The following is a 55,587-nucleotide window of genomic DNA, read 5'->3' on the forward strand; positions in this document are numbered from 1 at the left end:
CTCTCGAGCAAGACCTCTCCGCCCAACGGGAAGCACTCGAGCGCCTCGGAGTCGAGAACAAGGACATCTACTTCGACCACGGCCTGACGGGAACGACCCGCGCCCGGCCCGGGCTGCGCGAAGCGCTGGCCGCGACCCGGGACGGCGACACCCTGGTGGTGACCAAGCTCGACCGGCTGGTCCGCTCGCTCCCGGACGCGAGGGACATCGCCGACGAGCTCACCACCAAGGGAGTGGCGCTAGGGACTGACGCACGTACAGGTGACATACGATCTGTGGTGTTCCCACACCGCAGGGAAGGATGTGCACCATGCCCGCCCCCTACCCCCAAGAGTTCCGCGATGATGTCGTCCGGGTCGCGCAGAACCGTGAGCCCGGCACCCACTTGAAGCAGATCGCGAAGGACTTCGGGATCAGCTTCTCCTGTCTGACGAACTGGATTCGCCAAGCCGAGATCGAAGCCGGCAACAAGCCCGGCACCACGAAGGCCGAGGCCGAAGAACTCCGCGCAGCCCGCCGCAGGATCCGGCTCCTCGAGCAGGAGAACGAAGTCCTACGCCGCGCCGCGGCCTACCTCTCCCAGGCGAACCTGCCGAAAAAATGATGTACCCGCTCGTGTCCGAGCTCGCCGCCGACCAGCTCCCGGTCGCGGTGTCCTTGCGGGTCCTCAAGCTCGCCCGCCAGCCCTACTATCGCTGGCTTCAGAACCCTGTCACCACCGCGGAGGTGGAGGCCGCTCACCGGGTCAACGCCCTCCACGACGCCCACCAGAACGATCCGGAGTTCGGGTACCGGCTGCTGCGGGACGAGGCCGAGAATGCTGGCGCTCCGATGGCGGCCCGTACCGCCTGGCGGCTCTGCCGCCAGAACGGGTGGCACTGCGCGTTCGGGGCCAAGCGTGGCAAGTACGGGACCCGCCCAGGCCCGCCCGTGCACGACGACCACGTCCGCCGGGACTTCTCTGCCGAAGCTCCGAACCGGCTGTGGCTGACCGACATCACCGAGCACCCCACCAGTGAGGGCAAGCTCTACCTCTGCGCGATCAAGGATCTCTACGCCGGCAGGATCGTGGGGTACTCCATGGCCGGGCGTATGCAGGCCTCGTTAGCCGTGAACGCCCTCGAGCAGGCCGTGGCACGCCGCGGCGGCACCGATGCGGTGGCCGGGTGCATCGTGCACTCGGACCGCGGCTCGCAGTTCCGCTCGGCCCTATTCCAGGACGCCCTCACCACCCACGGGCTGATCGGGTCCATGGGACAGGTCGGTGCTGCCGGGGACAACGCGGCTATGGAGTCCTTTTTCGCGTTGGTGCAGAAGAACGTGCTGGACCGACGCGACTGGGACACCCGGGACGAGCTGCGGGCCGGGATCATCACCTGGATCGAGCGGACCTGCCACCGCCGCCGCCGGCAGGTGCGCCTGGGCCGATTGACGCCGGTCGAGTACGAGTTGATCATGGACCACACGCCCGCAGACGCGGCGTGAAGACGACTGTCACCTACACGTGCACCAGTCCCCTCCGCCCGGCGCGGCATGTGCAATCTCGGCTACACCACGCCACGCGCCCTGGCCCGCCTGAGGATCCAGGCTCAATCGGTCATTTCTGGCACGCGCCCCAGACGTCTCCGGCAGCCTCCCCGACTCGCCTGCCAGACGGCCGAAGACTGGCCTCAATCAGCTCGCCACAACACCGGGCCCGGCGGGGTTTGTGTCAGACGTCTTTCAGCCTGCCCACGTTGCCCAGTGAACACGGGGCCGGCACCCAGGACGATCAGGGGTTCTCAGCCCCGGAAGGGGCAGGCGTCTCCAATGGCCTGGAGGATCACCTCAGACCCCTCGACCTAGAGCACCGGTCAGTGCATCAGGTGCGCGCGACCAGAGCCTCGATGACCGCGGCCTGGCGGGCGTTGCCGGGTTCGTGGCGGCCTCGCGACGCACCGCGTCGCGGATCGCTTCGGGCACCCGCACGTTCAGCGCCACAGTCGGCGCCCCACGCCGGGCCAGGGGCGTATACCCGCCGGCCGGGTCCGAGGTCGTTGCCGATTCTGCGGGGATCACCGCTCCGGGGGCCGGGGTGTGGGGGGCTGGGGTGGGCTTGCGTCGCTGTGCTCGCAGGCTCAGGTCGGGTTCGAACTGCTTCTCGTTCATGCGGTGATCCTTTCGGAGATGAGGCCGGCTAGGTCGGTGTACGCGGTGGCGACGGGTTCGCCCTTCTCGTAGCGACCCAGCCAGTCGCAGGCCAGACGTGCTTTGGGGACGATGGAGCGGGCCGGCACCAGGGGGGGTGAGCAGCAGCCCGGTCTCGCGCAGCTCCTCGACGGCCACGGTCTGGTCCTTGGGGGTGATGTGGTCTTTGTAGTCCGAGACGACGATGCCCACCTCGGTGAGCCGGTCTGCAGCTCCCAGCAGGGCCATGGACTGTTTGAACGCGGCCACGCTCTGGTGGTCGATGGCGGGCCGTGGATGCCGCGAGCGAGACGAAGGGCGGGGGCTTCGCGCTCCGCCTCTACCGTCCGGTCCCCGCGCCCTCCGGCCGACCTGGACGACATCCCCGGGGCCCACACTCCGCCGCGTTCCGGACGGGCCCGGTTGACCGGCCTGCGCTCACCCCACCGGCCCCGGGGACAGGGTCCCCGTCAAGAGCAGCCGAATCAGCAGGCCGCCACGCCCGGCCATCCTCAGTCCCGCGGCGTGACCGAGCGCAGCGCGATCTCGGTGAGGACGGCCGCTTCGAGGGCCTCGCGGCCCTTGTCCTCGCGGGATCCGGGCAGGCCCGCCCGGTCGCGGGCCTGCTGCTCGGTGTCCACGGTGAGCACGCCGAAGCCCACGGGAACGCCGGTTCGCACCGAGACCTCCGTCACGCCCTGGGTCACGGACTGGCACACGTAGTCGAAGTGCGGGGTGTCCCCGCGCACCACGACGCCGAGGACCACGACGACGTCGAAGCGCTCCGCCAGCCGCGCCGCGGCGACGGTGAGCTCGACGGTGCCGGGCACGCGCACGAGCACGGGCTCCAGGCCCAAATCCGCCGCGGCGGCCTGCGCCCCGGCGATCAGCCCGTCCATGATCTCGGTGTGCCACTGGGCGGCGACGATCGCCACGTTCAGGCCGGTCGCAGCGGCGGGGTCGGGGGTGAAGGTCGGGGCTCCGGCGCCGCTCATGGGGTGTCCTCCTGGTGGGTGGGGTGGGTCGGGTCGGTGGTCGGGTCATCGGCCGGCGTGGCGGGGCCGCCGGTGGCCGTCGGCGGTTCGAGCACGCGGTCCGCCAGGGCGTGGGCCATGCGGTCCCGCTTGGTGCGCAGGTAGACGACGTTGTGCTCGGTGACGGGTGTGGGGGCCGGGACACGCTCGACGACGTCGATGCCGGCCGCCCGCAGCCCCGCGACCTTCGCGGGGTTGTTGGTGACCAGGCGGATGCGCCGATGGCCGGCGGCCGTGAGGACGGCGGCAGCCCCGGCCCAGTCGCGCGCCTCGGCGGGCAGACCGAGGGCGAGGTTGGCCTCGACGGTGTCCATCCCCTCCTCCTGGAGCCGGTAGGCGCGAATCTTGTTGGCCAGGCCGATGCCGCGTCCTTCGTGGCCCCGGAGGTAGAGGACGGCGCCGCCCTCGGCCGCCGCGCGGGCCAGGGCGTCCTCGAGCTGGGGGCCGCAGTCGCAGCGCAGGGAGCCGAGGACGTCGCCGGTGAGGCACTCCGAGTGCACGCGGACGGTGAGGGGCCGCTCCGGGTCGGTCTCCCCCGCCACGAGCAGCAGGTGCTCAGCCCCGGTCTCGGCGTCCACGTGCACGCTCACGCGGAACAGGCCGTGCCGGGTCGGCAGGGTGGCCTCGGCGGGGACGGCGGTCAGGGCCGGCGTCGTCTCCTCCAGGTGGGCCACGAGGTCCTCGATGGAGATCAGCACGAGGCCGTGCTCGTCGGAGAACTCCCGCAGGGCGGGCAGGCGCATCATGGTGCCGTCGTCGTGGACGAGCTCGGCGATGGCGGCCACGGGCGCGACGCCGGCCAGGCGGCACAGCTCGACGCCGGCCTCGGTGTGGCCGCGGCGGGCCCGGACACCGCCGGGGACGGCGCGCAGGGGGAAGACGTGACCGGGCCGGGTGAGGTCACCGGGGACGGCACCGGGGTCGGCGAGCACGCGGAGGGTGCGGGTGCGGTCGGCGGCGGAGATGCCGGTGGTGACGCCGACGGCGGCGTCGACGGACACGGTGTAGGCGGTCCCCTTGGGGTCCTCGTTGACGGCGGTCATGGGCGGCAGGGCCAGGCGGTCGGCCAGCTCGGCGGGCAGGGGCGCGCAGATGACGCCCGAGGTGTGGCGGACGGTGAAGGCGGTGACCTCGTCGGTGGCCAGGGCGGCGGCGTAGATCAGGTCGCCCTCGTTCTCGCGGTCGGCGTCGTCCACGACGACGACGGGCCGGCCGGCGGCGATCGCGGCGATCGCCGCGGGGACGGGGTCCAGACGGATGTGCTCGCTCACGGGCGGGCCTCCTCGGCGGGTACGGCGGGGGCGGACGGAATGAGCGCGAGGCGTTCGGCGTACCGGGCGAGCACGTCGGTCTCGAGATTGACGCGGTCACCCGGCCGCAGGGCGCCCAGGGTGGTGGCCTCGAGCGTGGCCGGGATGAGGCCGACCTCGAACCAGTGCTCGACGGCCTCGGGGACGGACACGGCGGTGACCGTGAGGGACACCCCCTGCAGGGCGATGGCGCCCTGCGCGGCGACGTACCGGGCCAGCGCGGCGTCGAGGCCGATGCGCAGCGTGGTCCACTCGCCGTGCTCGGTCACCGCGAGGACCTGGCCGGTCCCGTCCACGTGGCCCTGGACCACGTGCCCGTCCAGGTGGTCGGTGGGGCGCAGGCAGCGCTCGAGGTTGACCCGGTCCCCCGGAGCGCGGTCGCCGAGGCTGGTCATCCGCAGCGTCTGGCCTATGAGGTCGGCACGGAACACGCCGGGGCGCTCCGTGGGCTCGTCGAGGGCCGTGAGGCACACGCCGTCGACGGCGAGCGAGCCACCGGCGGGCAGCCCGTCGAGGGCGCCGCCGGCGTCGAGGGTCAGCAGGGCGGTGTCGGCGGCCGCGTCGTGCTCGAGGGCGACGACGGTGCCGAGATGGGTGACGATGCCGGTGAACATGTCAGTCCTTCGTGGTGGGGGCCAGATGGGTGAGGACGTCCTCGCCGAGGAGGCGCACGGGCCCGCCCTCGGACGGGTCGAGGGCCCAGCGCAGCCCGTCGGCGAGGGTGCCCACGGGCAGCCCGGCAACGGCGGGCAGGCCCGCGCCGAGCAGCAGCGGAGCGGTGTAGGCGAACATCTCGTCCACGAGTCCCGCCGCGAGCCACGCGCCCAGCACGTGCGGGCCGCCCTCGATAAGCACGTGCCCGGGGCGGGATCCGCCGTGGGGCCACGGGCCGGGGCGGGCGGCCAGGGCGGCGAGGACCGCGTGCGGGTCGTGGGAGCGCACGTGGATCAGGTCCGCCCGGTCCGCGAGCGCGGCGCCGGCGGGCAGGTCACGGTAGCCCTGGACCACGGGGACGGGCTGGACGGTCAGGTCGGCGCCCGCGGCGTCGCGGGCGGTGAGGCGGGGGTCGTCGGCGGTGACGGTGCCGGTGCCCACGACGATCGCGTCCACGCGGGCACGCACCTCGTGGGCGTGGGCGCGGGAGGCGGGCCCGGTGATCCACTGGCTGGTGCCGTCGTCAGCGGCGGCCTGGCCGTCGAGGGACTGGGCGAGGTGCGCGGTGACCCAGGGGCGGCCGGCGTCGCGGACGTGGCGCCAGCGCTGCGTGAGCGCGGCGGAGGCGGCGTGGCCGGTGGGGCCGGTCACGCGCACCCCGTGGCGGGTCAGGCGGGCCGCTCCCCCGCCCTCGGCACCGGTGGCGTCGGCGACGGCGTAGCGCACGGCGCCGAGGCCGGCGTCCAGGATGGCCTGGGAGCAGGGGCCGGTGGTGCCGGTGTGGTCGCAGGGCTCGAGGGTGACGTGCAGGGTGCAGTCCGCCGCGTCGATCGCGGCCACGGCCGGGTCCTGGGCGCGGGCGGCGTGCCAGGCGGCGATCGCGTCGACCTCGGCGTGGGCGGTGCCGCGGCCGCGGTGGCGGCCGACGGCGAGGACGTACCCCTCGGGGCCGGTGATCACGGCGCCGACGAGCGGGTTGGCGCCGCGCACGCCCTCGAGGGCCGCGGCGGCGGCGAGGTCGAGGGGCTCGGCGGGGGGCGACGTCGTTGGGCAGGGCTGCGGGAGGCTCACCGGGCGACCCCCTCGGCGGGGCCGTCGGGCAGGAGCGTCTCCACGGCGGGCTTCTCGCGGTCCTTGGCGCGCAGCCACACGACGAACCCGGTGAGGGTGAACAGGCCGTAGACGGCGTACATGACGGCGGAGGCGTAGTAGCCGCTGCTCCACAGCAGGGGGACGCCGACGACGTCGACCGCGACCCAGACCAGCCAGAACTCGACCCACCCTCGGGCCATGCCGTAGGTGGCCAGCAGGGAGCCGACGAAGGTCCACGCGTCCGCCCACACCGGCTCCCACGAGCCGAGGGCGCGGAAGACCGGCGTGAGGGCGAGGGTGCCGATCAGCATGCCGAGCACGAGGAACATGCGTCCGCCCCAGCCGGCCCATTCGGGGGTGATGGCGGCGGCGCCCTCGGCGCGGCCGCGGCGGGCGGCGTTCCAGCGGACCCAGCCGTAGACGGAGACGGCGATGAACATGATCTGGCGCCCGGCCTGGCCCAGCAGGGTGGCCTGGTCCGCGCCGCCGAAGAGGGAGGCGAGGAAGACGGTGAGCAGGAGGAGGTTGCCGAGGATGCCCACGGGCCAGGCCCAGACCTTGCGGGCCATGCCGCCCAGGGCTGAGGCCAGGCCGAAGACGTTGCCGACCACCTCGCGCATGAGCAGGCCGCCCCCGGCCACGGGGATGGTCCAGTTGAACAGGTCGATCAGCCAGTCCATGGGTGTCGGCGCCCTCCTCGGATCGGTCTCCGAGGGGTGCGCTCCGTGGCCCTCCCGCGTCAGCGTGCAGGACGGCTCGGCCGCGTGCCTCTCCCATCCCGACTGTACGGTCGGCACCGGAATTCCACCGGTCAGGCCGCGGTCCTGGACCCTCGGGTGAGGGCGGGACGCGCGGTTAGCGGGCTGTCACCGCCGGTGCGGACTTCCACCGCATCTCGGAGCACGTTGCTGCCAGCGAGTATGTCACGGCTCGGGATTGAGGCTGAGCCCGGCCACGCCGATCCGCTCCAAGCAAGAGCGAAGCTCGTCCGCGTGCTGGGTCAGCCGGTCCAGCACCGCCTGGACCTTCTTCAGCGCCGGCCGCGACCCGTAGGCCATGAACACGTCCGCCTCCGGGTCCAGCTCCACCCGACGCACCTCCGCCGGGAAGCCCAGCTCCAGGAGCCGGTCCCACGTGTGGCCCGCGTGTTCCAGGCCCCGGGACTCGAGCACCTGCGTGGCCGGCACCGGCTGCATCGGCATGGTCAGCACGTACGTGCGCTCCTCCAGCCTCTCGATCGAGGCCACGCTCGAGCCCGTCACCAGACGCGACACCGGCACGACCGCCGGTCCGCCCCCAGCGAAGGCCTCCCCGGCCAGGCCGGCCGAGACCAGCACGTCGACGACGCTCGCCAGCACCTCCGCAGAGGAGCACCACCACGCCAGCAGGGCCACGGCGTCCTCCACCGCCTCCCGCGGCCCGTGCACCACCGTGGCGTCATCCTTGAGTGCGATCCTCACTCCAGCCTCGGGCAGGCACGGCCACCGCACGGACAGCAGCCCCGCCCAGAACGCGCCCGGGTCCGTCACACCCATCCGCTGCAGCAGGCCAGCGATCTCCTCGCTCGGGGCAGGCAGGACGGCGCGGACCGCGTCGGTCGTGGCGTCCTCCGGTGTCACCGTGGCCCCGTCCAGGGCAGCCGCCCTGATGCGTGTGGCGCGCCGGGTCATCTGCGCAGGCAGGGCGCGGGCGTCGCGCGGCCCACGAGCGGCCGGTCCGAGGGCAGCCTCCATGAGCCAGTGGTTCGCCTTGGGCTCGCCACCCCAGTTCACCTGCGCGATCCCCGCGGCCGCGTCCCACACCGCCTGCGGCAGAGGGACCTGGCGGACATCGAAGACCTGCAGATTCTGCACCGGAGAAGAACGAACCAGCTCCTCCAGACCCAGGCATTCCCGAACGCCGTCGACATCGACCTCGTGCAGAACGGGTGCCGTCAACCCGTGCAGGCTCACCACCGACATCAGGGCCCAGGACGCACTCTTGACGGTGGGCAACTCTGGCCAGACCGTGCCGGCGGGCAGACCGGCCCCTTGGTACACGGCAAGCCTTTTCACACGGAATCCCGCCAGCTGGGCCACGTGCTCTGGCCGTGGGTAGCGCAGTGTCAGGTCCCACAACCGGGGCAGATGCCCCCATTCATGGACGTATTCGCTAGCACGACCCTCCAGTCTCCACGCCTTCGGGAAGGATCGACCCGGCGGACACGGCCCGATCTTTGTCTCGAACTCGATCATCTTCACCCAGTCAAGGCTGCCTTTGGGCACCCCCTTCCACGAGTTGCCCGCCGCGATGTGGACGTACTCCTCAACTTCCGACCATCCCACTAGAAATCACCCATTCCGATGTCATTTCTGTCTAGACCCGGCATGCCCACCGCGCAAAGGCGTCATGGGGTCGAAACTAATATTACCCAGGCCACCCGCACCTGAAGGCCGGGCCGTGATCTGACTCTTAGATGCACTCCTGAAGCCTCGCAGATTGCTTTTACCCAAATCGTCGCCACCCCGTGCGGCATCCGCGGCGCGGTCCACTCGGAAGAATGACGTGATCAGCACGAGGAGGGACATCCAGTTCAACCAGAGCAACCAGTCCAGCGTCTTCGAGGGGCGACCGAGCATCTCTGAGGCAGAGCCGCCCTGCCAGACACCGTCGACCGCCTCCCACGCAAGTTCGTCGATCATCGTCACGTTGTAGAGGAAGGAGAGCAGGTAGAACCCGCCGATGATCCAGAGGAGATCCGTCAGTCCGGCTGACCTCTTCAGGACCACCCAATTCAGCAGCACGAAGGTGGCGAGCAGGGCACAAGCGATCACGACGGTCACGTCGTCCTCGCCAAGGGCCGATCCTGATCTGCCATGTCATGGCTTCTCGCCCCGCCTCCACGCCCGTCGGCCTCGGCCGCGCTCATCGGATCCGCTCGAACTCGATGCCCTCGGGCCCTGAGAAGACCTCCGGAGGAGGCGCCGTCTCCAGAAGCCCCCGGTGCCGCGCGATGCACTCGAACAGGACCGTCACGAATCCGCCTGGTGACATGTCCCCCTCCTTGTCAGAGGTGTAGGTCACCGCGCTGTAGACGGCGTCCCCGCAGTGGATCTCGAACAACGCCGCGTCCCCATAGGGGCCGTAGATGGCGGCACGCAGGTTCGGCCCCCACTCCACGACGAGGCCGTCACACCACTCCTCACCGAAGGTGTCGGCGAAGACCCCGGTGTACGCCGCAGTGACGCCGTCGACCTCAGAGGTGATCAGCTCGTGGAGCGGCTGACCACCGCCTGCCCCGCCCTTCGACTTCAGCACACGGGTCGAGGCCGCCCCTCCTTGGTAGCGGCTCCAAGGCCGACGGGACATCGCCATCCCGTCTCAGCCGGCGACGGCGTCGCGCGCCAGGGCGCGCAGCCCGGCGATCGCGGCGTCGGGGTCGTCGGCGCCGAACACGGCGGAGCCGGCCACGAAGACGTCCGCCCCGGCCTCGGCGGCGCGCAGGATCGTCTCCCGGTTCACGCCGCCGTCGACCTGCAGGGCGATCGGGGCGGGGGCGCCGTCGAGGGCCTGCCGGGCCCGGCGGATCTTGGGCAGGGTCACGTCCAGGAAGGACTGCCCGCCGAAGCCGGGCTCCACGGTCATCACCAGGAGCATGTCCAGCTCCGGCAGCAGGTCCAGGTACGGCTCGATCGGGGTGGCCGGGCGGACCGCCATGCCTGCCTTCGCCCCGGCCGACCGCAGGGTGCGGGCCAGCAGGACGGGCGCACGGGCGGCCTCGGCGTGGAAGGTGACCGACTCGGCGCCGGCCTCGGCGTAGTCCGGGGCCCAGCGGTCGGCGTCCTCGATCATCAGGTGGATGTCCAGGGGCAGGTCCGTGGCGGCCCGGATCGCCTGCACCACCGGCAGCCCGAGGGTGAGGTTCGGCACGAAGTGCCCGTCCATCACGTCCACGTGGACGGCGTCGGAGCCGGGGATGCGGGCGAGCTCCTCGGCCAGGCGGGCGAAGTCCGCCGAGAGGATCGAGGGGTGGATGCAGGCGCTCATGGGGCTCCTCCGGACGGTCGGGCGTGGGGTGCGGTCAGACGGGGCGGTCAGTCGATCGGGGCGCGGAACAGGGCCAGGAACATGGCGTCCGTGCCGTGCCGGTGCGGCCACAGCTGCGCGGTGCGGGCGGTCACGGGGTCCGTGCCCTCCGGCGCGGTGAGGCCGAGGTCCGCCAGGGCCACGTCCTGCAGGGCCGCGGCGGCGTCGAGCTGCTCGAGCTCCGGGTGGCGCCGGGCCAGGTCCTGGACCTGCACGATCGTCTCGGCCACGTGCGGGGAGCACGTCACGTACGCGAGCACGCCGCCCGGGGCCAGCGCGCCCACGGCGGCGTCCAGCAGCTCGGCCTGCAGGCCCGTCAGCTCGGCGAGGTCCGCAGGCGTGCGCCGCCAGCGCGACTCCGGGCGACGGCGCAGCGCGCCCAGGCCGGTGCACGGGGCGTCCACGAGGATCCGGCCGAAGCCGCCGGCGGGGGCGTCCTCGGCGATCGTGCGGCCGTCCCCGGTGCGCACCTGCCACGCCGCCTCCGGCACGCCCGCCAGCGCGGAGCGGACGAGCTCCGCCCGGTGCGGGGCGACCTCGTTGGCCAGCACGGTCGCCCCGCGCTCGGCCGCGAGCGCCGCCAGGAGCGCGGCCTTGCCTCCGGGGCCCGCGCAGAGGTCGAGCCACCGGCCGTCGGCGTCCCCGGCGCGCGTCTCGACACCGGCCAGGGCTCGGGCGGTGAGCTGCGAGCCGACGTCCTGCACGCGCAGCACGCCCTCGCGCAGCCCGGCCAGGCGGCCGGCGTCGCCGCCGTGGTGCAGGGCGGAGCCGGGGGCGAGCGGGCCGGGCTCCGCACCGTCGTCGAGGGCGGCCTGGAGGGCCGCGGCGCCGCCAGGCACGGGCAGGCCCACGAGGTTGACCACGGGGGCGGCGTTGTCGGCGGCCAGCAGGGCCTCGAGCTCGGCGTCGCGGTCCTCGGCCGCCGCGGTGGAGGGGTGCCCGGCCAGGGCCTGGCGCAAGGCCCGGACGATCCACGCCGGGTGCGAGTGGCGGACCGCGCGCGCGGCGTCGCCGCCGTCCTCGGGGGCGACGTCGGCGAGCCAGTCCTCCAGAGAGCGCTCGGAGACGCGGCGGAGCACGGCGTTGACGAACCCGGAGGGTCCGGCGCCGATCTCGGCGCGCACGAGCGCGACGGTCGCGTCGAGGGCGGCGTGGGCCGGGACCCGCATGTGCAGCAGCTGGTGGGCGCCGAGGCGCAGGGCGTCGAGCACGGGGGCGTCGATCGCGTCGAGCGGCCGGTCCACGCAGCGAGCGAGCACGGCGTCGTAGAGACCGATCCCGCGCAGGGTGCCGTAGGCGAGCTCGGTGGCGAAGCCGGCGTCGCGGCGGTCCAGGCGGGCCTCCCGGATGCGCCGGGGCAGGACGAGGTTCGCGTAGGCGTCCTCGGCGTGCACGGCCCGGACCACCCGGAACGCGGTCAGCCGCGCAGGATCCGCCTGTCGCGAGCGCTGAGAGGGGGCCTGCGCGGAGCGCTGCCGGCCGGCGCCGGAGCGGCCGCGGTGGCGCTGGCGACCGGCGGCGTCGCGGCGGTCCTCGCGGGGTCCCCCGCCCTTCGCCCCTCCGGACCGGCCGCCGCCACGGCGTCGGTCACGTCCTGCCGTGCCGTCCTGTGCGCTCATGCGCGTTCCCCTGTCCTGGTGTCCGTGGTGGCGGCCCGGCGGCGGGCGGCCTCGGCCTGCGCCTCCTGGTGCTCCCGCAAGGTGTCCCCGCCGAGCAGGGCCATGGGGGCGGGCAGGCCGCGCAGCCAGTCGGCGGCGGCCATCTCCTTCTTGCCCGCCGGCTGCACGCGGCCGAGGCGCACCGCGCCGCCACGGGTGCGCAGCCATCCGGAGCCACCGGTGGAGACCACGGCCCCGGGCGCGGCATCGGCCAGGTCCGCGGGCCATGCCTCGTCCCCCTCGGCCACGGGCAGCACCCCGGCGAGCTTGAGGCGGACGGGGGTGGCGTCGTCGTCGGTGTCCGCCGGGACGAGCCAGCCCCACGCGCCGGGCTCAGGGGTGACCCCGTTGATCCGGGCGGCCACGGCGCGCGCGTCCTGGGCGGGGTCCACGAGGCCGTCGGCGGCGGTGAGCTTGGCGGCGTGCGTCGGCTCGCCCTCCTGGGGGACGGCGACGGCGGTGCCGGCGGCGAGCTCGGCCAGGACCTGCAGCACGAGCGGGCCGCCGCGCTCGGCGAGGTCGGCGAGGACCTCGCCGGAGGTCTCCTCCGGGCCCACGGGACGCTCGATCCGCGCGAAGACGGGGCCGGTGTCGAGGCCCTCCTCGAGCCGGAAGACGTCCGCACCGACCGAGTCCACGCCGTCCATCACCGCGCGCTGCACGGGGGCCGCGCCGCGATAGGCGGGCAGCCGGGAGAAGTGCAGGTTGAGCCAGCCGTGCTCCGGGATGCCCAGCGCATCCGCGGGCACGAGCGCCCCGTAGGCCACGACGACGGCCACGTCCGGGGCGAACGCGCGGACCTGGTCCAGGACGGGGGCGCCGGCCTCGCCCCGCAGGCGGTCGGTCTTCAAGACGGGCACGCCGGCCTCCTCGGCAGCGCGGGCCACCGGGGACGGGGTGAGCACCCGCTTGCGACCCACGGGGGCGTCGGGGCGGGTGAGCACGCCCACGACCTCGTGCTCCGAGCCCAGCAGCGCGCGAAGCACGGGCACGGCGGTCTCGGGAGTGCCGGTGAAGAGCACGCGCAGAGGGCGGGCGTCGGCGCGCGGCTCGGGATCGGGGGTGGCGTCAGGGTGCGGATCGGTCACGGCTGAAGCCTATCGGCGCCGCCGAAGGCGGCGGCCCGGGCGGCCTCGAGGCCGCCGGCGCTCCCCGGCGAGGACACCGGGGGCGGGCCGATCACGCGCAGGGCGGGGCCGGCGTCGTCCACGGCCTGGGCATGGGTCCAGACCTGGCGGAGCGCCCAGAACTTGTGCCAGTGGCGGGGCAGCGCGTTCGGATTGGCCTGGTGGACGGCCACCTCCGTCTCCCCCAGCGCGACGCCGAGGAGCATCTGCGCGTCCCCATGGGCCCAGGGCTCCCACGTGCCGGCCTCGGCGTCCACGAGGGATTCCTCCGCCTTGAGCCCCGCCGTGAGCTGCATGACGACCTTCGGGTCCAGCGCCTTCACGCGGCCGTCGCGGCCCGTGCCCTTGGTCTTGTAGTCGATCAGGCACAGCCGGCCGCCGATGCGGGCGACGAGGTCCAGGGTGCCGGCGTAGCCCACGGTGTGGTTCCACACGGTGATCTCCGCGGCCACCGGCCGGACGTCGTAGAGGTCCCACCACTCGTCGAACCGGTCCGCGTACGCGCCCTCGCCGTGCTCGATCAGGCGCGCCCGGGCCTCGGCCATCGTGTGGGGCCGCCCCAGGGCGCGCAGGGCCACCTGCTCGGCGTAGTCGTGCACGCGGTCCCCGCGCTCGGCCGCGGCGTCCCGGTACCGGGCGGCGGCGTCCGCGCACTGGCGGGCCACCTGCTTCAGCCGTGCCGGCGAGCCCACGGACTCCGCCAGGCGGGGATCCTGCGCCACGGCGTTGGCGGCCATCCAGCCGACCCACCCGTCCAAGTCCATCCGCTCCATGCCGATCACCGTGGTGATGGAGGGGACCTCCGGCAGCCCGGACACCGAGCGGGCGTACATCCGTCCCTGCGGGGTCTGGTGGGCAAGGCGTGGCTGAGTCATGGGGCACCATTCTGGCAAACCCGGGGAGACCTCCCGAGCGGGCCGGGCGCGCGGAGGGACGGCCGATTTGGCACCCGGTGCGCGCATGGTCTAGAGTTCTTTCTCGTTGGAAATCGCGGAGAACGGCCTGGAGGCCGGTGCTGCGAAGCCCATCACGCGGATGTAGCTCAGTTGGCTAGAGCGCCACCTTGCCAAGGTGGAGGTCGCGAGTTCGAATCTCGTCATCCGCTCGCAAGTCCCCCATCCCTGGTCGGGTGGCCGAGAGGCGAGGCAGCGGCCTGCAAAGCCGTATACGCGGGTTCGAATCCCGTCCCGACCTCGCAGGCCGTTCCTTCGGGAGTGGTGGCAAGCTTGCTTCAGTCCTCGGACTGAGGTCGAGCGCGATTGGCGCAGCGGTAGCGCGCTTCCCTGACACGGAAGAGGTCACTGGTTCGAACCCAGTATCGCGCACGGATGGATCCGTGAGGATCGCATCACGCGGATGTAGCTCAGTTGGCTAGAGCGCCACCTTGCCAAGGTGGAGGTCGCGAGTTCGAATCTCGTCATCCGCTCCACGCGAAGGGCCCCTCCTGACGGAGGGGCCCTTCGCGCGTCGCCTCCGAAGCGACAGGGCGCTCACCGAACGGGGCGGGCTGGCCTCACTTGGCCTCGGCCTCGCCGGTCTGGCCCTCGCGCACGAGCGCGGTCATGCGGGAGACCGTGCGGAAGTACTTCTTCATGTACCCGCCGTGCATCATCTCCTGGGTGAACAGCTCGTCGAACGGCACGCCGGAGGCCACCACGGGCACGTCCTTGTCGTAGAGCCGGTCGGCGAACACCACGAAGCGCAGCGCCGTGGCCTGGTCAGCGATGGTCCGCACCCCGTGGAAGGCGGCGACGTCCACGTCCCTGACCAGCTCCCGGTAGCGCGAGGGGTGCACGCGGGAGAGCATGGCGGTCAGCTCGGAGAAGTCGTCCACGGACAGCACGCCGGCGTGCGGGAAGTTCGCCTCCGCGGTGGGGACCACCTGGTCCTCGGCCAGCGGGGCCGGGGCGGCGGAGAGGCCGCGGTGGCGGTAGTCCTCGCCGTCCACGCGGATGACCTCGAACTGCTCGGCCAGCACCTGGATCTCCCGCTGGAAGTCCTGCGCCGCGAACCGGCCCTCGCCCAGGGAGCCGGGCAGGGTGTTGGAGGTGGCCACCAGGCGCACGCCGGCGTCGGCCAGCTCCCGCATCAGGCGGGACATCAGGACGGTGTCCCCCGGGTCGTCCAGCTCGAACTCGTCGATGCAGACCAGGGTGTAGCCCTTGAGCACGTCTACCGCCTTGCGGAAGGACAGCGCGCCGACCAGGTTCGTGTACTCCACGAACGTGCCGAACGCCTTGGGCCCGGGGGCCGCGTGCCACGTGGAGGCCAGCAGGTGGGTCTTGCCCACGCCGAAGCCGCCGTCGAGGTAGATGCCGGCCGGCTCGGCCACGGCCCGCCGGCGGCCGCCGCCGAAGAGACCGCCGAAGAACCCGCCGCCGGAGCCGGCGGAGGGGCCGCCGAGGGAGGCGGCGAACCGGCGCAGCCGCTCCACGGCCTCGGCCTGCGAGGGGTGGGCGGGGTCCGGGATGTAGGAGTCGAAGGAGACCTCCCCGAACCGGTAGGACGGCTGGAAGGCCTCGAGCAGCTGGTCCGCGGAGACCTGCGGGGAGCGCTCGGCTAGGTGGACGATCTGGGGCACGACGGCTCCATCCTGGGATCGGCGGAGGGGACTGGCGTCATGCTACCGGGCGCGCGGACATGACCCCCCGTGTCCGGGGTGAGGCCAGCCTCAGCCAATACGTCCCACCGATGTGGCGTAATCTGGCGACCATGACTGACACCGCCGAGAAGTTCTCCCAGTACGCCCACCCCGACAGGCTCGTCTCCACGGACTGGGTCGCCGAGCACATCGGCGACGAGGACGTGGTGGTCCTCGAGTCCAACGAGGACACCCTGCTGTACTCCACCGGCCACATCCCCGGCGCCTTGAAGATCGACTGGCACACGGAGCTCAACGACGAGGTCGCCCGTGACTTCGTGGGCCCGGAGACCTTCGCCGAGCTGGCCGCGTCCAAGGGCATCTCCCCCGAGACCACCGTGGTGTTCTACGGGGACAAGTCCAACTGGTGGGCCGCGTACGCCCTGTGGGTGTTCACCCTCTACGGCCACGAGGACGTGCGCCTGATGGACGGCGGCCGGGACAAGTGGCTCGCCGAGGGCCGCGAGACCACCCGCGAGGTCCCCGAGGTGACCCGCGGCGAGTACCCCGTGCGCCAGCGCGACGACTCGACCGACCGCGCCGCCCGCGAGGACGTGCTCGCCGCCCTGGGCACCACCCCGCTGATCGACGTGCGCTCCCCCAAGGAGTACACCGGCGAGACCACCCACATGGACGGCTACCCGCAGGAGGGCACCCTGCGCGGCGGCCACATCCCCACCGCCGCCTCCGTGCCGTGGGCCAAGGCCGCCAACGAGGACGGCACGTTCAAGTCCCGCGAGGAGCTCGAGGCGATCTACCGCGACGAGGCGGGCCTCGGCGAGACCGACTCCGTGATCGCCTACTGCCGCATCGGCGAGCGCTCCTCCCACACCTGGTTCGTGCTCAAGCACCTGCTCGGCTACCAGGACGTGCGCAACTACGACGGCTCCTGGACCGAGTGGGGCAACGCCGTGCGCGTGCCGATCGTCCTGGGCGAGCAGCCCGGCGAGGCCCCGGCCCGCTGACCTCCCCGGCCCCCCGCGGCCTCCGCCCCAGCACGACGACGGCGCCCCTCACCCTGCCGGGTGAGGGGCGCCGTCGTCGTGCTGGGGCGGGGCTCAGGCCCCGGTGACGGTGCGGGCCACCTCGTAGACGATGCCGCTGACGGCCACGAGGCCGGCGAGGGTGACGAACACGTTCGACAGCGCGCCGCGCGGTAGGCGGCCAGGGCCGGCAGGCGGCGGAGCGCGTACATGGGCATCACGTACAGGATGATCGCGATGACCGGGCCGGCGACGGTCTCGATGAGCGCCAGAACCCCCGGGTTCGCGATGGCCACGAGCCACGTGGTCACGAAGATGAACGCGGCGATGCCCAGGCAGTGGCCGAAGAAGGAGGAGACGATCGCCAGGATCGCCACGATCGGCCCGAGCGCGGAGATCAGCGGGGAGTCGTGGACGTGGGCCAGGACGGCCGAGGCGCGCGTGGCGGCCGCCTGACCGTACTGCCGCTGCATGGCCAGCGAGAACCGGGAGATGGCCGGCGAGTGGTTGAACGCGAAGACGAGGACGGGGATGACCAGCCAGAGGGACATCAGGACCTCGCCCACGCCGGCCGTGGCGCCGGCGGTCAGGGCGCCCAGGTCCCACGAGGGGATGAGGTACAGGCTGGTGCCGAACAGGATGAGGATCAGCGGGTACACCAGCCAGCCCGTGACGAGCAGCATCACGCGCTGCCCGGCCACCTTGACGGCCATCATCACGGCGATGAGGAGGAAGGAGAGCACCGCACGCGGCGGGGAGGCCATGCCGAGCTGGTTGACCAGCAGTGAGTCCACGGTGTTGGTGATGGACACGCCATAGATGAGCACGATCGGGTAGATGGCCAGGAAGTACAGCACGGTGACCGCCAGGCCAGGGCCAGCGGCCCGTGCGGGGGTTGGTGGGAGTGTGCGCGGAGGGGTCCGCGGGCGGGGGCCCGGGGGGCGCGCCGGAGGGATCGGACTGGGCTCTGACGTGGGCGTTCGTCGCTGAAGAGGAACCGGAGGGGACATGCGCGCCAGTGGAGGAGCTTTCGCCGGTGACCCCGGGACACGGCCCGGACCGGGCGGGGCACGACCCTTAGACTGAGGCACCATGACCGACACCGCCGTGCCCCCGAACCTGGCCGAGATCATCGACGACTTCGCCGGGGTGCCCGACCCGCAGAAGCTCGAGCTGCTGCTCGAGTTCGCGGACGAGCTGCCCGCCCTGCCCTCCCGCTACGACGGGCACGAGGAGGAGATGGAGCAGGTGGTGGAGTGCCAGTCCCCCTTGTTCCTGGCCGTGGAGCTCGAGGACGGCACCACCGGCGACGACGCCCCGGTGAGCCTGTTCATCACCGCACCGCCGGAGGCGCCCACCACGCGCGGGTTCGCCTCCGTGCTCTCCCAGGGGCTCGACGGTCTGACCGCCCGGCAGATCCTGGACGTCCCCGAGGACATCCCCTCCCGTCTGGGCCTGCAGAAGGCCCTCACGCCGCTGCGCCTGCGCGGGATGTCCGCGATGCTCGGCCGCATCAAGCGCAACGTGCGCGAGCAGGCCGGGATCGCCTGAGGCCCGTGGCCCGACGCTCCCCCGCCCCCTCCGGCGCCCCCACACCCGCGGTCCAGGTCCTCCTGGACGCGGGTGTGCCGCACCGGCTGCTCTCCTTCGACGCCGGTGCCGACGCCGGAGGCCCGGGCCTCGGCGAGCAGGCCGCCGAGGCCCTCGGCGTGCCGCCCGAGCGCACCTTCAAGACGCTCATGGTGGCCCTGCCCGACGGCGACCTCGCCGCGTGCTGCGTGCCCGTGAGCGGTCGGCTGGACCTGCGCGCCGCGGCGGCCGCCCTCGGGGTGAAGCGGGTGGCGCTGGCCGAGCTCGCCGTCGCCGAGCGGCGCACCGGCTACGTGCGCGGGGGCATCTCCCCGCTGGGCCAGCGGCACCGCCACCGGGTGGTGGTGGACGCCTCCGCGCTCGCGGGCGGGTTCATGTACGTCTCCGCCGGCCAGCGGGGCCTGGACCTCGAGCTGGACCCGGAGGACCTGGTGCGGCTCACCGAGGCCGTGGTGGCCGACGTCGTCGCCGGCTGAGCCTCGCTGGGGCGCCTCAGGCGGCGGGGCGGGTCTGCCGGCGCACGGCCGCCACCCGCTGCAGGACCGTGACCAGGGAGGCGACGGCGAGCAGGGCCAGCACCGTGGTGAGCACGGCGGTCGGCAGGCCCAGACCGGTGAGCCCGGCGAAGACGAGTGTCAGAACGAGCCGCTCGGCGCGCTCGGCCACGCCGACGGACGCGGTCAGGCCGAGGGACTCGGCCTTGGCGCGGGCGTAGGACACGAGCATGCCCAGGGCCAGGCACACGCCGGCCAGCACGCCGACGGCCGGGGTCTGACCGGCGCCGAAGCCCCACCAGGACAGGGCGAGGAAGATGGCGGCGTCCTGGATGCGGTCCAGGGTGGAGTCCAGGAAGGAGCCCCACGGCCCGGAGGCGCCGGCCTCGCGGGCCATGATCCCGTCCACGAGGTCCGAGAAGACGAACAGCGTGATCACGATCGTGCCCCAGAAGAGCTGGTCCATCGGGTAGAGGACCAGGGCCGCGGCGCTCACGCCCACGGTGCCCGCCACGGTCACGGCGTCCGGGCTCACCCCCGCCCGCAGCAGGGCCCGGGCCACCGGGGTGAACAGTCGGGTGGTGGCCCCGCGGGCGTGGCGGTCGAGCATCAGTCCGACGCCTCCGGGGCGCCGGCGGCCTCGTCCGGGCCCGCGACGCGCGCGGACGCGGCGGCCTCAGCGTTGCGCCCGCGCCGGGCGGCGTGCTCGGCGGCGGCCTGCGGCCAGACCTCGGCCAGGACGTCCCGGGTCTGTCCGAGGGTCTGGGACATGTTCTTGGTGCGGGCGATGATCGGCAGGAAGTTCCCGTCCCCCGTCCAGCGCGGCACCACGTGCTGGTGCAGGTGCGCGGCGATCCCGGCGCCCCCGGCCACGCCCTGGTTCATGCCCAGGTTGTAGCCCTTGGGCCGGGTCGCGGCCTCGAACGCGATCATGGCGGTCTGCGCCAGATCCGCCATCTCCTGCGTCTCCTCGGCGGTGGCGTCGGTGTACATCGGGATGTGACGGTACGGGCACACGAGCAGGTGCCCGGGGTTGTACGGATACAGGTTCAGGATCACGAAGCACGTGGCGCCGCGGTGCACGATCAGCGAGGACTCGTCGTCGCGGGCCGGGGCCGCGCAGAACGGGCACGTGTGCTCGTCCGTGACCTGGTCCGGGCCGGCCTGGATGTAGGCCATCCGGTGCGGGTTCCAGAGCCGCTCGAACGGGTCCGGGACCCCCGGCAGGGCGAAGTCGTCCGTGGCCGCGGTGTCCCCCACCGGATCCCCGTACGGGGACCCGGCGGGAGCGCCGGCGCGGGCGCCGTCGTCGTCGGGACCGGTCACGGCGTCACCTCGCGGTCCCGCACCGCCTTCACGATGCGGGCCACGGCCTCGTCCACGGGGACGCCGTTGTCCTGCGTGCCGTCCCGGAACCGGAAGGAGACCGCACCGGCCTCGGCGTCCTCGCCGCCGGCGATCAGCACGAACGGCACCTTCTCCTTGGACGCGGAGCGGATCTTCTTCGGGAAGCGGTCCGAGGAGTCGTCCAGGCGCGCCCGGATCCCCTCGGCCCGCAGCTTCGCGACGACGTCGCCCAGGTAGTCCTCGAACGCCTCGGCCACCGGGATGGCCACGACCTGCTCGGGGGCCAGCCACGCCGGGAAGGCGCCTGCATAGTGCTCGGTGAGGACGCCGAGGAAGCGCTCGATCGAGCCGAACAGGGCCCGGTGGATCATCACCGGACGCTGACGGGTGCCGTCCGCGGCCTGGTACTCGAGGTCGAAGCGCTCGGGCAGGTTGAAGTCCAGCTGGATGGTGGACATCTGCCAGGTGCGGCCGATCGCGTCGCGGGCCTGGACGGAGATCTTCGGGCCGTAGAAGGCGGCGCCGCCCGGATCCGGGACCAGCTGCAGGCCCGAGGCCTCGGCGACCTCGGCGAGGGTGCGCGTGGCCTCCTCCCAGATCTCGTCCGAGCCGACGGACTTCTCCGGGTCCTTGGTGGAGAGCTCGAGGTAGAAGTCGTCCAGGCCATAGTCCTTGAGCAGGTCGAGGACGAAGGTCAGTGTGGTGGTGAGCTCCTCCTTCATCTGCTCGCGGGTGCAGTAGATGTGGGCGTCGTCCTGGGTCATGCCGCGCACGCGGGTGAGGCCGTGGACCACGCCGGACTTCTCGTACCGGTACACCTGGCCGAACTCGAACAGGCGCAGCGGCAGCTCGCGGTAGGAGCGGCCACGGGAGCGGAACACCAGGTTGTGCATGGGGCAGTTCATGGGCTTGAGGTAGTAGTTCTGGCCCTGCTTGGTGATCTGCCCGGTCTCCGGGTCGCGTTGCTCGTCGATCTGCATGGGCGGGAACATGCCGTCGGCGTACCAGTCGAGGTGGCCGGAGACCTCGTAGAGGTGCTGCTTGGTGATGTGCGGGGTGTAGACGAACTCGTAGCCGGCCTGCTCGTGTCGGGTGCGCGAGTAGTCCTCCATGGTCTTGCGGATGATGCCGCCGCGCGGGTGGAAGACCGGCAGGCCGGAGCCGAGCTCGTCCGGGAAGGAGAACAGGTCCATCTCGGCGCCGAGCTTGCGGTGGTCGCGGCGCTCGGCCTCGGCCAGGCGCTCCTGGTAGGCCTTGAGGTCCTCCTTGGAGGCCCACGCGGTGCCGTAGATGCGCTGCAGCTGCTTGTTCTTCTCGCTGCCCAGCCAGTAGGCGGCGGCGGAGCGGGTGAGCGCGAAGCCGTTGCCGATCAGCTTGGTGCTGGGCAGGTGCGGGCCGCGGCAGAGGTCGCACCACACGGCGTCGCCGGACCTGCGGTCCACGTTGTCGTAGATCGTGATCTCGCCGGCGCCGACCTCCACCGAGGCGCCCTCGCCGGCGTTCTCGGCGTCGTCCTTCTTGCCGAGCAGCTCCAGCTTGTAGGGCTCGTCGGCCATCTCCGCGCGGGCCTCGTCCTCGGTGACCACGCGACGGCGGAAGGTCTGGCCCGACTTCACGATGCGCTGCATCAGCTTCTCGAGCTGCTTGAGGTCCTCCGGGGTGAAGGGCTCGGCCACGTCGAAGTCGAAGTAGAAGCCGTCCGTGATGAACGGGCCGATGCCGAGCTTGGCGTCCGGACGCAGCTGCTGCACGGCCTGGGCCATCACGTGGGCGGTGGAGTGGCGCAGCACGTCCAGGCCGTCCGGCTCGGTGAGGTCCACGGACTCCACGGACTCGCCGCCGTGCAGCTCTCGGGAGAGGTCCCAGAGCCGCCCGTCCACGCGCATCACCACCGTGGTGGGCTGGTCCGCGAAGAGCTCGGTGCCGGTGATGCCGTGGGTCACCTCCCGCATCTGTCCGTCGACGGTCAGCAGGATGTTGTTCGGCTCGCTCACGAGTGCTCCTCAATCGGGTCAGGCTTCCGGGCGGGTGGCGTACGGGGGCCACCGCCAGCCGCGATCCATTCTAGGCGGGCGGGACCAGGCGGGAGGCCGGGGCGGGGGCCGGCCGGGCCGCCACCCGGGCGGCCATGGGCAACGCGACGTCGGGGCGCACCTTGACCGGCCACCCGCCGGTGCTGTGGTGCGGGATGTCCGGCACGGCGTCGGGGACCTGCACGCCGCGGCGGCGCAGGGTGGCGGCGCGGCGGTCCGCGGCGAGCCACGCGCGCCAGCGGTCACGGGTCGCGTCCAGGTAGTCCGGGTCCGGGAGCGTCTCGGGGCGGTGCAGGTCCCACGCGCGGACCGCCTGCACGGACACCGCCCGGGCACCGGTGCGGCGGACGGTGCCCTCGATCAGCAGCAGCCGCGCGGAGAAGAGCATCTCCCCCGAGGCGTGCTGGGCCTCGGTGAAGAAGGAGGCGTCCACGCAGCCGGTGCCGTCGTCCACCGAGAGGAACACCACGCGCTTGCCCGAGCGCATGGGCGGGGTCTGGGTGGCCACGCGCACCCCGGCCACGAGCACGCGGGACTGGGTGCGCCGGGACAGCAGGTCCTTCGCCCGCGTGACGCCGAGGGCGTCCAGGTAGGGGGCGTGGGAGTCCATGAGGTGGGCGGTCACGTCCAGGGCGGTGAGGTCCAGCTCCGTGCGCACCGCCGCGTCCCGGGACGGATCCGGGAAGAGCGGGGTCAGCGCGGTCAGCTCGGTGTCCGGCAGGTCCAGGGAGAGCTGCCCGTCCACCTGGCGCAGTCGGGATGACCGCGAGCGCCGCGCGGCGCGGCCAGGAGCGTCGCTGCGCGTGGCGGAGTGCTGCAGCTCGAGATGGTGGACGAGGTCGGTGCGGGAGGCGCCGCCGGGCGGCAGGAGACAGTCGAGGGCGCCGAGCTGGGCGAGCCGTTCGAGGCTGCGGGCGGTGGGGCGGGCCCGGTCGCGGACGTCGGCGAGGCTGGCGTAGGGCCGTCCGGCGTCGAGGCGGTCGACCTCCGCGTCGCTGAGCCCGGAGACGGCGGTGAGGGGCAGGCGGATGCCCCAGCGGCCGGCGTCGGGATGGCGAGTGTCGGGATGGCCGGCGTCGGGAGAGGCGTGCCCGGCGGGGCGCCCGTCCACCTCGGGGTGGGAGGGGATGCGCTCGATCCGGACGTGGCGGGTGGAGCGGTTGACGTCCACGGGCAGGACGGGGATGCCCATGCGGCGGGCCTCGGCGACCATGAGGCGGGCGGGGTACATGCCGGGGTCGTGCTCGAGGATCGCGGCCATGAAGGCGGCGGGGTGGTGGGTCTTGAGCCACGCGGAGTGGTAGGTGGGCACGGCGAAGGCGGCGCCGTGGGCCTTGCAGAAGCCGAAGGAGCCGAAGGCGTGGAGGGTGGCCCAGACCTCGTCGATCACGTCGAGGCCGTAGCCCTTCTGGAGGGCGGCGGAGCGGAAGAACGCCTCGACCCGGCGCTCCTCGGGGCCGCCGATGAGGCGGCGCAGCTCGTCGGCGCGGGCGAGGCCGCAGCCGGTCATCACGTCCATGGTGCGCAGGACCTGCTCGTGGAAGACGGTGACGCCGTGGGTCTCGGCGAGGACGGGCTCGAGGTGAGGGTGGGGGTAGTGGGCGGGGGCCCAGCCGTGGCGGTGCTCGAGGAAGGGGCGGACCATGTCGGACTGCATGGGGCCGGGGCGGAAGAGGGAGATGTCCACGACGAGGTCGTTGAACTCCCGCGGCTCGAGCTTGCCGATGAGCTCGCGCTGGCCGGGCGACTCGATCTGGAAGCAGCCGAGGGTGTGGGTGGTGCGGATCATCTCGTAGGTGGCGCGGTCGTCCAGGGGGACCTGCTCGAGGTCGATCCGTTCCCCCGTGGTGCGCTCCACCTCGTGGAGGGTGTAGGCGATCGCGGACTGCATGCGCACGCCGAGGATGTCGAGCTTGAGGAAGCCCATCGGGTCCATGTCGTGCTTGTCGAACTGGCTCATGGGCAGACCCATCCCGGAGGGCTGCACGGGGGTGCGGTCCAGCAGGCGTGCATCGGAGAGGATGACGCCGCAGGGGTGCATGGAGATGTGGCGGGGCAGGCGGTCGAGCCGCTCGGTGAGGTCGACGAGCAGGTCGAGCTGGTGGCGTCCCTCACGGCGGCCGGAGTCGATCCGCCGGGCGAGGTCGGAGAGCTCGGGCATGCGGGTGAGGGCGCCGCGGAAGTCGGAGGCGGAGAAGCGCCAGAGCTGCTTGGCGATCCCGTCCACCTCGTGCTCGTCCATGCCGAGGGCGAGACCGGCGTCGCGGACGGCGCCGCGGGCGCGGTAGGCGTTCTGCATGCTCATCAGGGTGGTGCGCTCGGACCCGAAGCGGGCGACGACGGCGTGGTAGATCTCGTGCCGGCGGGCGGACTCCACGTCGATGTCGATGTCCGGGAGGGTGGAGCGGTCGTCGGAGAGGAAGCGCTCCATGATCAGGCCGTTGGCCATGGGGTCCACGTGGGAGATGCGCAGGGCGTGGTTGACGAGGGAGGAGGCGCCGGAGCCGCGGGCGGCCACGCGCACGCCCATGCCCTCGATGAGGTCCACGACGGCGGCCACCGTGAGGAAGTACCCGGCGAAGCCCAGGCGGGAGATGATGCCGAGCTCGTGCTCGGCGCGGTCCTCGAGGTCCCGGGCGGCGCGGCCGGTGTCGAACCGGCCGGCCCCGGTGTGCAGGTCCGGGTAGCGGGCGGCGAGGCCCTCGAGGGTGCGGCGGCGCAGCACCGCGTCCGGGTCCCCCTCGATGCCGACGACGGCGGCCTCGGGCACACGGGGCACACCCCAGCCGAGGTCGGTCTCGGGGTCGATCGCACAGGACTCGGCGAGGGCGCGGGTGGCGGCCAGGAGCGGACCGGGGCGCTCGTCCGCGGCGTCGGCGACCTCCCGGGCGATCCGGTGCATGGCCTCGGTGGGCTTGAGCCAGCCCTGGCCGTTGGGCTGGAGGTCGTGGACGGCGTCCAGGGAGGACAGGGCGCGCACGGCGTCCAGGACGTCCGCGGTGGCGGCGCCGTCCGGGGCGGCGTACCGGACGGCGTTGGCGAGCACGGCGGGGACGCGGGCGGCGCGGGCGGCGCGCAGCATCTTCACGGCGTGGCCGGTGTCCAGGCGCTGGCCGGGGGCGGAGAGGTGGCTGACCACCTCCACGTGCGGCGTCCCGGCGGGCAGGGCGAAGCGCCAGCGGCGCAGCGCGGCGGCCCCGGCGGCGGTGCGACGGCGGGCCAGGTGGCGGCCCACGTCCGAGTCCGGGCCCAAGAGCACGGCCAGCTCGGAAGTGGCGGGGCGGGACGAGTCGGCGGCGTGGGGCACGGGGCCGGCCGCGGCGGCGGCGATCTCGGCCACGGACGCCCAGGGGTCCCCGCCGGCGGATCCTCCGGAGGTGCGGGCGTGGGCGGCGGACACCACGCGGCACAGGGCGCGGTACCCAGTGCCCTGCCGGCCTCCCCGGGCCAGGACCACCACCCGCCCGGCGGGCTCGTCCCCGGCCCAGCGCACGGCGAGGTCCACGCCCACGATCGGAGTGATCCCGTGGCGCAGGCACGCGGCCACGTGCTTGGCGGTGCCGTAGAGGCCGTCCCGGTCCGTGCAGGCGAGGAGGTCCATGCCCGCGGCCGCGGCGGCGGCGGCGAGGTCTGCGGGCCAGCTCACCCCGTGGTGGGCGCTGAAGGCGGAGACCACGTGCAGGTGCGGGAAGGCGCTCATGCCGTGTGCCGCAGGGTCCCCGCCACGGCGGGCTCGTGCACGCGCACGAGCCGCCAGCGTCCCGAGTCGAGGTGATGGGCGAGGTCGAGGGTCCGCACGGGGGCGTGCGCGGCCCGGGCCAGGCTCACCTGGAGCCGCCAGATCTCGTGGTCCACAAGCCCGGGTCCGCGGCCCTTCTCGGCGCGCACCTCCTCGGCCCACCAGCGCCGGCGCTCGAACCAGCGCAGCGGACGCTCGGCCAGGACGTACTCCCGGCCCTCCCAGCGCAGGCGGGCGGGCGCCCCGTCCTGCGCGCACTCCACGGCGACGGACTGCGTGAAGGTCCCCATGTTCTCTCCCTGGATGGCTCACGGTCGGAGCCCGCCGGCGGACTGCCGGCAGGCCTCGGGGTGCGGCCACCCGGCGGGAAGATCCGGGCGGGGGAAGATTGCGGGGAAGCAGGAGGGCCCAGAGCCCTCGGATGCCGCACACCCATCGTACTCGAACACATGTTCGAATGCGATGCCCTCAACGTACGGGCGCCGGCGGACACGTTAAGGCCGGATGAGCCCCCGCCCCCGCTCCTGGCGGGCGCGGGGGCGGGCGGGTCCATGTCGATCCCGAGGTCGCGTGCCCACACCACGCGGGTGCCACCGGCGTAGACGGAGGCGTTGCGCTCGTCGAGCTCGGACACGCGGGCGCCGCGCAGGGTGTGCTGGTCCCCCGTGCCGTCCTTGAGGCCGTACGGGTCGAAGCCCGTGCCCGGGGCGTAGCCGAGCTCCACACCGAAGAAGTCGCCCGTGTAGGTGTTGATGTGGTCGTGGCCGCAGTAGATGCCCTTGACCTCGCCGCGCTCCTTCACGGAGGCGTAGATGCCCGAGTTCACAAGACCCATGTAGACGTCCTCATGCTTCACCCCCTCGATCCCGAAGCGGGCCACGGCCGAGGCGTGGTCCGATGCCTCCTCGACGCTTTGCGCGGCGTGCCACAGCTGGGCGTGCTCGTGCGTGGGATGTGGAAGAACATCAGGCCCGGGGTCTGCTTGCCGAAACGGGACGCGGTGGCCTCGGAGGTCTCCTCGTACCAGCGGACCTGCTGGGGGCGGAGCCAGTCGTAGCTCTTGAAGCCGTCCGTGGACTGACCGCGGGTGCCCGCCTCGGTGGCGTAGCGGCCGGAGTCGAGCAGCCAGATCGCGAAGGCCGGGGCGACGCCGTGGGATCCGCGCACCAGGATCTGCGCGTTGGTGTGACCGAGGATGCCGGGCACGGGCGCGGGGTTGAGGTTGTGCCTGTACTGGCGCACGAAGTCGAGGATGCGGGACTCCGTCATGACGGTGCCGTGCTCCTCCACCGAGTCCTCGTCGTGGTTGCCGAAGGTGATGGCCCACTTGATGCCGCGCGACTCCATCGGGGACACGACGTTGTTGACGGCCTGCTTGACCTCGAGGTCGGTCCTGGGCGATCCGTCGATCACGTCGCCGTTGATGAGGGCGAAGTCGGGCCGCTCCCGGTCCAGGACCTTGCCCATGAACTCGACGGTGCGGCGGTCGACGTCCGCGCCGCCCTGGGTGTCGTTGAACTGCACGATCCTCATGCGGCGGGACGGGCCGAAGGCGAGCGGCATGGCCGCGCTCGCGGAGTGCCCGCGGCGGGGACCGCCCGCATGAGCGGGACGGGCGTGTGCGGGGGCGGCGGCGATGCTGCCAGCGCGCCAGCGGCGAGCAGGCCGCGGCGCCCGACACCCGAGGTGGTGTCGGGGGTCGGCTCGGGGTGCGGGGCGAAGGTCTTCTCGGACATGACGGTCCCTCCTGGAGTGCGGCGACGCGCGGATCGCGCCGCCGGCGCCGACGCTAGGAACCCCCGGTGGCGCGGGCGTGACACCGGCGGGAGGCGCGCACGAACAGGGCCGGAACGGCCCGGCGGCAGTGACGTGCACAGCCGCGCCGGCCGCGCTCCCGGGCCGTGGGAGCACCTCCGGGAGGGGCGGTCCATCCTGTGGAAAGCCTGGGCTGGTCGCCCCGGACGTGCCTAGACTGCGTGACGAGCACCACTCGACCGCCACCGGCGGCGGCGCCGCGGAACCGGCATCGGAGGTGCCCGCAGAACCGGACGTCTTCTCAGGAGGGGACCATGACGACCCTGCCCAGGCCCCGGCGCACCCTGCGCCGCCATCGACTCACCCGGACGAGCACTCTCGGGGCGGCGCTGCTGCTGACGCTCGCCGCCTGCGGCACCGACTCCCCCGACCCGGACGCATCCCCGAGCGAGCCCTCCGCGTCTGTGACGCCCGGCCCGGCCAGCACGACGACGGCAGCGGCCCCCGCCTCGGAGGCGGACTCCTCGTCCGCGAGCGCCACCCCGGGCGGCCCGACGAGCGGGTCCCCCACCGACGACGGGGCATACGTTCCCGCCTCGGAGAAGGGGCCGGCACGGAATGTGCCGAAGCCCGTGATGCCCGATGCGGTGAAGGAGGACACCCCCGAGGGAGCGGAGGCCGCCGTCGAGTACTGGTGGGATGCCGTGTACTACCTGCAGCAGACGAACGACCCGGAGCCGCTGAAGGCGGTTTCGAGCAATGACTGCAATCTCTGCGCCGCCTACACCAAGACCATTGATCGAGTCTATTCAGATGGTGGCTGGCACACCGGATCCAAACCTGTCATCACTTCAATCCTTACCCAGGAACTAAATAACGCAAATTCATCGACGATGCTGCTGACCTTGGAGGCGGGGAGGGCGCACCGCGAGGACGGGTCTGTAGATCCAGAAACCGTGACGAAAACTGAAGCAAAACAGCCCTGGGCAGCAATCACTCGCTTCGATGCCGACGAGAATCGGTGGCTCGTTGTTGAGGTCTCTTACGAGGGTACCGAACAATGAGACGTCACCCCGTAGCGCTACTTATAACATTTTGCATCTTCACAGCGCCGCCTGCTCTTGCCGATAACTCAGCACCCTCGAAGTGTTCTGCTGATGACCGGTCCTCTGCGATTAAAAATGTTGCGGTTGTAGCTCGCGTAGCGTGTGAGGGAAACGACCGGGAGAGCGCCGTCAGGCGTTCGGATTCCACTGGCTCGGAAGTAACGGTTGCGCGGTTAGATGCCACACCCCCACCCACCACGAAGCGCACCACACTCGTGAGCGGCTGCCTCGATAGCCTCGCCGGGGAACCCGCCCTGGAGGGTTGCCTGGCACAGGAGGAGGCCTTCTGCCCGGGTGAGGACAGCACGTGGGTGGTTCCCAAGACCACGGACACAGCAGCACCGGAGCAGGGGCCGACCTACGGCATGCGGCAGTGCACCCAGTCAGGAGCCGTGCCGGGTCCGGCCGCGGACGAGGGGGAGGCGCGGCCCGCGGTCAGCATCGACGACGTCGCCGAGCTGTTCGCTCCGGAGCCGCGGATCCTCTCCGACGACGAGGGCCGCGGCGTCCGCCACGCCGAGACGAACTTCTACACCGACGGCGAGGTCCGGACCCTCCGCACCACCATGAACGGCGAGGAGGTGGAGCTGCGCCTGACCCCCATTCAGTACATCTGGGACTACGGGGACGGCTCTGCCCCGCACGTCACGTCCGTGCCCGGCGGCACCCAGCGCGGCTTCGACGTCCCCACCGCCACCAGCCACGTCTACGAGGAGACCGGCGCGTACCCGGTGACCCTCACGACCGTCTACGTGGGCGAGGTCCGCTACGAAGGAGGAGACTGGGAACGGATCGACGGGCAGATCACCCGCACCGCCGCTCCCGAGACAGCGGACATCTGGACCACGTCCACCCGCAACGTCGCCGGGGACTGCGCCGCCGACCCCGGAGCCTGGGGCTGCACGGGACCCGTCGAGAACCCCTGATCAGAGCAGCGCGCCCTGCGGCTCCTCCCGCTCCTCGATCAGCTGCGGCCCGTTGTTCCGCACGTTGCCGACCTCGCGTCCCACCGGCCGCAGGGCCCAGCCTCGGGCGACGTCGAACGCCTCGGCCGTCATCCGCCCCACCAGGGCCTCGGCTTCCTCGGCCGAGCCGAGCTTCACCGGCTCCAGCCACGCGTCCATGGCCTCCGGGGTCAAGGGCACCGGCAGGCGGTCGTGCAGCTCCCCGAGCTGTGCGAGCACGGGGTCGGCGTCGTCGTGAGATGGGGAGTCCATGGTGAGGATGGAGGCGGACAGCACCCACGGGTCCTCCCCGCGGGCATCCGCCTCCGGGTCCCTCCACCACTCGTAGAGACCCGCGAACCAGATCACCTCGCCCTCACCGTCCCCGGCGCCGGCCGGGTGCACATAGAACGGCTGCTTCTGGGCCGCCTTCCCGTCCGGGCCCTTCGACCCGGGCTCGGGCGTCCGCCACTCGTAGTACCCCTGCACGGGCACCGCGCACCGCCGCGCCCGCACCGCTGAGCGGAATGTCGGCTTCGAGGTCACCGTCTCGGACCGGGCGTTGAACGCCCGCGAGCCCACGACCAGCTCCTTCGCCCACGGCGGGACGAGGCCCCACCGGGCCACGTGCAGCTCCCGACGCACGGTCCCCCCACCACCGGCATCCGCGCCCTCCAGGACGCGCTCCACGAGGATCGGGACGTCCGCCGTGGGGGCGACGTTCCAGTTCGGCCGCAGCTCCAGACCCTCGTCCGGCAGCTCCCCGCCGCCGAGGGCCACAAGGTCACCGGCCGCACGGGCCATCACGTACCGTCCACACATGCGCCCGAGTCTAGGGACATGTGCGCCGTCTCACGCCACCGCCGGCGCGCCCGCGCACTGCGCGCCCCCAGGTGCGTGTGATGGGATGGGCGGCACGTCCGCGCTCCGGACCCGCGCCCCACGCGCCCCGCGGCGGCGGACCCATCGACCCCCACATCTCAGGAGGACACCGTGCCGCAGAAGGTACGCGGCGTCGTCGCCACGGCGAAGGACGCCCCCGTCAGCATCGAGACCATCGTCATCCCCGATCCGGGACCCGGCGAGGCCGTCGTCGACATCAAGACCTGCGGCGTCTGCCACACGGATCTGCACTACCAGCAGGGCGGGATCGGCGACGAGTACCCGTACCTGCTCGGCCACGAGGCCACCGGTGTCGTCTCGGCGATCGGTGAGGGCGTCACCCACGTGGAGGTCGGCGATACCGTCATCCTCAACTGGCGCGCCGTGTGCGGCGAGTGCCGTGCGTGCAAGAAGGGCGAGCCGAAGTACTGCTTCAACACCCACAACGCGACCCAGAAGATGACCCTGGAGGACGGCACGGAGCTGTCCCCGGCCCTGGGCATCGGGGCGTTCGCGGAGAAGACCCTCGTGCACGCCAAGCAGTGCACCAAAGTCGAGGGCGTGGACACCCCCGAGGAGCAGGCCGCCGTCGGCCTGCTGGGCTGCGGGATCATGGCCGGCATCGGCGCGGCCATCAACACCGGCGAGGTCAAGCGCGGCGAGTCCGTGGCCGTGATCGGCTGCGGCGGCGTCGGCGTGGCCGCGATCGCCGGGGCGAAGCTCGCCGGCGCCACCACGATCATCGCGGTGGACATCGACGCCAAGAAGCTCGCGAAGGCCAAGGAACTCGGCGCCACCCACACCGTGAACTCGAAGGACGAGGACCCCGTGGAGGCCATCCGCGCGGTGACCAGCGGCTTCGGCGCCGACGTGGTCATCGAGGCGGTCGGCCGCCCGGAGACCTACGAGCAGGCGTTCTATGCCCGGGACCTGGCCGGCCGCGTCGTCCTGGTGGGCGTGCCCACTCCCGGCATGGAGCTGAAGCTGCCCCTGCCGGAGGTGTTCGGCCGCGGCGGCGCGCTGAAGTCCTCGTGGTACGGCGACTGCCTCCCCGAGCGCGACTTCCCCATGCTCGTGGACCAGTACCGCCTGGGCCGCCTGCCGCTGGACGCGTTCGTCACGGAGACCATCGCCCTCGATGAGGTGAACGAGGCCTTCGAGACGATGAAGTCCGGCGACGTCCTGCGCTCGGTGGTGGTGCTCTGATGGCGCGCATCGATCACCTGGTCACCTCCGGCACGTTCTCCCTGGACGGGGAGACCCACGACGTGGACAACAACGTGTGGATCGTCGGCGGCGCGGAGCAGTGCGTCGTGATCGACCCGGCCCATGACGCCTCCGCGGTATGGCGCAAGGTCGAGGGCCGCCAGGTCCTGGCGATCCTGCTGACCCACGGCCACGACGACCACATCCGCCAGGTCCAGGAGTTCCGCCAGATGGTGGACGCCCCGGTGCTGATCCACGCGGACGACGCGATGCTCTGGGACGACGTCTTCCCGGACGAAGCCCCCGACGGGCACCTGTCCGAGGGCGACGTGTTCCGGATCGCCGGCACCGAGCTGCACGTGCTGCACACCCCGGGGCACTCCCCCGGCTCGGTGTGCTTCCACGCTCCGTCCCTGGGTGAGGCCGGAGAGGACGGCGAGCCGACCGGCGTGCTCTTCTCCGGCGACACCCTCTTCCAGGGCGGGCCCGGCGCCACCGGCCGCTCCTACTCGGACTTCGCCACGATCATCGAGTCCATCCGCACGAAGCTCCTCACATTGCCCGCGTCCACCGTGGTGCACACCGGGCATGGAGACTCCACGCGGATCGGCGAGGAGGCCCCGCACCTGCAGGAGTGGATCGACGGCGGCGAGTGAGCCGCGGCGCCGCCCCTGCGCGGGCTCCGACCGCAGCAATCCGTCAGGACCGCCTCATCCGGACGCGGTCCTGACGGAAAGCGGCGGTGGCACGGGATCGAGGTGCGGCGCGGATGCGGGAGAATGTCTCCCCGTGAGTGACTCCCCCGCCCCCGCCGTCCCCGGCCGTCCGCGCGTCGTCCTGCTCGGCGGCCCCTCCGGCGCCGGCAAGTCCTACCTGGCGCGGCGGTTCGGCCGGCCGCACCTGCCGCTGGACGCGTACTACCGCGAGATCGGGGAGGACCCGGAGCACGGCGGGCCCGGTCCGGCACTGCCGCGGACGGACTACGGGGAGATCGACTGGGACCATCACCTGACCTGGAACGAGCAGGCGGCGGTGGACGGGATCGTGGAGCTGCTCGAGGAGGGCGTCACCCTGCTGCCGGTCTACGAGATCAGCGTGTCCGCCCGCACGGGCAGCACTCCGCTGGCCCTGGACGGGCCGGGCCCAATCATCGCGGAGGGCATCTTCGCGGACCGGATGATGGCCGCCCTGGACCGCGTGGGGGTGACCTACGCGGCCCTGTACATCGACTCCCCGCGCACGGTCACCGCCGTGCGCCGTTTCGGCCGGGACGTGGCCGAGCGTCGCAAGCCCGTCCCGTTCCTGGTCCAGCGCGGCTGGGCGCACTTCCGCTCGGACCGCCGGGACCGCGAGCGCGCGGTGGCGGCCGGCTTCACCCCGGTGCCGAAGGCCCGGCTCAAGCGGATGCTGCGCGAGGCGGCAGCGGGGCCTCGCTGAGCCGCAGCCCGTTCCGCTCCGCCCACCCGGTGTACTCCGCCCTCAGGGCGGCCACGAACCCGGGCACGTCCACACCGGGGGCCACGTCCGTGGCGGCGCCGACCGTCCGGGGGTCCATCTCCAGACCCAGCAGCCGGTAGACGTCCGTGAGCACCTCGCGCAGCGGGGCGGGGTCGGTCACGACCACGTGGGTGGAGAACAGGAAGGCGCCCTTCACCAGGCGCTGCGCGGCGCCGGCCAGCTTCACCGGGTGCCCGGGCGTCGGCCCCTGGATCGAGTACTCCCCCGGGCAGTACTCCCCCGGGATCTCCCCGATCGAGGACGCCACCCCGGCCCGCGCGAACGCGGCCACGAACAGCTCGGCGAACTCCGCGAACCGGGCCTGTTGGGTGAGGGCGGCGTCATCCTGGAGGGAGAAGTGGTCCACCACCACGCACCCCGGGTGGTAGGCGGCGGCCCGGCCCCCGGCCCGGCGCACCGCCGGGACGAACCTGTGGTCCCGGCACGCCTGCGCGGCGGCCTTGAAGCCGGGCAGGCGGGCGTCGCGCTGCCCGAACGCCACGGTGGGCCGGGGCACGTACACGCGGATGAGGTCCTCGCGGGGCTCGCCCGCGGCCGCGGCGGCGCGGTACCGGGCGAGCTCCGCGGAGGCCCACTCGAGGTCCTCAGCGGCCCCGGACGACGCCGGCTGCACGGCCCAGCGCAGCACCCCGCCCCCGGAGGGCGCCAGGGGGACGTCCCCAGCGCTCACAGCCCGCCGTCGGCCGGCCAGGCGCGCACGGTGAGGGTCTGCTCGACGTGGGCGAAGGGGCCGTCGTCGTCGTGGAGGACGGTGCTGGTCAGGCCCACGCCGTCCGGGCCCACGGTGACCTGGCCGGCGAGGCCGAGCCAGGACCCGGACGGCTGGCGGAACAGGTGGATCTGCAGATCCACGTTGGGGAAGAACCAGCCGCCCGGCCGCGCGGGCAGGGCCGGGGCGATCCCGTTGGCGGCGTCGGTGAGGCCGATCAGGCGCACGAGGTCCGTCGTCGCCTCCCCCGCCACCATGTCCACGTCCGTGGTGAGCCACACCCGCCCGTGCCCGGCGGCGTGCCCCGCCACGGTCACCCCGGACAGCGAGGCGATGTAGCCGCCGTCCCAGCCGGACAGCGCGCCGTCCTGCACGGACTCGGTGCGCGGCGGCAGTGCCTCGTCCGGCAGCTGCGCGACGGCGGCGGTGTCCAAGGCGGACAGCAGCCACGCACGCAGGGCGAGGACAGCGCGGCCGCGGGCGTGCAGCACGGACTCGACCAGCTCGATGGTCCGCCCCGGACGGATGGTGCGGGTGACCACCTCGAGTTCACCGGACCACAGCGTGCCGAGGATGTCGTAGCTCAGCCGCCCCACCCGCAGCCCCGCGGTGGTCTCATGGGCCTGCACCTCGTGCATCAGGAGCCCGGACACCGCGGCCATGTGCATCTCTTCAGCGCGCCACGCCCCCTGGGCGTGCACGGTGGAGCGCACGCGGGAGGTGCGGACGCCGTCGTCGTCGGTGACGGGATCGGCCAGGCGCACGTAGTACGCGCGCGGGTCGTCCGCGGGCTCGGGGCGGTCGGCGGCGAGGGCCTGGGTCTGGGTCTGCACGGTCATGGGCGGAAGTCTGCCAGAACGACGCCGGCCGGCGACCTCCGCAGGGGAGGTCGCCGGCCGGTGAGGCAGGCGCGGGGCGCCGTCAGGGACGCTCCGACTCAGAAGGACGGGGTGACATCGCCGCCCGGCCAGGTCTGCTCGATGTACTCCTTGACCTCCGGCGAGTGCAGCAGCTCGTCGAGCTTCTCCACGCCCGGGGTCTTCTCCCCCTCGCGCCATGCCACGAAGTTGGCGTAGGGGTTCTCGCCGGAGATCTCCTCGACCACCACGGCGTCCTCCAGGGTCATGCCGGCCTGGATGAAGTAGTTGCCGTTGATGATGGCGAGGTCCACCGCCGGGTCGTCCAGGATCTGCACGAGGATCTCCGGCTGGTTCTCCTCGAACTGCAGGCCCTTCGGGTTCTGCTCGGGGGTGAGGGTCAGGGCGGCGGAGTCGTCCTGGATGTCCTGGAGCAGGCCGGCCTGCTCCAGCATCTTGAGGGCACGGGGCTGGTTGCCGGGGTCGTTCGTGATGGCCACGGTGGCGCCGTCCGGCACCTGGTCCACGGAGTCGAACTTCTGGGAGAACGCGGCGTAGGGCTCGATGTGCACGCCCTCGCCGTGCTCCATCTTCAGGCCGCGCTCCTCGACCTGCTTGTTGAAGAACGGCTCGTGCATGTAGTAGTTCGCGTCGATCTTGCCCTCGTCGAGCGCGGTGTTGGGCATCTGGTAGTCGTCGAACTCCTGGATCTCCAGATCGATGCCCGCCTCCTTCGCGAGGTTCTCGTCCACGAACTCGAGGATCTGGGCGTGCGGCACGGGGTTCGCACCCACCTTCACGACGACGGGATTCGCCGGGTCCGGGGTGGGGGCGGAGGAGGCCGCCGAGTCGGAGCCGCTGGCGCCGCAGGCGGAGAGGGCGAGGGCGAGAGCGGCGGTGCCGGCGCCGAGGGCGGTGCGGCGGGAGAGGGGTGACAGAGCCATGGGAGGGGCCTTTCGTGTCGGAGGGGTGGAGAGATGAAGAAGAAGGTGAGAGGTCAGCGGTGGTCCATGCGGCGGATCAGCAGGTCGCCGATCCACTGGATGAGCTGCACCAGGACGACGATGACGACGATGGTCACGACCATCACCTCGGTCTGGAATCGCTGGTAGCCGTAGTTGTAGGCGAGGCGGCCGAGGCCGCCGCCGCCGATCAGGCCGGCCATGGCCGAGTAGCCCACGAGCGTCACCAGGGTGGTGGTCGTTGCCGCGATCAGGCCGGGCATGGCTTCCGGGAGGAGGACCTTGCGGATCACCTGGCCACGGGTGGAGCCCATGACCTGCGCGGCGTCCACGGTGCCCGAGGGGATCTCACGCAGCGCCGACTCCACAAGGCGCGCGAAGAACGGCGCGGTGCCGATGGTCAGGGAGATGGTCGCCGCGATGGGCCCGATCGCCGTGCCCACGAGCCACTTGGTCAGCGGGATGAGCGCCACCATGAGGATGGCGTACGGGATCGACCTCGTGATGTTGACGATCACGGCGGACAGCACCGTGTAGAGGGCGGGCATGGGATTCAATCCCCCCGGACGGGTCACATGCAGCACGATGCCCAGGAGGCCGCCGATCAGCACGGTGGCGACGCCGGAGATCGCCACCATCAGCAACGTCTCCACGACCGCCTCAGGCAGGGCCTCGGTGATCGCCGGGTTCGTGGTCAGCTTCTCGAGCCAGGTCATCGGGCTCCTCCGATCTCATCCGCGGTGACGTGGTCCTGGGCTGCCTGCCGAGCCGTGCGGACGCGAGCGGTCAGGCCTGCCTCCTGCAGGCGCGCCACCACGGCGTCGGCCGAGGCCTCCGTGGCGGACAGGCCCAGGAGCTGGTGTGAGAAGCGCTCCCCCGCGAGGTCCTCGACGGTGCCGGCCAGGATCTCGACGTCGCCGGCGCCCGCGTCGCGGACCAGCTGGGTGATGGGCAGGGAGGCGGCCCGGCCCCGGCCGAGCACCTCAACGAGGCGCTGGTCCCGAGCGGCATGGGGCGTGGGCAACGGCAGCAACGCGGCGGACAGCGGCGAGTCGAGGTCGGACGCCACGTCCCCGAGGTCGCCGGACTGGACGATCCGCCCGTCCTGCAGGAGGGACACCTCGTGGCACAGTCGCTTGACCACGTGCATCTCGTGGGTGATGACCAGGACGGTCAGGCCCAGGCGCCGGGAAAGGTCCTCGATCAGGGTCAGGACACCCTCCGTGCTCGCGGGGTCGAGGGCCGAGGTGGGCTCGTCGCAGAGCAGCACGTCGGGGTCCGACGCGAGCGCGCGAGCGATGCCCACCCGCTGCTTCTGACCGCCGGACAGCTGCGCCGGGTAGGACCCTTCGAAGCCCTCGAGACCCACCAGGGCGAGCAGCTCGTCTGCGCGCGCCCGACGCGCGGCGGCATCGGACCCGCCGGCGACCTCGAGCGGATAGGCCACGTTGTCGCGGGCGGTCCGGGAGGAGAACAGGTTGGCGTGCTGGAAGACCATGCCGATCCGGCGGCGGGAGTCCAGCAGGCCGGAGCGCGACTCCCGGGTCAGGTCCTTGCCCGCCACGGAGACCGTCCCGGAGGTCGGGGGCTCGAGCAGGGTCAGGCACCGCACGAGCGTGGATTTGCCCGCGCCGGACTGGCCGATGATCCCGTGGATGCGGCCCGGGGCCACGGCGAGGTCGACGCCGCGCAGTGCACGGATCTCCTTCGCGCCCTGGCGGAAGGTCTTCTCGAGACCACGCACCTCGATCATGGGCGTGCCCATGGGATGCGCAGACGTGCTGAGAGCAGGGGAAGACGACATTCCCGTCCTTTCCATCGGTCCTGGCGTTAGCACCTGCGCCCGTCCGGTGGGGGCGTGGTTGCTGCGGCGTCGTCGAGCCAGATCTCTCGGCCGCTCAAGATGGTGAGGGGTGCCCCGGCGTCGTCACCGGTGCAGGGAAAAAGTCAACCACACCGGCGCGCCGCGGAAGGAGCGACGTGACACCGGTCTCATTCTTCGACCTCTCGGAGGGCTGAACCCCGCCTCCGGCCCGCGTCATGTGTCGTCATGTGACAAACGCCTGCCATCCAGTAGCCGGTGGCGCCCCTTCCCCACCACGACGCCGGCCCGCACCTTCACGGGAAGGTGCGGGCCGGCGTCGTGGTGGCCTGCGGACGGCGGGGCCCATCAATGGCCTCAGGCGGGCGAGGTCAGAAGTCCCAGTCCTCGTCCTCGGTGGCCTCGGCCTTGCCGATCACGTAGGAGGAGCCGGAGCCGGAGAAGAAGTCGTGGTTCTCGTCCGAGTTCGGGGACAGCGCGGAGAGGATGGCCGGGTTCACATTGGTGGTCTCGGCCGGGAACATGGCCTCGTAGCCGAGGTTCATCAGCGCCTTGTTGGCGTTGTAGTGCAGGAACTTCTTGACGTCCTCGGCCAGGCCCACCGCGTCGTAGAGCGTGTGGGTGTACTCCACCTCGTTCTCGTACAGCTCGAACATGAGCTCGAAGGTGAAGGCCTTGAGCTCCTCGCGCTTCTCCTCCGGCAGCGTCTCGATGTTCCGCTGGTACTTGTACCCGATGTAGTAGCCGTGGACGGCCTCGTCGCGGATGATCAGGCGGATCAGGTCCGCCGTGTTGGTCAGGCGCGCGTGCGAGGACAGGTACATGGGCCAGTAGAAGCCCGAGTAGAAGAGGAAGGACTCCAGCAGGGTGGAGGCGATCTTCTTCTTGTACGGGTCCTGGCCGTCGTAGCGCTCGAGGATCAGCTGAGCCTTGCGCTGCAGGTTCTCGTTCTCCCGCGACCACCGGAAGGCCTCGTCAATCTCCTTGGTGGAGGCCAGCGTGGAGAAGATCGAGGAGTAGGACTTCGCGTGCACGGACTCCATGAACGCGATGTTCGTGAGCACGGCCTCCTCGTGCTGCGTCATGGCGTCCGGAATGAGGGACACGGCGCCCACGGTGCCCTGGATGGTGTCCAGCAGGGTCAGGCCGGTGAACACGCGCATGGACAGCAGGCGCTCGTCGTCGGTGAGCTGGTTCCAGGACTGGACGTCGTTGGACAGCGGCACCTTCTCCGGCAGCCAGAAGTTGTTCACGAGGCGCTGCCACACCTCGGTGTCCTTCTCGTCCTGGATGCGGTTCCAGTTGATGGCCTCCACGAGGTGCTCGTGGACGGTGGGGCCGTGCTCGGTGGTCGGCTCCTGGATCGCTGTCACGTCAGTTCACGTCCTTCTGGGGTGCGAGATCGGCGAAATCACGCCATTTTCGGGCGCGTCTCAAGGGGAGAGGCGGGCCGCGGTCGGATCCACCATTCTAGGCCGGGACCCGACATCGGCGGTGCCCTTCACCGGCGTGGCGTGAGGTGATCTTCATCGTGGCGAAGACGGCGCGCAGAGCAGCGAGGCGCCCCTGCAGGACAGGGGCGCCTCGGGACGGCCGAGCGCGGCCGCACTTGGTCTCAGCGGACGGCGAACAGGCGGCGGGCCCGCACGAGCACGCCCGCGGCCACCGCGACACCGGCGAGCAGCCACCACCGGGCATCGTCACCGGTCTGCACCAGCTCCGGCATGCGGTGCTGGTCCTCGGCCTCCTCGGCGTCCCCACCGGCGGGGAGCTCCTCGTCCGAGCTCACGGGGGACGCCGGCGCCGGATCCTCGCCGTGCGGCTCGTCCGCCATGGCGCCGTCCAGGCCCCACTCCGCCAGGAGCGCGGGGTCCGTGACGAGCACGCGCGTCACGCTCTGCGTCTCACCGTCCACGAGGAGCTCGATCCGCAGGTCCTCCTGGACCGCGAGCTCGGCCGGGGTCAGGTCGGCACACGGCGTGCGGCCCACGACGAGCACCCAGTCGGCGGTCTCGTCGATCGGCTCCGCCCACACGGCGGCGTCGGGGCTGAAGAGGTCGGCGAGGGTGGCCACGAAGGCGTCCCCGGCGTACATGCACGTCGTGTCCCCGTACGTCTGCAGGGCCGCGAGCTGGTCCTCGGTGAGGTACTCGGACGGGTCCACGGACTCGGTGGACCAGCCGATCCTCTCGAGCAGCGCCTCCTGCTCCGCGGTCAGCTCGGCTTCGGGATCCTCCTCCAGCAGCGCCCAGATCTCCTCGAGCTGGGCCTCCTCCTCGTCGGTGAGTTCGGGCCACGGGTCTCCCCCGCCCGCCTTCTCCAGGAGCTCCTCCTGCTCTGCGCTCAGCTCGGCCTCGGGGTCCTCTTCCAGGAGCGCCCAGATCTCGTCGAGCGCGTCGATCTCCTCGTCGGTGAGGTCGGCCCACGGGTTGTCCAACCCCGCCTTGGTCAGCAGCGCCTCCTGCTCGGCGGTCAGCGGGGCGTTCGGGTCCTCGTCCCACAGCGCGAAGATCTCGTCGAGCTGAGCCTCCTCCTCGTCGGTGAGCTGAGGCCAGATGTCCTCGACGTCGCCGTCGCCCCACTCCCCCTCCCCTCCGAGGCCGAGGAGGGACCAGAACGGACCGCTCAGCTCGACCTCCTCGCCGTGGCGGTCGACGACGCGCAGCACGACCTCCGGGAACATCTCCTCCGGCGCATCCGACTCGTTCGAGGCGACGGACGGGGTGGACGCGTACGGCGCCGCCGGGGCGGCCTCCGCAGCGTGGGCCGGCAGGGCGCCGAGCCCCACGGTGAGGGACATGCCGAGGACGGCGGCGGCCAGACGGGGCGCGGTGACGGACATGAGGCTTCTCCATTGTTCGAGGAGGGGACTCCGGGCATCCCGGACGTCTGGTCTCGGCACAGTCGCCGGGTGACCTGAGACACAGGATAGAACTTGAGGGTGGGCAAGATGGCGTGTCGCGCCCCGGTCGACCTCCCCGTCGCCGCGCCCCGGGAACGCGGCGACGCCCCCTGCAGGAGGGTGCGTCGCCGTCGTCGTGGGGAGGTGGGCGCAGGGCTCAGAGCATGCAGCTCACGCAGCCCTCGACCTCGGTGCCCTCAAGGGCGAGCTGGCGCAGACGGATGTAGTAGATCGTCTTGATGCCCTTCTTCCACGCGTAGATCTGGGCGCGGTTGAGGTCGCGCGTGGTGGCCGTGTCCTTGAAGAACAGGGTCAGGGACAGGCCCTGGTCCACGTGCTGCGTGGCCGCGGCGTACGTGTCGATGATCTTCTCGTAGCCGATCTCGTACGCGTCCTCGTAGTACTCGAGGTTCTCGTTGGAGAGGAACGGCGCCGGGTAGTACACGCGGCCGAGCTTGCCCTCCTTGCGGATCTCGATCTTCGAGGCCACGGGGTGGATCGAGGAGGTCGAGTTGTTGATGTAGGAGATCGAGCCGGTCGGCGGGACGGCCTGCAGGTTGCGGTTGAACAGGCCGTGCTCCTGGACCTTGGCCTTGAGCTCGCGCCAGTCCTGCTGCGTGGGGACGTGGATGCCGGCGTCGGCGAACAGGGCGGCCACGCGCTCGGTGGCGGGCTTCCACTCGGCGTCGGTGTACTTGTCGAAGAACTCGCCGGAGGCGTACTGCGAGTCCTCGAACCCGCCGAACCGCTCCCCCGTCTCCTGGGCGATCAGGTTGGAGGCGCGCAGGGCGTGGAAGAGCACCGTGTAGAAGTAGATGTTCGTGAAGTCGATGCCCTCCTCCGAGCCGTAGTGCACGCGCTCGCGGGCGAGGTAGCCGTGGAGGTTCATCTGGCCCAGGCCGATCGCGTGGGAGCGGTCGTTGCCCTTGGCGATCGACGGCACGGACTGGATGTTCGACATCACGGACACCGCGGTGAGCGCCCGGATGGCCGTCTCCACGGACAGCCCGAAGTCCGGGGAGTCCATGGTCTTGGCGATGTTCATGGAGCCGAGGTTGCAGGAGATGTCCTCGCCCACGTGCTCGTAGGTCAGGTCCTCGTGGTACGTGGAGGCGTCGGAGACCTGCAGGATCTCGGAGCAGAGGTTGGACATGGTGATCCGGCCCTTGATCGGGTTGGCGCGGTTCACGGTGTCCTCGAACACCACGTACGGGTAGCCGGACTCGAACTGGATCTCGGCGAGGGTCTGGAAGAACTCGCGCGCGTTGATCTTGGTCTTCTTGATCCGCGCGTCGTCCACCATCTCGTCGTACTTCTCCGTCACGGAGATCTCGGAGAAGGCCTTGCCGTACACGCGCTCCACGTCATACGGGGAGAACAGGTACATGTCCTCGTTGCGCTTGGCCAGCTCGAACGTGATGTCCGGGATGACGACGCCGAGCGAGAGGGTCTTGATGCGGATCTTCTCGTCCGCGTTCTCGCGCTTGGTGTCCAGGAAGCGGTGGATGTCCGGGTGGTGCGCGTGCAGGTACACGGCGCCGGCGCCCTGGCGCGCGCCCAGCTGGTTGGCGTAGGAGAAGGAGTCCTCGAGCAGCTTCATGACGGGCAGGACGCCGGAGGACTGGTTCTCGATGTGCTTGATGGGCGCACCCTGCTCACGGATGTTCGTCAGCGACAGGGCCACGCCGCCGCCGCGCTTGGACAGCTGCAGGGCGGAGTTGATGCCGCGGGCGATCGACTCCATGTTGTCCTCGATGCGCAGCAGGAAGCAGGAGACGAGCTCGCCGCGCTGCTTCTTGCCGGCGTTGAGGAACGTGGGCGTGGCCGGCTGGAAGCGGCCCGAGATCATCTCGTCCACCAGGTGCGTGGCCATGGCCTGGTCGCCCTGGGCCAGGTGGAGGGCGACGACGGCGACGCGGTCCTCGTAGCGCTCCAGGTAGCGCTGGCCGTCGAACGTCTTGAGCGCGTAGGAGGTGTAGAACTTGAACGCGCCGAGGAAGGTGGGGAAGCGGAACTTCGCCTTGTAGGCGCGGTCGAACGTGGCCCGGACGAACTCGAACGGGTACTGGTCGAACGTCTCCGTCTCGTAGTAGTCGTTCTTCTGCAGGTACTCGAGCTTCTCCTCGAGGTCGTGGAAGAACACCGTGTTGGTGTTCACGTGCTGCAGGAAGTACTGGCGGGCGGCGGCGTGGTCCGCCTCGAACTGGATCCGCCCGTCCGCGCCGTACAGGTTCAGCATGGCGTTGAGCTCGTGGTAGCCCAGGCCCTGCCAGGCCTCGGGCATGGTCTTGGCCTGCTGGATCAGGTCGGCCTCGGTGACGGTCATGGCTGCAGTCCTTCCAGGCGCTCCCGGACGGCGGTGACGTCCTCGGGGGTGCCCATCAGCTCGAATTTGTAGAGGAGGGGGACCTTGCACTTGCGGGCGATGATGTAGCCCGCGGCGCAGTAGTCCTCGTAGAAGTTGGTGTTGCCGGAGGCGAGCACGCCCCGGATCAGCGCCCGGTTGCCCGGGACGTTGAGGAACTTGATCACCTGCTTGGGGACCTCCCCGCCGTCGCTCCCTCCCCCGCCGTAGGTGGGGGTGAGGAGGACGAACGGGACGGTGGCGCCCAGCGTGGGCTCCCGCGTGATCAGGGGAAGACGCGCGGCCCGCCCCGCGGGCAGGCCGAGCTTCTCGACGAAGCGGTGGGTGTACCCGGAGGCGGAGGAGAAGTAGATCAGTCCCGCGTCCGTGGGGACGAGTCCCTGCGCCTCCGCGCCCCGGATGTGGTTCGGGTCGGCGGTGGCTGCGGTCATCCGGGCGCTCAGGCCACCTGGGTGGCGGCGGCCTCGGCCAGCGCGTCGATCTTGTCCGGGCGGAAGCCGGACCAGGAGTCGGTCTCAGTGACCACGACGGGCGCCTGCATGAAGCCGAGGCCGCGGACGCGCTCGAGGGCCTCCGGGTCCTGGGACATGTCCACGACGTCGTAGGCGATGCCCTTCTTGTCCAGGGCGCGGTAGGTTGCGTTGCACTGGACGCAGGCGGGCTTGGTGTAGACGGTGACGGTCATGGCGGTGGCGTCCCTCTCGCTGAAGTGGTGGTGGCTGTCTCGGCCCGGGGGCCGGGGGAAGTCGGTCGCGGCGGGTGTCCCCCCGGTGAACGGGAGGAGACCTCGGTGCGTGGAATCGATACTACATCTGGGTGCCACCGGCACCGCTGAGCACTACATGTAGTAGTTGCACCGCTGTGCTTCGAGTTGACATCCCATCCACACCGCGCTCCACAGGAAGGGGCGAATCACAACGGCGTAACCATGCGGGACACGCCCGGTGGAGGTTCGGCTGTCCACAGCCGGCCGGGGGTGTGGACGGCTCCGTCCCCACCCGGAAAGTCGCTCCGGCCACACCGGAAGACGGCGTGTCCGGGGGTGCCGCGGACACAAGATGTGGGTCCGAGCCGGGTCGGCCACCGGAATGCCCCGCCACCTCCGCCGGTTCCCCTCCCCATGGACACCACGGACCCGGCCCTCACGGTCACCCGCAACGACGACGCCTCCCGCTACGAGCTCCACCGCACCGAGGAGGACGGCCGCGCCACACTGCTGGCCGCCCTCGACTACCGGGACAACGGCACCGCCGTGTCCCTCACGCGCGCCTTCACCGTGCCGACCTTCCGCGGCCAGGGCCATGCGGCCACGCTGACCGCCGGCGCCGTCGAGGACATCGCCGAGCGCGGCGGGGCGGCCGGCGGCACGACCATCGTGCCCCTGTGCTGGTACGTGGCCGGCTGGTTCGAGGAGCACCCCGAACGGCAGGACCTGCTGGCCCGCGGCTGAGAACTCCCGCAGGCCGGGCCGCCCCCTCGTCCGGACAGGACTCAGCACGTCACTTCATGGAGGGCACCCGACGCACGGCACGCCCGGTCGTCTGGGGTGCGCGAGCCTCCGAGGCGGAGGCTGCGGCGCCGCCCCTCGGCGAAGCGTCCGCGGCCAGCATGGCCGTGGCCAGGCGGACGGAGCGTGGGCACAGGACGGGCTGGCGGCGGCGGGCGGCGGCGCGGGTGCGGGCCATGACGGTCCTCCGTTCTCGAGGGGCGCACCCTGAGGTGCTGCTCACACGCTAGGGACGCACCGGACCCCGGCCCAGCACGGGACGGACACGCTCAGGTGACGATCCCGTCACGGGCCCACACGCCGCGGGGCGGCCACCGGTGCCCCCGGTGACCGCCCCGCGCGTCGGGCGCTGTCAGCGCGCAGCCCTCATCGGGTCGTGGCGCCCGCCGCCGTCGCCGCGCCCGCCGCCGCGGCACCCTCCGCCGCCACGGCCCCGCGGCGGGCGCGCACCCGCCAGGCGTCCAGGACGGCCGCGTCCGTGGGACGCGTCAGCAGGCTGACCGCCACGTACACCACGGCGGAGAGGGCCAGGCCCACGTAGATGGGCTCGTTGGCGTAGACGCCGGCGATGGCCTCCTCGGCGCGCAGCTCGAGGACCAGCATGGTCACCAGGGTGCCCACCGTCCCGGCCACCATGGACCAGGCCGCGCCGGCCCCGGTGCCCCGGCGCCAGAGCAGCCCGCCGAGGATGGCCACCAGCAGGCCGCCCACCAGGATGTCGTAGGCGATGGTCAGGGCTGCCACCACGTCCGGGACCTGGATGGCCACCGCGAGCGCGACGACGCCCAGTCCCAGCACCCACCAGCGGTTGGCCGAGACGTCCTCCTCCGCCTCACCCGGGTCCTGCACGGCCACGGGGCGGGCGTGGTGCTCGTCCACGGCGTCCGCCACGGAGACCTCCGTGGCGGTGCGTCCGCCGCGCAGCATCGGCATGATGTCCGCCCGGGCCACGGTGGCGGCGGCGATCAGGGCGCCGGAGGCGGTGGACATCATGGCGGCCACGGCGGCGGCCAGGGCGATGCCGCCGATGCCCACGGGCAGGAGGTTCTGCGCCACGGAGGCGTAGACGTCGTCGGAGGTCTCGATGCCGGGCAGGGCGACGGCGGCGCCGTAGAGGATGCAGTACACGCCGGCGGCCGCGCCGCCGATCTGGGCCACGCGCGGGGAGCGGGCGGTGAACACCCGCTGCCAGATGTCCTGGCCGATCAGCAGGCCGAGCGTGTAGATCACGAAGTACGTGATGATCGACTGCAGGCCCGTGCCGCCGACGTCGAAGAACTCGGCGTCCAGGCGCTCTCCCATGCCGGCCCAGCCGCCGGCCCGGGACAGCGAGATCGGCAGCATCAGCAGGAACAGGCCCACGGTCATGATCAGGAACTGGACCATGTCCGCCAGGGTGATGGACCACATGCCGCCGATCACGGAGTAGGCCAGAACGACGACGCTGCCCACCAGGATGGCCAGCCAGCGGTCCCAGCCGAACAGGACCACGAAGACGGACGCGTAGGCGCCCGTCGACGTCGCCGCGAGCATGAGGGTGTAGGCGAGCATCACGACGGAGTACGACGGCGGCGATGATGACGATGTTGAGGGTGGCCATGGGCTCCTCCGAGCGGGATGGCCGGGAGCCGGTGCTGACGAGGGTGTTGCACCTCACGTCCGGTGCGCTGAGGGTAAACGCGCGTTGACCTTGAGACAACTCGGGTCCATGCTGGAGGCGACCCTGAAGGAGCCATGAAGTCCCTGCCGCTGCACCCGACCCCGACCACCCCGCAGGTGGGCCGACGCCTCCGCGCGCTGCGTGAGCAGGCGCGTATCTCCCTGGCCGACCTCGCCGCCGTGACGGGGCTGTCCAAGGGCTTCCTCTCGCGCGTCGAACGCGACCTCACCAGCCCCTCGGTGACCTCCCTGGTGGCCGTGTGCCAAGCCCTGGGGACGAGCCCCGGCGACGTCCTGGACGCCCCCGAGGTCACGGTGGTCCGCGGTGGTGAGGCGCCCGCCGTCAGCCTGGGCGGCGAGGGGATCTCGGAGCACCTGCTCTCCCCGCCCGGCCTGCGGCCCCTGCAGGTGATCCGCGCGGAGATCGCCGCCGGCGGGACCGGCGAGGAGGAGCTGTACACCGTGGACTGCGAGGTGGAGTCCGTGCATGTGGTCTCCGGCCGCCTGACCCTGCGCACCGTGGACGGCGCCCACGCCCTGGAGGCCGGGGACACCGCCACGTTCAGCGGGCGGGAGCCGCACTCCTGGCGAAACCCGGACCCCGACTCCCCCGCACACGTCCTCTGGATCCTCGCCGGACGCACCTGACCGCCCCACCCCGACCCCATCGAAGGAGAACGCCATGCTGCAGATCCCCCGCGTCGAGGAGGACGGCCGCCTCGGCCCCGTGAACTCGGCCCTCGTGCCCCGCTACGGCGGCGCCCCCACCTACGCCCTGCTGCCCCGCCTGGACGAGGCCGCCGCGCGCGGCCTCACTCCGGAGATCAAGGTGGTCGGCGTGCCCTTCGACGCCGGCGTGTCCTACCGGCCCGGCGCCCGGTTCGGCTCCGGCCACGTGCGCCAGTCCTCCCGCCTGCTGCGCCCCTACAACCCGGCCACGGACACCTCCCCGTTCGCGCAGGCCCAGGTGGTGGACGCCGGGGACATGGCCGTGAACCCCTTCACCATCGGCGAGGCGATCGAGACGATCCAGCAGGACGCCCTCGACCTCACCGCGGACGGCTCGTCCCTCATGACCATCGGCGGCGACCACACCATCGCCCTGCCGCTGCTGCGCGCGGCCGCCGAGCGCGCCGGCCAGCCCGTGGCCCTGCTCCACTTCGACGCCCACCTGGACACGTGGGACACCTACTTCGGCGCTGAGTACACCCACGGCACCCCGTTCCGCCGCGCCGTGGAGGAGGGGATCCTGGACACCGAGGCGATCTCCCACGTCGGCACGCGCGGCCCGCTCTACGGGAAGAAGGACCTCGACGACGACCACCGCCTGGGCTTCGGCATCGTCACCTCCGCGGACGTGTTCCGCCGCGGCGTGGACGAGATCGTCGACGCCCTGCGCCAGCGCATCGGCGACCGCCCGCTCTACGTCTCCGTGGACATCGACGTCCTCGACCCGGCCCACGCCCCCGGCACCGGCACCCCCGAGGCCGGCGGACTCACCTCCCGCGAGCTGCTCGAGATCCTGCGCGGGCTGCGCGGCCTGGACCTGGTGGGCGCCGACGTCGTGGAGGTGGCCCCCGCCTACGACCACGCCGAGCTCACCGGCGTGGCCGCCTCCCACGTGGCCTACGACCTGATCACCCTCATGGCGGACCGCCGTGCCGCCCGCGCCCAGGAGGCCTCCGCATGAGCGGGACGACCGCGCCCCAGACCGCCGCGCCGCGCCGCAACGGCGGGGACCTCGCCGTCGAGACCCTGCACGCCCTCGGGGCGCGCACCGTCTTCGGCATCCCCGGCCAGCACGCCCTCGGCCTGTTCGACGCGCTCTCCCGCTCCCCGCTGGAGTTCGTCTCCAACCGCGTGGAGAACAACGCCGCCTTCGCCGCGGACGGCTACGCCCGCGCCACCGGCGAGGTGGGTGTGCTGTTCCTCTCCACCGGGCCCGGCGCCCTGACCTCCCTGGCGGGCCTCCAGGAGGCCTACGCCACGGGCGTGCCCCTGGTGGTGATCGCCTCCCAGATCCCGCTGTCCGGGCTCGGCGCCCGCCGCAAGGGCATGCTCCACCAGCTGGACGACCAGAAGGCCTCCGCCCAGAACGTCACCAAGACCCAGCACACCGTGCACCACGCCTCCGGCATCCCCTCCGCGATCCAGGACGCATGGGCCGAGGCCGTGACCGTGCCGCAGGGTCCGGTGTGGGTGGAGATCCCCCAGGACGTGCTCCTCGGCGACGTCGAGGTGCCGCCCGTGCAGGACGCCCTCGCCGTCCCCTATGACCACCCGCCGCGCGCCGAGCTCGTCGACGAGTCGGTCCGCTGGCTGCGGGACGCCGAGCGCGTGGCGATCGTGGCCGGCGGCGGCGTGCGCCGCTCCGGTCCGGCCGCCCAGGAGTCCCTGCGCGAGGTCGCCGAGCTGCTGCAGGCCCCCGTGGTCTGCTCTCCCGGCGGCAACACCGCGTTCCCGTGGGAGCACCCGCTCTCCCTCGGGGGCTGGGTGGAGGACCGCCACGTCACGGACCTGCTCGAGGACGCCGAGGTGCTGCTCGTCGTCGGCTCCGCCCTCGGCGAGGTCACCTCGAACTACTTCACGCTCGAGCCCCGCGGCCGCCTCATCCAGATCGACGCCGAGCCGCGCGTCCTCGAGACCAACCACCCCACGCTCGGCGTGCGGGCCGACGCCGGCCAGGCCCTGGCCGCGCTCGCGGACGCGCTGCGGGCGGACGCGACGGCCCGGCCCGCGGAGCGGCCGTGGCACGGCCGCACCTCCGCGGACGTGGTGGCGGAGGTCAACGCCAAGGTCACCGCGCGCCTGGACGCACAGGACCTGGGCCGCGAGCGCCGCCTCATGGCGGACATCCGGGCCGCGGTGCCCGCGGACATGCAGACGTTCTGGGACATGACCATCGCGGCGTACTGGGGCTGGAACTGCTGGGACGCGCAGGAGGGCGAGTTCCACTCGGCGCAGGGCGCCGGCGGGCTGGGCTACGGCTTCCCCGCGGCGTTCGGCGCGTCCGTGGGCCTGGCCTCGGCCGGCCGCGACGCCCGGGTGCTCGCCGTGGCCGGGGACGGCTCGGCCATGTACTCGATCGCCGAGCTCGCCGCGGCACGCCAGCACGACGCCGACGTCACGTGGCTGATCGTCGACGACGGCGGCTACGGCATCCTCCGCGAGTACATGGAGGGGGCGTTCGGCCAGGCCACGGCCACCGAGCTGACCCGCCCGGACTTCGCGGCGCTCGCGGAGTCTTTCGGGGTACCCGCCGAGACCGTCGAGGTGGAGCAGGTGGGCGAGGCGCTCGCCCGCGCCCTCGCCGGCTCCGGCCCCAACGTGGTCGTCGTGCGCACCCTGCTGCGCATGTGGGCACCCAGCCACCTCGAGGAGGCCGCCCCCGTGGATGACGCCGGCCTCGACCCCGCCGAGACCACCCGACCGGAAGGACCCACCGCATGAGCACCCTCGACCCCGCGGGCGCCCGCGCCCACCTGGCGCGCCGCGCCACCACCGTCCAGCAGTCGGCCGTGCGCGACGTCTTCGACATCGCGATGGACCCGGACCTCGTCTCCCTGGCCGGCGGCAACCCGTGGCTGTCCGGCCTGCCGCTCGAGGAGCTCGGCGCCACCGCGCAGCGGCTGATCGCGCAGCAGGGCACCGCGTCCCTGCAGTACGGCCCCGGCCAGGGCCTGGAGTCCATGCGCGCGGCGGCCTGCACCGTGATGGCCGCGGACGGCATCCCGGACGCGGACCCCGAGCTGGTCGTCATCACCCCCGGCTCCCAGGCCGCGATCGACACCGCGTGCCGCGCCTTCGCGGACCCGGGCGACGTCGTCGTGGTGGAGGACCCCACCTTCGTGGGTGCGCTGACCTCGTTCCAGACCTGGGAGCTCGACGCCGTGGCCACCCCCACGGACGAGCACGGCCTGGTGCCCGAGGAGCTGGACGCCACGCTCACGCGCCTGGCCGCGGAGGGCCGCCGGGTGGCGTTCCTCTACACGATCCCCTCCTTCGCCAACCCCTCGGGCCTGCTGCTGCCGGCCGAGCGCCGCGAGCGCGTGGCCGAGGTCTGCGCGCGGCACGACGTCCTGATCGTGGAGGACAACCCGTACGGGCAGATCGCGTTCGACGGGGAGCCGGTGGCCCCGATCGCCGCCGCGCACCGGGACCGCACCGTGTACCTGGGGACGATGTCCAAGATCTTCTCCCCCGGCGTGCGCGTGGGCTGGGCCCTGGTGCCGGAGGCGCTGCACCGCGAGTTCTACCTGTGCGCCGAGTCCGCGTTCATCCACGCCTCCACCACGTCGCAGATGCTCGCGACGGCGTTCGTCACCGAGTTCGACTGGCAGGGCCATGTCCGCGAGGTCACGGGCCTGTACCGGGCGCGCGCGGCCGCGCTGCAGGACGCGCTCACCGAGCACTGGGACCCCGCCTTCGAGTACACCGCCCCGCGCGGCGGGTTCTTCCTGTGGGGCTCCCTGCCCGCGGGGGTCGACACCCTGGAGCTGATGCGGGAGGGCATCGCCGCGGGCGCAGTGTTCGTGCCCGGCGCCGCGTTCACCCCCGTGGAGGGCGTGCACTCCACCCTCCGCCTGGCGTACTCATTCGTGGACGAGGACACCCTCGTGGAGGGCGTGCGCCGCCTGGCGCCCGTGGTGGAGCGCGCAGTGGCCGAGGCGCGCTGACCGCCTCACCGCACGGACGACGCCGGCCCCGCCTCACGCGGGGCCGGCGTCGCCGTCCTCCGGGTAGCGCTCCCGGACGAAGGCCCGCAGCCGGTCGGCCACGGCCGCAATCTCGTCCGCGGCGAAGTGGTCGTGACGCCACACCGCGTGCAGGTGGACCCCGAGCGTCTCGGCGCCAGCCCGGATCCGCAGGGGCCGCAGCCCGAAGGCGGGGTCCTCGGTGACCACCGCCACCGCGGAGCCGTTGGCCGCCAGGGCCTGGGCCACCCGGCCCGAGTTCGCCTCCACGACGTCCCGGGGGCCGGCGGGGTCGAGGGCAGCACGACGAGGTCGTGCTGGGCCACGGACTGCAGCAGGGAGTCGTCCAGCTGGGTCTCGGCCACGCGCACCGCCGGGTCCTCCGGGCCGAGGACGGTGAGGAACGGGACGACGACGTCGATCAGCGTGGTCCCCGGCGCGCCCACCGCGAGCTCGGTGAGACGGCCGGCCGCCAGCACGACGGCGGCCTGCCGGGCGTGGGCGTGCGCGTCCAGGACGCCGCGGGCCACCGGCAGCCAGGCATGCCCGGCCGGGGTGAGGCGCAGCCGCGCACCGGCCGGTGCGAACAGGGCCAGGCCCAGCTCGCGCTGCAGCCGCTGCAGGTGGCGCGTCAGCGCCGACTGCACCAGGCGCAGGCGGCGCGCGGCCTCGGTGACCGTGCCCGCCTCGGCCACCGCCACGAAGGTGCGCAGCAGCACGGGGTCCAGGACGCGCGGGGAAGGATCCGCCCCCTCGGCACGCGCGGAGGGCGAGGCGGCGTCGGGCCCGTGCACGGTCATGCTCCAGGAGCATAGGCGGCATCCAGGCTCATCATTGGACGTGATGCCACCGCACCGCGCACGATGAACTCCGCACCGACGACCCCGCCCCTCGCCCCCCCCAGGAGCTCCCCCATGGCTGCCCCCACGCAGAACCGTCCCCCGCTCGAGCAGTCCCGCCACCTCGCCGGCGAGCTTCCCGGCCCGCAGTCTCGGGCGCTCGCGGAGCGCCAGGCCCGGGCCGTCCCGTCAGGGGTGGCCGCCACCATGCCGGTGTTCGCCGCCCGCGCCGAGGGCGGGATCATCGAGGACGTGGACGGCAACCGCCTGATCGACCTCGGCGCGGGCATCGCCGTGACCTCCGTGGGCGCGTCGCACCCCAGGGTGGTCCAGGCCGTGCAGGAGCAGGTCGCCGACTTCACCCACACCTGCTTCATGGTGACCCCCTACGAGGGCTACGTGGCGGTGGCGGAGAAGCTCAGCGACGTCGCCCCGATCTCCGGCGAGACCCGCACCGCCCTCTTCAACTCCGGAGCCGAGGCCGTGGAGAACGCCGTCAAGGTGGCTCGCGCCTTCACCGGCAAGCAGGCCGTGGCCGCCTTCGACCACGCCTACCACGGCCGCACCACGCTCACCATGGCGCTGACCGCCAAGTCCATGCCGTACAAGCATTCCTTCGGCCCGTTCGCCCCCGAGGTCTACCGCGTCCCGGGCTCCTACCCGCTGCGCGACGGGCTCGACGGCGCCGCCGCGGCCCGCCACGCCATCAGCGCGCTCGAGAAGCAGATCGGCGCCGAGAACCTGGCCGCCGTGATCATGGAGCCGATCCAGGGCGAGGGCGGGTTCATCGTCCCCGCCGAGGGCTTCCTGCCGGCCATCGTGGACTGGTGCCGGGCCAACGGCGTGCTGTTCATCGCGGACGAGGTGCAGTCCGGCTTCGCCCGCACCGGCGCGTGGTTCGCCTCCGAGACCGAGGGGATCGAGCCGGACCTGATGACCACCGCCAAGGGCATCGCCGGCGGGATGCCGCTGTCGGCGGTGACCGGCCGCGCCGAGATCATGGACGCGGTGCACCCGGGTGGCCTCGGCGGCACCTACGGCGGCAACCCCGTGGCGTGCGCCGCCGCCCTGGCCGTGCTCGAGGCGATCGAGGAGGACGGCCTGCTGGGACGGGCGCAGATGATCGAGCGCGTCATCCGCGAGCACTTCGAGCGCCACCCGGACGAGCGCATCGGCGAGATCCGCGGCCGTGGCGCCATGATGGCGCTCGAGTTCGTGGACCCGGCCACCGGCGAGCCGGACGCCGCCCTGACCGGCGCGGTCGCCGCGGCCGCCCGCCGGGCCGGCGTCGTGCTGCTCACGTGCGGCACCTATGGCAACGTGGTCCGCTTCCTTCCCCCGCTGGTGATCTCCGAGGAGCTGCTGCGTGAAGGGCTCGGCGTGGTCAGCGAGGCGCTCGCGGCCGCCTGAACGGTCCGGGGAGGGCCGGGGAATGGCGGCACGCCATCCCGGATAACGGGAAGGAATTCACTGTCCGGGAGATTTCCACTATCATTTAGGTCGACGGTTTTCGACAGTGAGGAACAATCATGGCCACCATTTCCACGATCGCCGACGACTTCGACGGCTCGACGCCGGCCGAGACCGTGTACTTCGCCGTGAGCGGCAAGGAGTACGCGATCGACCTCAACGAGGAGCACCGCGCCGAGCTCGAGGAGGTCCTCGACGCCTTCGCCGAGCAGATGCGCCGGTACACGGACGCCGCCCGCCCCATGGGCAAGGCCACGTCCCCTCGCACCTCCACCCGCTCCGGAAGCGCAGGTCGCAAGTCCGGAACCGACACCAAGGCCGTGCGGGCGTGGGCGCAGGAGAACGGGTACGAGGTCGGCGACCGGGGTCGCATCCCCGCCGAGATCGTCGAGGCGTACACGAATCGCGGCGGCAAGAAGGGCTGAGCTGAGCTCAGGCCGCGACCCCCTCGCCGTGACGGCGAGGGGGTCGTTCCGCATCCGGGGGCGACGCGTGCCGCCGGCTCAGTCCGAGGGGCCGGCCGAGGTCCCGGGAGCCGAGGTCGGCCGGGCGGTGTCCGCGGGCGTGGGCGTCGGCCTCGGCGCGCCCTCCGCCGAGCCGGAGGCGGCGTCCGAGGGGGGCGGGGGCAGCTGGGACCAGAGCTCGTACAGCGCTGAGGGCGTGTAGTCCACGTTGGAGCCGTCTGCACCCACGGCGCTCTCGATCACCACGGGTCCGGTGTACCCGGACGGCCGAGTCGTCGAGGAGGGGTCCGCACCGACCGCTCCGCGCCTGTTCAGCAGCAGGACGAGCTCCTGCATGCGGTCCCGGTGGCCCTCGATGAGCTGCTCCGCCAGGGCGCGCGTCTGCTCGTCAGTGCCCTCGTCCCGCTCGGTGCCGGCCAGGGTGACTCCCCCCTGGTGCAGGCGGTGCATGTGCAGCAGGTAGATCGTCTGAGCCGAGCCGTCGGCCGCCGTGACCAGGGCGTTCTTGTCCGAGGCCGTGAGCAGGCCCGCCACCATGTTCTGGGCGGCCTGCTGCTTCGCGGACACTTCGGCGTCGCTGGCGTCCACCGTGGCGGCCGGGGCGGGTGCGGAGCTCGAGGCCCCCAAAGGCTGCGGCGGCGCGGGCACCTCCTCGCCCCACGCCTCGAGCTGGGCGGTGAGGGTGCCGATGCGTCCCTGGGCATCGGCCCGCACGGCCTCGGCGACACCCCGCACCTCGTCGCCGATCTCCTCGCGTCCGAGGATCTCGTCGGACTCCTGCACGATGTCGTAGTGGTTCAGCAGGAGCGTGGTCACGAACCGCACGTCCGCGGCCAGCGGGTCCGCCGATGTGGCGCTCGGTGTGGCCAGGACGCCCTCCAGATAGGTGTCGGAGGCCTCCGCCTGCCCGGGCCGGCCCGACTGCTCCGGGGTGGCCGCGGTGCCACATCCGGTGAGCCCGAGGGTGAGGGCCAGCAGCCCGCCACCGGCGGCCGTGGTCCAGCGCGCGGGGCGGGCGGGGGCGGATCGGGTCATGACGGGCGGTCCTCTCGGGGTTCTCACGCGGTCCGACGGGCGGACGCGACCGGCGGGCGCGGACGGCGACCGGCCCTCAGAACGGTAGCCGCTCGGTCGCGCGCGTGGGAAACGGCGCGCGGTCCGGCGGGGGGGTCAGGCCACCCGCGTGGCCTGGACGGCCCAGTTGTTCGTCGAGGTGCCCACCGCCCCCGGACCGCTGCTGGCGTCGCAGGTGATGAGCGTGAGCTTGGTGCCCTCCGACGGCAGCTCCCACGCCCAGCTGTAGGCGGGGTCGTGCGTCAGGGCGTCCTTGCCCATGGACACCGCGTCCGCGTCGGTGCGGAAGGCCGCCTGCGTGCCGTCGTCGTAGGTCACCACCACGAGCGCGCCGGCCGCCAGCCCCTGCAGGTTCCAGAACACGTCCTTGCCGCCGTGGTTGCGCACATGGCCCGTGAGGATCCCCGGGTGCCCCGACGTCTCACCCGGCGTGGTCCCCCACTGCGGCGGTCCGTACCAGCCGACCGTCTCGGGGTCCGGGTTCAGCTCTCCGTCATCCTGCATCTGCACCAGCTGGATCGGCGCACCGATGACCAGCTCGCCGTCCGCGTAGACGTCGATGTGCTCGGGAGCGGCGGGCACGTCCTCCCAGGGCGCGGCCGGGCCCGTCATGCGGGCCGCCACCTCGTCCTCCGCGCTGGGCTCCTCGGCCGGGACGGGCGCGGCGGCGCTCGCCTGTGCGGAAGTCTCCTCGGCCGACTCGGGGGCCGGCGACGTGTCCTCGGCCGCCTCGCCCGAGGACTCCGTCGCCGTGGTGGCTGCGGCGGGCACGGCGGGGGTCGACGGAGCGGCGGACGTCGGCGCCGCCGTCGTGCTCCGGGAGGTCGACGCCGGCGCGGCCGCCGTGGTGGAGGCCGGAGCGGCCGACGAGCCGTCCGCGGACGCGGTCGCCGGCCGCGGGCTCGGCGGGCTCGTGGCG

At 72.4% G+C, this 55,587-nt stretch carries 52 protein-coding genes, 4 tRNA genes, 3 pseudogenes and 2 riboswitches; of the genes and pseudogenes, 21 read left to right on the top strand and 38 right to left on the bottom strand.

The window, feature by feature from the left end; translation table 11 throughout:
* A pseudogene (locus MA879_RS09245) lies at positions 1 to 266 on the top strand (recombinase family protein); the annotation flags it as partial.
* 44 nt (positions 267 to 310) lie between these two features.
* Positions 311 to 1,485, top strand: a protein-coding gene (locus MA879_RS09250) for an IS3 family transposase (protein ID WP_248125455.1) whose coding sequence is annotated in 2 segments (ribosomal slippage) — positions 311 to 595 and positions 598 to 1,485 — 1,173 coding nt in all. Because the reading frame shifts where the segments join, the coding sequence is not laid out codon by codon here.
* A gap of 342 nt (positions 1,486 to 1,827) precedes the next feature.
* On the opposite strand, the gene MA879_RS09255 is transcribed toward MA879_RS09250, so the two are convergent.
* The 13 genes from MA879_RS09255 to MA879_RS09315 all read right to left on the bottom strand — a co-directional run bounded on the left by MA879_RS09255 (position 1,828) and on the right by MA879_RS09315 (position 13,981).
* Positions 1,828 to 2,148 carry a hypothetical protein gene (locus tag MA879_RS09255; protein ID WP_248125459.1) on the bottom strand — a complete coding sequence of 107 codons (321 nt, stop codon included), beginning with the start codon at positions 2,146 to 2,148 and terminating at the stop codon, positions 1,828 to 1,830.
* 530 nt (positions 2,149 to 2,678) lie between these two features.
* Positions 2,679 to 3,161, bottom strand: coding sequence for a 6,7-dimethyl-8-ribityllumazine synthase (ribH, locus tag MA879_RS09260; RefSeq protein ID WP_248125461.1), 483 nt, complete (start codon positions 3,159 to 3,161; stop codon positions 2,679 to 2,681).
* On the bottom strand, positions 3,158 to 4,471 hold the full coding sequence (gene ribB / locus MA879_RS09265; RefSeq protein WP_248125464.1) for a 3,4-dihydroxy-2-butanone-4-phosphate synthase: 1,314 nt from the start codon (positions 4,469 to 4,471) through the stop codon (positions 3,158 to 3,160). Before ribB ends, ribH begins: the two co-directional genes overlap by 4 nt.
* A complete protein-coding gene (locus tag MA879_RS09270) occupies positions 4,468 to 5,124 on the bottom strand; it encodes a riboflavin synthase (protein ID WP_248125469.1) in 657 nt (218 codons plus the stop codon). Before MA879_RS09270 ends, ribB begins: the two co-directional genes overlap by 4 nt.
* Before the next feature lies 1 nt (position 5,125).
* Positions 5,126 to 6,235 carry a bifunctional diaminohydroxyphosphoribosylaminopyrimidine deaminase/5-amino-6-(5-phosphoribosylamino)uracil reductase RibD gene (gene ribD / locus MA879_RS09275; RefSeq protein ID WP_248125471.1) on the bottom strand — a complete coding sequence of 370 codons (1,110 nt, stop codon included), beginning with the start codon at positions 6,233 to 6,235 and terminating at the stop codon, positions 5,126 to 5,128.
* On the bottom strand, positions 6,232 to 6,936 hold the full coding sequence (gene pnuC, locus MA879_RS09280) for a nicotinamide riboside transporter PnuC (RefSeq protein WP_248125475.1): 705 nt from the start codon (positions 6,934 to 6,936) through the stop codon (positions 6,232 to 6,234). The genes ribD and pnuC overlap by 4 nt, the downstream gene beginning before the upstream one ends.
* 81 nt (positions 6,937 to 7,017) lie before the next feature.
* Positions 7,018 to 7,163, bottom strand: a riboswitch (FMN riboswitch).
* A 16-nt stretch (positions 7,164 to 7,179) separates the two neighbouring features.
* Positions 7,180 to 8,193, bottom strand: coding sequence for an immunity 51 family protein (locus tag MA879_RS09285; protein ID WP_248125479.1), 1,014 nt, complete (start codon positions 8,191 to 8,193; stop codon positions 7,180 to 7,182).
* Between the two features lie 408 nt (positions 8,194 to 8,601).
* Complete coding sequence (locus MA879_RS09290) at positions 8,602 to 9,078, bottom strand: hypothetical protein (RefSeq protein WP_248125480.1); 477 nt, start codon at positions 9,076 to 9,078, stop codon at positions 8,602 to 8,604.
* An 82-nt stretch (positions 9,079 to 9,160) separates the two neighbouring features.
* Entirely contained in the window at positions 9,161 to 9,553 is a 393-nt protein-coding gene (locus tag MA879_RS09295) for a hypothetical protein (RefSeq protein WP_248125482.1), read from the bottom strand.
* A 63-nt stretch (positions 9,554 to 9,616) separates the two neighbouring features.
* Complete coding sequence (gene rpe, locus MA879_RS09300) at positions 9,617 to 10,282, bottom strand: ribulose-phosphate 3-epimerase (protein WP_135027748.1); 666 nt, start codon at positions 10,280 to 10,282, stop codon at positions 9,617 to 9,619.
* A 47-nt stretch (positions 10,283 to 10,329) separates the two neighbouring features.
* On the bottom strand, positions 10,330 to 11,940 hold the full coding sequence (locus tag MA879_RS09305) for an RsmB/NOP family class I SAM-dependent RNA methyltransferase (protein ID WP_248125485.1): 1,611 nt from the start codon (positions 11,938 to 11,940) through the stop codon (positions 10,330 to 10,332).
* Entirely contained in the window at positions 11,937 to 13,007 is a 1,071-nt protein-coding gene (locus MA879_RS09310; RefSeq protein WP_248125597.1) for a methionyl-tRNA formyltransferase, read from the bottom strand. Before MA879_RS09310 ends, MA879_RS09305 begins: the two co-directional genes overlap by 4 nt.
* A 56-nt stretch (positions 13,008 to 13,063) precedes the next feature.
* Entirely contained in the window at positions 13,064 to 13,981 is a 918-nt protein-coding gene (locus MA879_RS09315; protein WP_248125490.1) for a cytochrome, read from the bottom strand.
* A gap of 156 nt (positions 13,982 to 14,137) precedes the next feature.
* On the opposite strand from MA879_RS09315, the gene MA879_RS09320 reads away from it, so the two are divergent.
* The 4 genes from MA879_RS09320 to MA879_RS09335 all read left to right on the top strand — a co-directional run bounded on the left by MA879_RS09320 (position 14,138) and on the right by MA879_RS09335 (position 14,535).
* A tRNA-Gly gene (locus tag MA879_RS09320) sits at positions 14,138 to 14,211 on the top strand.
* A gap of 18 nt (positions 14,212 to 14,229) precedes the next feature.
* A tRNA-Cys gene (locus tag MA879_RS09325) sits at positions 14,230 to 14,300 on the top strand.
* A gap of 59 nt (positions 14,301 to 14,359) precedes the next feature.
* Positions 14,360 to 14,431 (top strand) — tRNA-Val (locus MA879_RS09330).
* A 27-nt stretch (positions 14,432 to 14,458) separates the two neighbouring features.
* Positions 14,459 to 14,535 (top strand) — tRNA-Gly (locus MA879_RS09335).
* 84 nt (positions 14,536 to 14,619) lie between these two features.
* Here the strand turns inward: MA879_RS09335 and zapE are convergent.
* A complete protein-coding gene (gene zapE, locus MA879_RS09340; protein ID WP_248125493.1) occupies positions 14,620 to 15,687 on the bottom strand; it encodes a cell division protein ZapE in 1,068 nt (355 codons plus the stop codon).
* Positions 15,688 to 15,818: 131 nt separating this feature from the next.
* On the opposite strand from zapE, the gene MA879_RS09345 reads away from it, so the two are divergent.
* Positions 15,819 to 16,712, top strand: coding sequence for a sulfurtransferase (locus MA879_RS09345; RefSeq protein ID WP_248125496.1), 894 nt, complete (start codon positions 15,819 to 15,821; stop codon positions 16,710 to 16,712).
* Here the strand turns inward: MA879_RS09345 and MA879_RS09350 are convergent.
* On the bottom strand, positions 16,625 to 17,587 hold the full coding sequence (locus tag MA879_RS09350) for an amino acid permease (protein WP_335342047.1): 963 nt from the start codon (positions 17,585 to 17,587) through the stop codon (positions 16,625 to 16,627). The genes MA879_RS09345 and MA879_RS09350 overlap by 88 nt on opposite strands.
* 235 nt (positions 17,588 to 17,822) lie before the next feature.
* Between MA879_RS09350 and MA879_RS09355 the strand changes: the two genes are divergently transcribed.
* The gene (locus MA879_RS09355; RefSeq protein WP_248125499.1) at positions 17,823 to 18,281 is read left to right on the top strand and encodes a SufE family protein; all 459 of its coding nucleotides are present in this window, start codon (positions 17,823 to 17,825) and stop codon (positions 18,279 to 18,281) included.
* 5 nt (positions 18,282 to 18,286) lie between these two features.
* A complete protein-coding gene (locus MA879_RS09360) occupies positions 18,287 to 18,796 on the top strand; it encodes an aminoacyl-tRNA deacylase (RefSeq protein ID WP_248125509.1) in 510 nt (169 codons plus the stop codon).
* 16 nt (positions 18,797 to 18,812) lie between these two features.
* Here MA879_RS09360 and pgsA read toward each other — a convergent pair whose 3' ends face one another.
* The 6 genes from pgsA to MA879_RS09390 all read right to left on the bottom strand — a co-directional run bounded on the left by pgsA (position 18,813) and on the right by MA879_RS09390 (position 27,496).
* The gene (gene pgsA / locus MA879_RS09365) at positions 18,813 to 19,424 is read right to left on the bottom strand and encodes a phosphatidylinositol phosphate synthase (protein WP_248125512.1); all 612 of its coding nucleotides are present in this window, start codon (positions 19,422 to 19,424) and stop codon (positions 18,813 to 18,815) included.
* Positions 19,424 to 20,140 (bottom strand): HIT family protein, encoded by a 717-nt coding sequence (locus MA879_RS09370; protein ID WP_418001240.1) that lies wholly within the window; start codon positions 20,138 to 20,140, stop codon positions 19,424 to 19,426. Before MA879_RS09370 ends, pgsA begins: the two co-directional genes overlap by 1 nt.
* Positions 20,137 to 22,155 carry a threonine--tRNA ligase gene (gene thrS, locus MA879_RS09375; protein WP_248125527.1) on the bottom strand — a complete coding sequence of 673 codons (2,019 nt, stop codon included), beginning with the start codon at positions 22,153 to 22,155 and terminating at the stop codon, positions 20,137 to 20,139. Before thrS ends, MA879_RS09370 begins: the two co-directional genes overlap by 4 nt.
* A gap of 70 nt (positions 22,156 to 22,225) precedes the next feature.
* Positions 22,226 to 25,894 carry a DNA polymerase III subunit alpha gene (locus MA879_RS09380; protein WP_248125530.1) on the bottom strand — a complete coding sequence of 1,223 codons (3,669 nt, stop codon included), beginning with the start codon at positions 25,892 to 25,894 and terminating at the stop codon, positions 22,226 to 22,228.
* Positions 25,891 to 26,223, bottom strand: coding sequence for a DUF6504 family protein (locus tag MA879_RS09385; RefSeq protein ID WP_248125533.1), 333 nt, complete (start codon positions 26,221 to 26,223; stop codon positions 25,891 to 25,893). The genes MA879_RS09380 and MA879_RS09385 overlap by 4 nt, the downstream gene beginning before the upstream one ends.
* A gap of 562 nt (positions 26,224 to 26,785) precedes the next feature.
* Positions 26,786 to 27,496: a metallophosphoesterase gene (locus MA879_RS09390; protein ID WP_248125536.1), complete on the bottom strand. Its 711-nt coding sequence runs from the start codon at positions 27,494 to 27,496 to the stop codon at positions 26,786 to 26,788.
* Between the two features lie 506 nt (positions 27,497 to 28,002).
* Here MA879_RS09390 and MA879_RS09395 point away from each other — a divergent pair.
* Both MA879_RS09395 and MA879_RS09400 read left to right on the top strand, forming a co-directional pair.
* Positions 28,003 to 28,752 (top strand): DUF6318 family protein, encoded by a 750-nt coding sequence (locus MA879_RS09395; RefSeq protein WP_248125539.1) that lies wholly within the window; start codon positions 28,003 to 28,005, stop codon positions 28,750 to 28,752.
* Between the two features lie 434 nt (positions 28,753 to 29,186).
* Entirely contained in the window at positions 29,187 to 29,720 is a 534-nt protein-coding gene (locus tag MA879_RS09400) for a PKD domain-containing protein (RefSeq protein WP_248125542.1), read from the top strand.
* Here MA879_RS09400 and MA879_RS09405 read toward each other — a convergent pair whose 3' ends face one another.
* On the bottom strand, positions 29,721 to 30,560 hold the full coding sequence (locus tag MA879_RS09405) for an SOS response-associated peptidase (protein WP_248125546.1): 840 nt from the start codon (positions 30,558 to 30,560) through the stop codon (positions 29,721 to 29,723).
* Between the two features lie 171 nt (positions 30,561 to 30,731).
* Here MA879_RS09405 and MA879_RS09410 point away from each other — a divergent pair, with 171 nt between their 5' ends.
* From MA879_RS09410 to MA879_RS09420, 3 genes are all read left to right on the top strand, one after another.
* Positions 30,732 to 31,826 carry an S-(hydroxymethyl)mycothiol dehydrogenase gene (locus MA879_RS09410; protein ID WP_248125549.1) on the top strand — a complete coding sequence of 365 codons (1,095 nt, stop codon included), beginning with the start codon at positions 30,732 to 30,734 and terminating at the stop codon, positions 31,824 to 31,826.
* On the top strand, positions 31,826 to 32,482 hold the full coding sequence (locus MA879_RS09415; protein ID WP_248125552.1) for an MBL fold metallo-hydrolase: 657 nt from the start codon (positions 31,826 to 31,828) through the stop codon (positions 32,480 to 32,482). Before MA879_RS09410 ends, MA879_RS09415 begins: the two co-directional genes overlap by 1 nt.
* A gap of 133 nt (positions 32,483 to 32,615) precedes the next feature.
* A complete protein-coding gene (locus MA879_RS09420) occupies positions 32,616 to 33,263 on the top strand; it encodes a uridine kinase family protein (protein ID WP_248125555.1) in 648 nt (215 codons plus the stop codon).
* Here the strand turns inward: MA879_RS09420 and MA879_RS09425 are convergent.
* The 10 genes from MA879_RS09425 to nrdH all read right to left on the bottom strand — a co-directional run bounded on the left by MA879_RS09425 (position 33,223) and on the right by nrdH (position 43,646).
* On the bottom strand, positions 33,223 to 34,014 hold the full coding sequence (locus MA879_RS09425) for a lipoate--protein ligase family protein (RefSeq protein ID WP_248125556.1): 792 nt from the start codon (positions 34,012 to 34,014) through the stop codon (positions 33,223 to 33,225). The two genes, MA879_RS09420 and MA879_RS09425, sit on opposite strands and share 41 nt — an antisense overlap.
* Positions 34,011 to 34,892 carry a thioesterase family protein gene (locus tag MA879_RS09430; RefSeq protein WP_248125559.1) on the bottom strand — a complete coding sequence of 294 codons (882 nt, stop codon included), beginning with the start codon at positions 34,890 to 34,892 and terminating at the stop codon, positions 34,011 to 34,013. Before MA879_RS09430 ends, MA879_RS09425 begins: the two co-directional genes overlap by 4 nt.
* A 98-nt stretch (positions 34,893 to 34,990) precedes the next feature.
* Complete coding sequence (locus tag MA879_RS09435; RefSeq protein ID WP_248125560.1) at positions 34,991 to 35,854, bottom strand: MetQ/NlpA family ABC transporter substrate-binding protein; 864 nt, start codon at positions 35,852 to 35,854, stop codon at positions 34,991 to 34,993.
* Between the two features lie 53 nt (positions 35,855 to 35,907).
* The gene (locus tag MA879_RS09440) at positions 35,908 to 36,588 is read right to left on the bottom strand and encodes a methionine ABC transporter permease (protein ID WP_010078799.1); all 681 of its coding nucleotides are present in this window, start codon (positions 36,586 to 36,588) and stop codon (positions 35,908 to 35,910) included.
* On the bottom strand, positions 36,585 to 37,625 hold the full coding sequence (locus MA879_RS09445) for a methionine ABC transporter ATP-binding protein (protein ID WP_193756296.1): 1,041 nt from the start codon (positions 37,623 to 37,625) through the stop codon (positions 36,585 to 36,587). The genes MA879_RS09440 and MA879_RS09445 overlap by 4 nt, the downstream gene beginning before the upstream one ends.
* A gap of 59 nt (positions 37,626 to 37,684) precedes the next feature.
* Positions 37,685 to 37,782: riboswitch (SAM riboswitch) on the bottom strand.
* Between the two features lie 283 nt (positions 37,783 to 38,065).
* Positions 38,066 to 39,058, bottom strand: coding sequence for a class 1b ribonucleoside-diphosphate reductase subunit beta (nrdF, locus tag MA879_RS09450; RefSeq protein WP_248125610.1), 993 nt, complete (start codon positions 39,056 to 39,058; stop codon positions 38,066 to 38,068).
* A gap of 251 nt (positions 39,059 to 39,309) precedes the next feature.
* Entirely contained in the window at positions 39,310 to 40,536 is a 1,227-nt protein-coding gene (locus MA879_RS09455; RefSeq protein WP_248125563.1) for a hypothetical protein, read from the bottom strand.
* Between the two features lie 217 nt (positions 40,537 to 40,753).
* Positions 40,754 to 42,922: a class 1b ribonucleoside-diphosphate reductase subunit alpha gene (gene nrdE, locus MA879_RS09460; RefSeq protein WP_248125566.1), complete on the bottom strand. Its 2,169-nt coding sequence runs from the start codon at positions 42,920 to 42,922 to the stop codon at positions 40,754 to 40,756.
* On the bottom strand, positions 42,919 to 43,392 hold the full coding sequence (gene nrdI, locus MA879_RS09465; protein ID WP_248125569.1) for a class Ib ribonucleoside-diphosphate reductase assembly flavoprotein NrdI: 474 nt from the start codon (positions 43,390 to 43,392) through the stop codon (positions 42,919 to 42,921). The genes nrdE and nrdI overlap by 4 nt, the downstream gene beginning before the upstream one ends.
* Positions 43,393 to 43,400: 8 nt before the next feature.
* Positions 43,401 to 43,646, bottom strand: a complete 246-nt coding sequence (gene nrdH, locus MA879_RS09470; protein WP_135027815.1) for a glutaredoxin-like protein NrdH — start codon at positions 43,644 to 43,646, stop codon at positions 43,401 to 43,403.
* A gap of 435 nt (positions 43,647 to 44,081) precedes the next feature.
* On the opposite strand from nrdH, the gene MA879_RS09475 reads away from it, so the two are divergent.
* A complete protein-coding gene (locus MA879_RS09475; protein WP_248125572.1) occupies positions 44,082 to 44,411 on the top strand; it encodes a GNAT family N-acetyltransferase in 330 nt (109 codons plus the stop codon).
* Between the two features lie 49 nt (positions 44,412 to 44,460).
* On the opposite strand, the gene MA879_RS09480 is transcribed toward MA879_RS09475, so the two are convergent.
* A complete protein-coding gene (locus MA879_RS09480; RefSeq protein WP_248125575.1) occupies positions 44,461 to 44,646 on the bottom strand; it encodes a hypothetical protein in 186 nt (61 codons plus the stop codon).
* Between the two features lie 188 nt (positions 44,647 to 44,834).
* Positions 44,835 to 46,028 (bottom strand): annotated as a pseudogene (locus tag MA879_RS09485) (sodium:solute symporter family transporter); the annotation flags it as partial.
* A gap of 174 nt (positions 46,029 to 46,202) precedes the next feature.
* On the opposite strand from MA879_RS09485, the gene MA879_RS09490 reads away from it, so the two are divergent.
* From MA879_RS09490 to MA879_RS09505, 4 genes are read left to right on the top strand one after another with little or no spacing between them, the layout of a single operon-like run.
* On the top strand, positions 46,203 to 46,775 hold the full coding sequence (locus MA879_RS09490; protein WP_248125577.1) for a helix-turn-helix domain-containing protein: 573 nt from the start codon (positions 46,203 to 46,205) through the stop codon (positions 46,773 to 46,775).
* Positions 46,776 to 46,809: 34 nt separating this feature from the next.
* Positions 46,810 to 47,817: an agmatinase gene (speB, locus tag MA879_RS09495; RefSeq protein WP_248125579.1), complete on the top strand. Its 1,008-nt coding sequence runs from the start codon at positions 46,810 to 46,812 to the stop codon at positions 47,815 to 47,817.
* Positions 47,814 to 49,577, top strand: a complete 1,764-nt coding sequence (locus MA879_RS09500; protein ID WP_248125581.1) for a thiamine pyrophosphate-binding protein — start codon at positions 47,814 to 47,816, stop codon at positions 49,575 to 49,577. The genes speB and MA879_RS09500 overlap by 4 nt, the downstream gene beginning before the upstream one ends.
* Positions 49,574 to 50,803, top strand: a complete 1,230-nt coding sequence (locus MA879_RS09505) for an aminotransferase-like domain-containing protein (RefSeq protein ID WP_248125584.1) — start codon at positions 49,574 to 49,576, stop codon at positions 50,801 to 50,803. Before MA879_RS09500 ends, MA879_RS09505 begins: the two co-directional genes overlap by 4 nt.
* 33 nt (positions 50,804 to 50,836) lie before the next feature.
* On the opposite strand, the gene MA879_RS12540 is transcribed toward MA879_RS09505, so the two are convergent.
* Both MA879_RS12540 and MA879_RS12545 read right to left on the bottom strand, forming a co-directional pair.
* The gene (locus tag MA879_RS12540) at positions 50,837 to 51,091 is read right to left on the bottom strand and encodes a hypothetical protein (protein WP_248125613.1); all 255 of its coding nucleotides are present in this window, start codon (positions 51,089 to 51,091) and stop codon (positions 50,837 to 50,839) included.
* A gap of 332 nt (positions 51,092 to 51,423) precedes the next feature.
* Positions 51,424 to 51,621 (bottom strand): annotated as a pseudogene (locus MA879_RS12545) (helix-turn-helix domain-containing protein); the annotation flags it as partial.
* A 114-nt stretch (positions 51,622 to 51,735) separates the two neighbouring features.
* On the opposite strand from MA879_RS12545, the gene gabT reads away from it, so the two are divergent.
* Together gabT and MA879_RS09525 are read left to right on the top strand one after the other, a co-directional pair.
* On the top strand, positions 51,736 to 53,070 hold the full coding sequence (gene gabT, locus MA879_RS09520; RefSeq protein WP_248125587.1) for a 4-aminobutyrate--2-oxoglutarate transaminase: 1,335 nt from the start codon (positions 51,736 to 51,738) through the stop codon (positions 53,068 to 53,070).
* A gap of 119 nt (positions 53,071 to 53,189) precedes the next feature.
* On the top strand, positions 53,190 to 53,555 hold the full coding sequence (locus MA879_RS09525) for a histone-like nucleoid-structuring protein Lsr2 (RefSeq protein WP_248125590.1): 366 nt from the start codon (positions 53,190 to 53,192) through the stop codon (positions 53,553 to 53,555).
* 78 nt (positions 53,556 to 53,633) lie between these two features.
* Here MA879_RS09525 and MA879_RS09530 read toward each other — a convergent pair whose 3' ends face one another.
* Both MA879_RS09530 and MA879_RS12550 read right to left on the bottom strand, forming a co-directional pair.
* Positions 53,634 to 54,629: a DUF305 domain-containing protein gene (locus tag MA879_RS09530; RefSeq protein WP_248125593.1), complete on the bottom strand. Its 996-nt coding sequence runs from the start codon at positions 54,627 to 54,629 to the stop codon at positions 53,634 to 53,636.
* 135 nt (positions 54,630 to 54,764) lie between these two features.
* Positions 54,765 to 55,439, bottom strand: coding sequence for a class F sortase (locus MA879_RS12550; RefSeq protein ID WP_248125595.1), 675 nt, complete (start codon positions 55,437 to 55,439; stop codon positions 54,765 to 54,767).
* Positions 55,440 to 55,587: the final 148 nt, after the last annotated feature.

Source organism: Micrococcus lacusdianchii, assembly GCF_023155805.1.
GTDB classification, from domain to species: domain Bacteria; phylum Actinomycetota; class Actinomycetes; order Actinomycetales; family Micrococcaceae; genus Micrococcus; species Micrococcus lacusdianchii.

Coding starts and splice junctions, on each gene's coding strand:
- MA879_RS09355 (WP_248125499.1), top strand. CDS start 17,823: ATGACCGACACCGCCGTGCCCCCGAACCTGGCCGAGATCATCGACGAC.
- MA879_RS09475 (WP_248125572.1), top strand. CDS start 44,082: ATGGACACCACGGACCCGGCCCTCACGGTCACCCGCAACGACGACGCC.
- MA879_RS09390 (WP_248125536.1), bottom strand. CDS start 27,496: ATGCCGCTCGCCTTCGGCCCGTCCCGCCGCATGAGGATCGTGCAGTTC.
- nrdH (WP_135027815.1), bottom strand. CDS start 43,646: ATGACCGTCACCGTCTACACCAAGCCCGCCTGCGTCCAGTGCAACGCA.
- MA879_RS09505 (WP_248125584.1), top strand. CDS start 49,574: ATGAGCACCCTCGACCCCGCGGGCGCCCGCGCCCACCTGGCGCGCCGC.
- MA879_RS09380 (WP_248125530.1), bottom strand. CDS start 25,894: ATGAGCGCCTTCCCGCACCTGCACGTGGTCTCCGCCTTCAGCGCCCAC.
- rpe (WP_135027748.1), bottom strand. CDS start 10,282: ATGAGCGCCTGCATCCACCCCTCGATCCTCTCGGCGGACTTCGCCCGC.
- MA879_RS09395 (WP_248125539.1), top strand. CDS start 28,003: ATGACGACCCTGCCCAGGCCCCGGCGCACCCTGCGCCGCCATCGACTC.
- MA879_RS09435 (WP_248125560.1), bottom strand. CDS start 35,854: ATGGCTCTGTCACCCCTCTCCCGCCGCACCGCCCTCGGCGCCGGCACC.
- speB (WP_248125579.1), top strand. CDS start 46,810: ATGCTGCAGATCCCCCGCGTCGAGGAGGACGGCCGCCTCGGCCCCGTG.
- MA879_RS09305 (WP_248125485.1), bottom strand. CDS start 11,940: ATGAGCGCACAGGACGGCACGGCAGGACGTGACCGACGCCGTGGCGGC.
- gabT (WP_248125587.1), top strand. CDS start 51,736: ATGGCTGCCCCCACGCAGAACCGTCCCCCGCTCGAGCAGTCCCGCCAC.
- nrdE (WP_248125566.1), bottom strand. CDS start 42,922: ATGACCGTCACCGAGGCCGACCTGATCCAGCAGGCCAAGACCATGCCC.
- MA879_RS09490 (WP_248125577.1), top strand. CDS start 46,203: ATGAAGTCCCTGCCGCTGCACCCGACCCCGACCACCCCGCAGGTGGGC.
- pgsA (WP_248125512.1), bottom strand. CDS start 19,424: ATGCTCGACCGCCACGCCCGCGGGGCCACCACCCGACTGTTCACCCCG.
- ribH (WP_248125461.1), bottom strand. CDS start 3,161: ATGAGCGGCGCCGGAGCCCCGACCTTCACCCCCGACCCCGCCGCTGCG.
- MA879_RS09315 (WP_248125490.1), bottom strand. CDS start 13,981: ATGACTCAGCCACGCCTTGCCCACCAGACCCCGCAGGGACGGATGTAC.
- MA879_RS09415 (WP_248125552.1), top strand. CDS start 31,826: ATGGCGCGCATCGATCACCTGGTCACCTCCGGCACGTTCTCCCTGGAC.
- nrdI (WP_248125569.1), bottom strand. CDS start 43,392: ATGACCGCAGCCACCGCCGACCCGAACCACATCCGGGGCGCGGAGGCG.
- MA879_RS09385 (WP_248125533.1), bottom strand. CDS start 26,223: ATGGGGACCTTCACGCAGTCCGTCGCCGTGGAGTGCGCGCAGGACGGG.
- pnuC (WP_248125475.1), bottom strand. CDS start 6,936: ATGGACTGGCTGATCGACCTGTTCAACTGGACCATCCCCGTGGCCGGG.
- MA879_RS09430 (WP_248125559.1), bottom strand. CDS start 34,892: ATGACCGTGCAGACCCAGACCCAGGCCCTCGCCGCCGACCGCCCCGAG.
- MA879_RS09405 (WP_248125546.1), bottom strand. CDS start 30,560: ATGTGTGGACGGTACGTGATGGCCCGTGCGGCCGGTGACCTTGTGGCC.
- MA879_RS09345 (WP_248125496.1), top strand. CDS start 15,819: ATGACTGACACCGCCGAGAAGTTCTCCCAGTACGCCCACCCCGACAGG.
- MA879_RS09270 (WP_248125469.1), bottom strand. CDS start 5,124: ATGTTCACCGGCATCGTCACCCATCTCGGCACCGTCGTCGCCCTCGAG.
- MA879_RS09255 (WP_248125459.1), bottom strand. CDS start 2,148: ATGAACGAGAAGCAGTTCGAACCCGACCTGAGCCTGCGAGCACAGCGA.
- MA879_RS09480 (WP_248125575.1), bottom strand. CDS start 44,646: ATGGCCCGCACCCGCGCCGCCGCCCGCCGCCGCCAGCCCGTCCTGTGC.
- MA879_RS09530 (WP_248125593.1), bottom strand. CDS start 54,629: ATGACCCGATCCGCCCCCGCCCGCCCCGCGCGCTGGACCACGGCCGCC.
- MA879_RS09445 (WP_193756296.1), bottom strand. CDS start 37,625: ATGATCGAGGTGCGTGGTCTCGAGAAGACCTTCCGCCAGGGCGCGAAG.
- MA879_RS09500 (WP_248125581.1), top strand. CDS start 47,814: ATGAGCGGGACGACCGCGCCCCAGACCGCCGCGCCGCGCCGCAACGGC.
- MA879_RS09455 (WP_248125563.1), bottom strand. CDS start 40,536: ATGTCCGTCACCGCGCCCCGTCTGGCCGCCGCCGTCCTCGGCATGTCC.
- MA879_RS09440 (WP_010078799.1), bottom strand. CDS start 36,588: ATGACCTGGCTCGAGAAGCTGACCACGAACCCGGCGATCACCGAGGCC.
- MA879_RS09525 (WP_248125590.1), top strand. CDS start 53,190: ATGGCCACCATTTCCACGATCGCCGACGACTTCGACGGCTCGACGCCG.